The organism is Rossellomorea sp. FS2, assembly GCF_047915635.1.
Classification (GTDB): domain Bacteria; phylum Bacillota; class Bacilli; order Bacillales; family Bacillaceae_B; genus Rossellomorea; species Rossellomorea marisflavi_A.
In genome coordinates, this window is sequence record NZ_JBLRVS010000004.1 from 740728 (window position 1) to 796549 (window position 55822).

At 50.5% G+C, this 55822-nt stretch carries 61 protein-coding genes and 2 pseudogenes (1 of these 63 cut by a window edge); 21 read left to right on the plus strand and 42 right to left on the minus strand.

The window, feature by feature from the left end:
* Nucleotides 1-564: the 3' portion of a hypothetical protein gene (locus ACNA6I_RS14865; protein WP_416313702.1), read on the plus strand. Its footprint begins 354 nt before the window's first position; the window shows 564 of its 918 coding nt (coding positions 355-918); its start codon lies beyond the left edge, outside the window; its stop codon occupies nt 562-564.
* A 38-nt stretch (nt 565-602) separates the two neighbouring features.
* On the opposite strand, the gene ACNA6I_RS14870 is transcribed toward ACNA6I_RS14865, so the two are convergent.
* Nucleotides 603-1529, minus strand: coding sequence for a 1,4-dihydroxy-2-naphthoate polyprenyltransferase (locus ACNA6I_RS14870; RefSeq protein ID WP_048006906.1), 927 nt, complete (start codon nt 1527-1529; stop codon nt 603-605).
* Between the two features lie 336 nt (nt 1530-1865).
* On the opposite strand from ACNA6I_RS14870, the gene ACNA6I_RS14875 reads away from it, so the two are divergent.
* From ACNA6I_RS14875 to ACNA6I_RS14885, 3 genes are all read left to right on the plus strand, one after another.
* Complete coding sequence (locus ACNA6I_RS14875) at nt 1866-2864, plus strand: ketoacyl-ACP synthase III (RefSeq protein ID WP_416313703.1); 999 nt, start codon at nt 1866-1868, stop codon at nt 2862-2864.
* Nucleotides 2861-3268 carry a 3-hydroxyacyl-ACP dehydratase FabZ family protein gene (locus ACNA6I_RS14880; protein ID WP_416313704.1) on the plus strand — a complete coding sequence of 136 codons (408 nt, stop codon included), beginning with the start codon at nt 2861-2863 and terminating at the stop codon, nt 3266-3268. Before ACNA6I_RS14875 ends, ACNA6I_RS14880 begins: the two co-directional genes overlap by 4 nt.
* A 173-nt stretch (nt 3269-3441) precedes the next feature.
* Entirely contained in the window at nt 3442-4812 is a 1371-nt protein-coding gene (locus ACNA6I_RS14885; protein ID WP_048012283.1) for an amino acid permease, read from the plus strand.
* Nucleotides 4813-4850: 38 nt separating this feature from the next.
* Here ACNA6I_RS14885 and ACNA6I_RS14890 read toward each other — a convergent pair whose 3' ends face one another.
* Genes ACNA6I_RS14890 through ACNA6I_RS14900 form a run of 3 tightly spaced genes read right to left on the minus strand, consistent with a single transcriptional unit; the run spans nt 4851 to nt 7060 of the window.
* A complete protein-coding gene (locus ACNA6I_RS14890; RefSeq protein WP_416313705.1) occupies nt 4851-5369 on the minus strand; it encodes a MepB family protein in 519 nt (172 codons plus the stop codon).
* Nucleotides 5370-5391: 22 nt separating this feature from the next.
* Complete coding sequence (locus ACNA6I_RS14895; protein WP_416313706.1) at nt 5392-6243, minus strand: phosphotransferase family protein; 852 nt, start codon at nt 6241-6243, stop codon at nt 5392-5394.
* A gap of 31 nt (nt 6244-6274) precedes the next feature.
* Nucleotides 6275-7060: a Cof-type HAD-IIB family hydrolase gene (locus tag ACNA6I_RS14900; protein ID WP_416313777.1), complete on the minus strand. Its 786-nt coding sequence runs from the start codon at nt 7058-7060 to the stop codon at nt 6275-6277.
* Between the two features lie 209 nt (nt 7061-7269).
* Here ACNA6I_RS14900 and ACNA6I_RS14905 point away from each other — a divergent pair, with 209 nt between their 5' ends.
* On the plus strand, nt 7270-7533 hold the full coding sequence (locus ACNA6I_RS14905) for a DUF4190 domain-containing protein (RefSeq protein ID WP_063191469.1): 264 nt from the start codon (nt 7270-7272) through the stop codon (nt 7531-7533).
* A gap of 31 nt (nt 7534-7564) precedes the next feature.
* Here the strand turns inward: ACNA6I_RS14905 and ACNA6I_RS14910 are convergent.
* Nucleotides 7565-7821: pseudogene (locus ACNA6I_RS14910) on the minus strand (ABC transporter permease); the annotation flags it as partial.
* A 133-nt stretch (nt 7822-7954) separates the two neighbouring features.
* On the opposite strand from ACNA6I_RS14910, the gene ACNA6I_RS14915 reads away from it, so the two are divergent.
* Nucleotides 7955-9091 (plus strand): hypothetical protein, encoded by a 1137-nt coding sequence (locus ACNA6I_RS14915; RefSeq protein ID WP_063191471.1) that lies wholly within the window; start codon nt 7955-7957, stop codon nt 9089-9091.
* Between the two features lie 326 nt (nt 9092-9417).
* Here ACNA6I_RS14915 and ACNA6I_RS14920 read toward each other — a convergent pair.
* The 10 genes and pseudogenes from ACNA6I_RS14920 to ACNA6I_RS14965 all read right to left on the minus strand — a co-directional run.
* Nucleotides 9418-9921: pseudogene (locus ACNA6I_RS14920) on the minus strand (DNA topology modulation protein); the annotation flags it as partial.
* 12 nt (nt 9922-9933) lie between these two features.
* On the minus strand, nt 9934-10248 hold the full coding sequence (locus ACNA6I_RS14925) for a hypothetical protein (protein WP_416313707.1): 315 nt from the start codon (nt 10246-10248) through the stop codon (nt 9934-9936).
* 30 nt (nt 10249-10278) lie between these two features.
* Entirely contained in the window at nt 10279-11085 is an 807-nt protein-coding gene (locus ACNA6I_RS14930; protein ID WP_416313708.1) for a protein phosphatase 2C domain-containing protein, read from the minus strand.
* Complete coding sequence (locus ACNA6I_RS14935) at nt 11078-11548, minus strand: HIT family protein (RefSeq protein ID WP_416313709.1); 471 nt, start codon at nt 11546-11548, stop codon at nt 11078-11080. The genes ACNA6I_RS14930 and ACNA6I_RS14935 overlap by 8 nt, the downstream gene beginning before the upstream one ends.
* 466 nt (nt 11549-12014) lie before the next feature.
* Nucleotides 12015-12242 carry a sulfurtransferase TusA family protein gene (locus ACNA6I_RS14940; protein ID WP_048006893.1) on the minus strand — a complete coding sequence of 76 codons (228 nt, stop codon included), beginning with the start codon at nt 12240-12242 and terminating at the stop codon, nt 12015-12017.
* Between the two features lie 18 nt (nt 12243-12260).
* A complete protein-coding gene (locus tag ACNA6I_RS14945) occupies nt 12261-13388 on the minus strand; it encodes an MBL fold metallo-hydrolase (RefSeq protein WP_416313710.1) in 1128 nt (375 codons plus the stop codon).
* 45 nt (nt 13389-13433) lie between these two features.
* Nucleotides 13434-13997 carry a sulfurtransferase TusA family protein gene (locus ACNA6I_RS14950; RefSeq protein WP_416313711.1) on the minus strand — a complete coding sequence of 188 codons (564 nt, stop codon included), beginning with the start codon at nt 13995-13997 and terminating at the stop codon, nt 13434-13436.
* A 48-nt stretch (nt 13998-14045) separates the two neighbouring features.
* Nucleotides 14046-14336 carry a rhodanese-like domain-containing protein gene (locus tag ACNA6I_RS14955; RefSeq protein WP_148797045.1) on the minus strand — a complete coding sequence of 97 codons (291 nt, stop codon included), beginning with the start codon at nt 14334-14336 and terminating at the stop codon, nt 14046-14048.
* A gap of 17 nt (nt 14337-14353) precedes the next feature.
* Entirely contained in the window at nt 14354-14833 is a 480-nt protein-coding gene (locus ACNA6I_RS14960) for a DsrE/DsrF/DrsH-like family protein (RefSeq protein ID WP_063191479.1), read from the minus strand.
* A 218-nt stretch (nt 14834-15051) separates the two neighbouring features.
* Nucleotides 15052-15834 carry a class I SAM-dependent methyltransferase gene (locus ACNA6I_RS14965; RefSeq protein WP_416313712.1) on the minus strand — a complete coding sequence of 261 codons (783 nt, stop codon included), beginning with the start codon at nt 15832-15834 and terminating at the stop codon, nt 15052-15054.
* An 81-nt stretch (nt 15835-15915) separates the two neighbouring features.
* Here ACNA6I_RS14965 and ACNA6I_RS14970 point away from each other — a divergent pair, with 81 nt between their 5' ends.
* Nucleotides 15916-16134 carry a hypothetical protein gene (locus ACNA6I_RS14970; protein WP_048006887.1) on the plus strand — a complete coding sequence of 73 codons (219 nt, stop codon included), beginning with the start codon at nt 15916-15918 and terminating at the stop codon, nt 16132-16134.
* A 90-nt stretch (nt 16135-16224) separates the two neighbouring features.
* On the opposite strand, the gene pdaA is transcribed toward ACNA6I_RS14970, so the two are convergent.
* From pdaA to ACNA6I_RS14990, 4 genes are all read right to left on the minus strand, one after another.
* Complete coding sequence (gene pdaA, locus ACNA6I_RS14975; RefSeq protein ID WP_148797054.1) at nt 16225-17004, minus strand: delta-lactam-biosynthetic de-N-acetylase; 780 nt, start codon at nt 17002-17004, stop codon at nt 16225-16227.
* Nucleotides 17005-17108: 104 nt separating this feature from the next.
* A complete protein-coding gene (locus ACNA6I_RS14980) occupies nt 17109-17672 on the minus strand; it encodes a DUF4825 domain-containing protein (RefSeq protein ID WP_063191803.1) in 564 nt (187 codons plus the stop codon).
* 23 nt (nt 17673-17695) lie between these two features.
* Complete coding sequence (locus ACNA6I_RS14985; RefSeq protein WP_048012399.1) at nt 17696-19249, minus strand: fumarate hydratase; 1554 nt, start codon at nt 19247-19249, stop codon at nt 17696-17698.
* Nucleotides 19250-19403: 154 nt separating this feature from the next.
* Nucleotides 19404-19667, minus strand: coding sequence for a hypothetical protein (locus ACNA6I_RS14990; RefSeq protein ID WP_048006884.1), 264 nt, complete (start codon nt 19665-19667; stop codon nt 19404-19406).
* 159 nt (nt 19668-19826) lie between these two features.
* Here ACNA6I_RS14990 and ACNA6I_RS14995 point away from each other — a divergent pair, with 159 nt between their 5' ends.
* Both ACNA6I_RS14995 and ACNA6I_RS15000 read left to right on the plus strand, forming a co-directional pair.
* Nucleotides 19827-20531 carry a DUF421 domain-containing protein gene (locus tag ACNA6I_RS14995; RefSeq protein ID WP_148797057.1) on the plus strand — a complete coding sequence of 235 codons (705 nt, stop codon included), beginning with the start codon at nt 19827-19829 and terminating at the stop codon, nt 20529-20531.
* A gap of 43 nt (nt 20532-20574) precedes the next feature.
* The gene (locus ACNA6I_RS15000; RefSeq protein WP_416313713.1) at nt 20575-21123 is read left to right on the plus strand and encodes a hypothetical protein; all 549 of its coding nucleotides are present in this window, start codon (nt 20575-20577) and stop codon (nt 21121-21123) included.
* Here the strand turns inward: ACNA6I_RS15000 and ACNA6I_RS15005 are convergent.
* Both ACNA6I_RS15005 and ACNA6I_RS15010 read right to left on the minus strand, forming a co-directional pair.
* Nucleotides 21086-21559: a GNAT family N-acetyltransferase gene (locus ACNA6I_RS15005; protein ID WP_063191801.1), complete on the minus strand. Its 474-nt coding sequence runs from the start codon at nt 21557-21559 to the stop codon at nt 21086-21088. The two genes, ACNA6I_RS15000 and ACNA6I_RS15005, sit on opposite strands and share 38 nt — an antisense overlap.
* Before the next feature lie 70 nt (nt 21560-21629).
* The gene (locus ACNA6I_RS15010) at nt 21630-21812 is read right to left on the minus strand and encodes an SE1561 family protein (RefSeq protein WP_048006881.1); all 183 of its coding nucleotides are present in this window, start codon (nt 21810-21812) and stop codon (nt 21630-21632) included.
* A 114-nt stretch (nt 21813-21926) separates the two neighbouring features.
* On the opposite strand from ACNA6I_RS15010, the gene yfkAB reads away from it, so the two are divergent.
* A complete protein-coding gene (yfkAB, locus tag ACNA6I_RS15015) occupies nt 21927-23054 on the plus strand; it encodes a radical SAM/CxCxxxxC motif protein YfkAB (protein WP_048006880.1) in 1128 nt (375 codons plus the stop codon).
* Between the two features lie 34 nt (nt 23055-23088).
* On the opposite strand, the gene ACNA6I_RS15020 is transcribed toward yfkAB, so the two are convergent.
* On the minus strand, nt 23089-23568 hold the full coding sequence (locus ACNA6I_RS15020; protein WP_148797059.1) for a GNAT family N-acetyltransferase: 480 nt from the start codon (nt 23566-23568) through the stop codon (nt 23089-23091).
* 108 nt (nt 23569-23676) lie between these two features.
* Between ACNA6I_RS15020 and ACNA6I_RS15025 the strand changes: the two genes are divergently transcribed.
* The gene (locus ACNA6I_RS15025) at nt 23677-24258 is read left to right on the plus strand and encodes a cupin domain-containing protein (protein ID WP_048006878.1); all 582 of its coding nucleotides are present in this window, start codon (nt 23677-23679) and stop codon (nt 24256-24258) included.
* A 38-nt stretch (nt 24259-24296) separates the two neighbouring features.
* Here ACNA6I_RS15025 and ACNA6I_RS15030 read toward each other — a convergent pair whose 3' ends face one another.
* From ACNA6I_RS15030 to ACNA6I_RS15115, 18 genes are all read right to left on the minus strand, one after another.
* Complete coding sequence (locus ACNA6I_RS15030) at nt 24297-24470, minus strand: hypothetical protein (RefSeq protein ID WP_416313714.1); 174 nt, start codon at nt 24468-24470, stop codon at nt 24297-24299.
* Nucleotides 24471-24566: 96 nt separating this feature from the next.
* On the minus strand, nt 24567-25391 hold the full coding sequence (locus ACNA6I_RS15035; protein WP_416313715.1) for a YfkD family protein: 825 nt from the start codon (nt 25389-25391) through the stop codon (nt 24567-24569).
* A gap of 129 nt (nt 25392-25520) precedes the next feature.
* A complete protein-coding gene (cax, locus tag ACNA6I_RS15040) occupies nt 25521-26576 on the minus strand; it encodes a calcium/proton exchanger (protein WP_416313716.1) in 1056 nt (351 codons plus the stop codon).
* Nucleotides 26577-26650: 74 nt separating this feature from the next.
* Nucleotides 26651-26941 carry a hypothetical protein gene (locus ACNA6I_RS15045; RefSeq protein ID WP_416313717.1) on the minus strand — a complete coding sequence of 97 codons (291 nt, stop codon included), beginning with the start codon at nt 26939-26941 and terminating at the stop codon, nt 26651-26653.
* 112 nt (nt 26942-27053) lie between these two features.
* Nucleotides 27054-27209 (minus strand): hypothetical protein, encoded by a 156-nt coding sequence (locus ACNA6I_RS15050; RefSeq protein ID WP_156185239.1) that lies wholly within the window; start codon nt 27207-27209, stop codon nt 27054-27056.
* Nucleotides 27210-27799: 590 nt separating this feature from the next.
* Entirely contained in the window at nt 27800-28534 is a 735-nt protein-coding gene (locus ACNA6I_RS15055; RefSeq protein WP_048006874.1) for an ABC transporter permease, read from the minus strand.
* Nucleotides 28527-29258, minus strand: coding sequence for an ABC transporter ATP-binding protein (locus tag ACNA6I_RS15060; RefSeq protein ID WP_416313718.1), 732 nt, complete (start codon nt 29256-29258; stop codon nt 28527-28529). The genes ACNA6I_RS15055 and ACNA6I_RS15060 overlap by 8 nt, the downstream gene beginning before the upstream one ends.
* A gap of 2 nt (nt 29259-29260) precedes the next feature.
* Nucleotides 29261-30211, minus strand: coding sequence for a hypothetical protein (locus ACNA6I_RS15065; protein ID WP_416313719.1), 951 nt, complete (start codon nt 30209-30211; stop codon nt 29261-29263).
* 2 nt (nt 30212-30213) lie between these two features.
* Nucleotides 30214-30981 (minus strand): SagB family peptide dehydrogenase, encoded by a 768-nt coding sequence (locus tag ACNA6I_RS15070; RefSeq protein ID WP_063191797.1) that lies wholly within the window; start codon nt 30979-30981, stop codon nt 30214-30216.
* Complete coding sequence (locus ACNA6I_RS15075) at nt 30978-31877, minus strand: thiopeptide-type bacteriocin biosynthesis protein (protein ID WP_416313720.1); 900 nt, start codon at nt 31875-31877, stop codon at nt 30978-30980. The genes ACNA6I_RS15070 and ACNA6I_RS15075 overlap by 4 nt, the downstream gene beginning before the upstream one ends.
* The gene (locus ACNA6I_RS15080; protein WP_252265742.1) at nt 31829-33043 is read right to left on the minus strand and encodes a hypothetical protein; all 1215 of its coding nucleotides are present in this window, start codon (nt 33041-33043) and stop codon (nt 31829-31831) included. The genes ACNA6I_RS15075 and ACNA6I_RS15080 overlap by 49 nt, the downstream gene beginning before the upstream one ends.
* A complete protein-coding gene (locus tag ACNA6I_RS15085; protein WP_416313721.1) occupies nt 33019-34644 on the minus strand; it encodes a YcaO-like family protein in 1626 nt (541 codons plus the stop codon). Before ACNA6I_RS15085 ends, ACNA6I_RS15080 begins: the two co-directional genes overlap by 25 nt.
* A complete protein-coding gene (locus ACNA6I_RS15090; RefSeq protein WP_416313722.1) occupies nt 34641-36134 on the minus strand; it encodes a hypothetical protein in 1494 nt (497 codons plus the stop codon). The genes ACNA6I_RS15085 and ACNA6I_RS15090 overlap by 4 nt, the downstream gene beginning before the upstream one ends.
* Nucleotides 36124-37215: a hypothetical protein gene (locus tag ACNA6I_RS15095; RefSeq protein ID WP_148797088.1), complete on the minus strand. Its 1092-nt coding sequence runs from the start codon at nt 37213-37215 to the stop codon at nt 36124-36126. Before ACNA6I_RS15095 ends, ACNA6I_RS15090 begins: the two co-directional genes overlap by 11 nt.
* Nucleotides 37199-39643, minus strand: coding sequence for a lantibiotic dehydratase (locus ACNA6I_RS15100; protein ID WP_416313723.1), 2445 nt, complete (start codon nt 39641-39643; stop codon nt 37199-37201). The genes ACNA6I_RS15095 and ACNA6I_RS15100 overlap by 17 nt, the downstream gene beginning before the upstream one ends.
* Before the next feature lie 197 nt (nt 39644-39840).
* Nucleotides 39841-40032, minus strand: a complete 192-nt coding sequence (locus tag ACNA6I_RS15105; RefSeq protein WP_082139380.1) for a thiazolylpeptide-type bacteriocin — start codon at nt 40030-40032, stop codon at nt 39841-39843.
* Nucleotides 40033-40056: 24 nt separating this feature from the next.
* Nucleotides 40057-40248, minus strand: a complete 192-nt coding sequence (locus ACNA6I_RS15110) for a thiazolylpeptide-type bacteriocin (protein ID WP_079514795.1) — start codon at nt 40246-40248, stop codon at nt 40057-40059.
* A 23-nt stretch (nt 40249-40271) separates the two neighbouring features.
* Complete coding sequence (locus tag ACNA6I_RS15115; protein ID WP_079514794.1) at nt 40272-40466, minus strand: thiazolylpeptide-type bacteriocin; 195 nt, start codon at nt 40464-40466, stop codon at nt 40272-40274.
* Nucleotides 40467-41075: 609 nt separating this feature from the next.
* Between ACNA6I_RS15115 and ACNA6I_RS15120 the strand changes: the two genes are divergently transcribed.
* Nucleotides 41076-42260: an MFS transporter gene (locus tag ACNA6I_RS15120; RefSeq protein ID WP_416313724.1), complete on the plus strand. Its 1185-nt coding sequence runs from the start codon at nt 41076-41078 to the stop codon at nt 42258-42260.
* Nucleotides 42261-42472: 212 nt separating this feature from the next.
* Complete coding sequence (locus ACNA6I_RS15125) at nt 42473-44380, plus strand: heavy metal translocating P-type ATPase (RefSeq protein ID WP_416313725.1); 1908 nt, start codon at nt 42473-42475, stop codon at nt 44378-44380.
* A gap of 65 nt (nt 44381-44445) precedes the next feature.
* On the opposite strand, the gene ACNA6I_RS15130 is transcribed toward ACNA6I_RS15125, so the two are convergent.
* On the minus strand, nt 44446-45426 hold the full coding sequence (locus ACNA6I_RS15130) for a hypothetical protein (RefSeq protein WP_416313726.1): 981 nt from the start codon (nt 45424-45426) through the stop codon (nt 44446-44448).
* Between the two features lie 379 nt (nt 45427-45805).
* Here ACNA6I_RS15130 and ACNA6I_RS15135 point away from each other — a divergent pair, with 379 nt between their 5' ends.
* Genes ACNA6I_RS15135 through ACNA6I_RS15150 form a run of 4 tightly spaced genes read left to right on the plus strand, consistent with a single transcriptional unit; the run spans nt 45806 to nt 49692 of the window.
* Nucleotides 45806-46843: a sulfate ABC transporter substrate-binding protein gene (locus tag ACNA6I_RS15135; RefSeq protein ID WP_048012259.1), complete on the plus strand. Its 1038-nt coding sequence runs from the start codon at nt 45806-45808 to the stop codon at nt 46841-46843.
* Between the two features lie 23 nt (nt 46844-46866).
* A complete protein-coding gene (cysT, locus tag ACNA6I_RS15140) occupies nt 46867-47706 on the plus strand; it encodes a sulfate ABC transporter permease subunit CysT (protein ID WP_148797100.1) in 840 nt (279 codons plus the stop codon).
* A gap of 54 nt (nt 47707-47760) precedes the next feature.
* Nucleotides 47761-48603 (plus strand): sulfate ABC transporter permease subunit CysW, encoded by an 843-nt coding sequence (gene cysW, locus ACNA6I_RS15145; protein WP_370296134.1) that lies wholly within the window; start codon nt 47761-47763, stop codon nt 48601-48603.
* A 15-nt stretch (nt 48604-48618) separates the two neighbouring features.
* The gene (locus tag ACNA6I_RS15150; protein WP_048006859.1) at nt 48619-49692 is read left to right on the plus strand and encodes a sulfate/molybdate ABC transporter ATP-binding protein; all 1074 of its coding nucleotides are present in this window, start codon (nt 48619-48621) and stop codon (nt 49690-49692) included.
* Between the two features lie 116 nt (nt 49693-49808).
* Here the strand turns inward: ACNA6I_RS15150 and ACNA6I_RS15155 are convergent, their stop codons facing one another.
* Nucleotides 49809-50609: a class I SAM-dependent methyltransferase gene (locus ACNA6I_RS15155; RefSeq protein ID WP_252265732.1), complete on the minus strand. Its 801-nt coding sequence runs from the start codon at nt 50607-50609 to the stop codon at nt 49809-49811.
* Nucleotides 50610-50835: 226 nt separating this feature from the next.
* Here ACNA6I_RS15155 and ACNA6I_RS15160 point away from each other — a divergent pair, with 226 nt between their 5' ends.
* The 4 genes from ACNA6I_RS15160 to ACNA6I_RS15175 all read left to right on the plus strand — a co-directional run bounded on the left by ACNA6I_RS15160 (nt 50836) and on the right by ACNA6I_RS15175 (nt 55821).
* Complete coding sequence (locus tag ACNA6I_RS15160; RefSeq protein ID WP_048006857.1) at nt 50836-52470, plus strand: PTS transporter subunit IIBC; 1635 nt, start codon at nt 50836-50838, stop codon at nt 52468-52470.
* A gap of 2 nt (nt 52471-52472) precedes the next feature.
* Nucleotides 52473-53252, plus strand: coding sequence for an endonuclease/exonuclease/phosphatase family protein (locus ACNA6I_RS15165; protein WP_048006856.1), 780 nt, complete (start codon nt 52473-52475; stop codon nt 53250-53252).
* A gap of 550 nt (nt 53253-53802) precedes the next feature.
* Nucleotides 53803-54045, plus strand: coding sequence for a hypothetical protein (locus tag ACNA6I_RS15170; RefSeq protein WP_416313727.1), 243 nt, complete (start codon nt 53803-53805; stop codon nt 54043-54045).
* Between the two features lie 99 nt (nt 54046-54144).
* A complete protein-coding gene (locus tag ACNA6I_RS15175) occupies nt 54145-55821 on the plus strand; it encodes a sulfite exporter TauE/SafE family protein (protein WP_048012255.1) in 1677 nt (558 codons plus the stop codon).
* Nucleotide 55822: the final 1 nt, after the last annotated feature.

The following is a 55822-nucleotide window of genomic DNA, read 5'->3' on the forward strand; positions in this document are numbered from 1 at the left end:
ACCGATCTTGACCTGCATGATGCGAAACGGGAGGATTTCGACTTTCATTATGAATCGATTATCCGGCAACCCCTTCATGAGGCTGGCCTTGATTTCCCCGAACGGGTTGATATGAAAAATGAAGAATTCGCACCGCCTCAATGGAAACCCGATTCTTTTTACAAACGAAAGGAGCGGGAGGAAGAGCGATCCATGGACAGGATGAAGAAAGTCCGCCTTATCGTCTTCATCGGTACATTCCTGACGGCTCTGATCTGGCTTCCTCACTGGCGACTTGATGAGGACGTGAATTCCATGTTTCTTGTGCTTGGCATCCTGGCCCTTTTATTCCCGACCTATCTGCACAATGCCTGGAAGCCTGTTCAATCGCTCCTTGATACGGTGATGGTCGGGGTGGCCTTATTTGGAGGACTGACGACGGCGAATCTGTACACCCCCATCACGGCAGCGCACTATTCCAGTATATGGACGACCCTCCTGATCTTCGCGGTCTTTCATAACGGCGCTTTCTTCCTGAGCCGTTTCGGGAATAAAAGGGCAATCCGCCCCAGCAGAAAACGATAAACCAAAAAGACGACCCCACATTGGAGTCGTCTTTTTGTTCATCGGACGATGAAGTAATTGATGAATAGTGCCACTGACAGCAGCAATCCGAAGAATGTGTTCGTCTGGGCGGTCGCTTTCATGGCAAGTCCCGAATGGGCAGGTCCGCCTTTTCCGAGGAAGGATTTAATGGCTTGGACCGGTTTCGGGATGCTCAGGAAGACGAGCAGGACCCATGGGCTGACGGTGCCGGCGATGATGAGGCCGATCAGCCACGCATAGGAGACGAAGAACGAGAAGCCGAGGAAATAGACGGCTTTTTTGTGACCCATGAGGATCGCAAGCGTCTTCCGTCCACCGATCGTGTCTTCTTCAATATCCCGGATATTGTTGGACAGGTTGATGGCCCCGACCAGGATCGCGATCGGGATCGAGATCAGGATCGTCGTCTGATCGACGGTTCCTGTCTGGATGAAGAATGCGATCAGGACGAAGGCTGCTCCCATGCTGACGCCTGAGAACAGCTCACCGAATGGCGTGTAGGCAATCGGCAGCGGGCCTCCTGTATATAGGTAGCCGATGAGCATCCCGCCGATTCCGATGGCGGCAAGCCACCAGCTGCTGTTGGCGCAGATATAGATTCCGGCAAGGACAGCCAGCGTATAGCAGGTAAGGGCCATCTGAAGGACCGTCCTCGGCTTCATGCCGTGGCGGACGATGGCGCCCCCGATTCCGACAGAGTCTTCCGTGTCGAGCCCACGCTTGAAATCGTAATATTCATTGAATAAGTTCGTGGCAATCTGCAGGCACAGACACGCAAAAAGCATCGCAAGGAACATCCAGACGCTGATGTTCGTCTCGTACATGGCGGAAACAGTTCCGATGAATACCGGGACGAAGGATGCAGTCAGGGTGTGGGGACGGGTCAGCTGCCAAAGAATGCTGGCTTTGCTGGGCGTCTCTATCGTTTGGTGCGATTGTTTCATCTAATCATCCTTTCATGCAAGGTTAAATATACTGCTGTTGGACCCGATTTGTCCATGCGCATGCTTCAGCATGGCAAATAGAAGTTCGCGCCTCATGCGTGACTCCTGGTTCAGGCCTCATTCAGTTATATTTCTCCTTCTCTTCTTATCTTAATCTCTCCGTGGTGCTTTCACAAGAGCTCAAAGACAAGTAGAAGGCAGGAATTCGACCTTTTTTTCAATCCCCGAAATCCGGGTGATTGAAGAATTCGGTAAAAAGGCGTATAATGGAGAGGATTTAGTACCTGGTCATAATATATGGTGTAAACACAATTCATGAAAAAGGTGGTCCTTCTTTTGAACCAATCACGCGCACGTATCACGGCAATCGGAACGTATGTGCCTGAGAAAAAACTGACAAACGCAGACCTTGAGAAAATGGTGGACACAACTGATGAATGGATCGTCCAGCGCACCGGCATGCATGAACGCCGCGTTGCAGCCGATGATCAATTCGCTTCCCATCTGGCCTTCGGGGCCGTCCAGAACCTGATTGACGGGTACGGAAAAGATCTGAGCGACGTCGACTGCATCATCGTGGCGACGACCACGCCGGATCATGCCTTCCCGAGTGTTGCCTGCCTGATCCAGAATCACTTCGACATACCTGCAACCGGTGCCTTCGATCTGAATGCCACCTGTGCCGGCTTCACCTATTCCCTGCATGTGGCCAACAACATGGTATCAAGCGGGATCCATAAAAAAATCCTCGTTGTCGCGTCTGAAACGCTGACGAAGGTGACGGACTATACAGACCGCTCGACCTGCATCCTTTTCGGAGACGCTTCTGCTGCCATGCTCGTCGAATATGATGAAGAGAACCCAAGCTTCCTCGCGAGCCACATGGGCGCAAACGGAGCCGGCGGAGCCCACGTATACCGCCGTACATTCGCTCCTACTCTTCACGGACAGGAGCTTGATCCATCCGGGAAGATGGTACAGAACGGACGCGAAGTCTATAAGTGGGCAACGCGCACGATCCCAGGCGGCGTAGAAGAGCTTCTGACGAAATCCGGCATCGAGCGGGACAAGCTTGACTGGTTCATCCCTCACAGCGCAAACCTCCGCATGGTGGAGTCGATCTGTGACAAAGCCGGGATCAATGTCGAGAATACCCTGACAAGCATGCAGTACTTCGGCAACACTTCTTCTGCTTCGATCCCCCTTGCCATCCACAAAGGGATCAAAGAAGGAAAAGTGAACGATGGCGACACGATGCTTCTGTACGGATTCGGTGGCGGACTTACCCATCTCGGACTCGTATTGAACTGGAGTCCCGACAGTCCAAAGGCGTGAAGGACATCCGGAGCATCCTGCCTCACCGGTTCCCCTTCCTCCTGATTGATAAGATCACGGAAGTGGAAGAAGGAAAACGGGCGGTGGGCGTGAAACTCATTTCACAACATGATTGTGAAGGGTCACCGGACGACGCCTTACCCCGCGGGTTCATCCTTGAGGCCATGGCCCAGATGAGCGGAGCCGCGCTCCATTCCGAGAGCCGGAGCAACGGCCTTGGCATGCTTGCCGGCATCGATAACGGCCGGTTTTACCAGGACGTCTTTGCCGGTGACCGGCTGACTCTTACGATCGACATCACACGGAATAAAGGAAGAATCGTGAAAGGGAGAGGTACGGCGGCCATCGACAGCAGGATCGTCTGTGAAGCCGACCTCCTATTCGCCTTCCAATCCATAACATGAGTCCGGAGACAAGCCTATCGCTTGTCTCTTTTTTTATGCCAATCCACTTACTGAATTGGAAAACAACTATAGGTAATAGTAATATTTATATATTTACTTTCAAGACAGTTGACTATACACTATGAAAAGTAATTTATTGAATTGTTTAATAATTCGGTTTTTGGAGGTTGGGCATGAGCTTATTCAGAAAGAAACTCATCACAGAAAGCAATACCGGTTCCCTCAATCGCGTACTTGGAGCAGTCGATCTGACCATGCTCGGAGTCGGGGCCATCATCGGGACCGGAGTCTTCGTCCTCACGGGCGTGGCATCAGCGAAATACGCAGGTCCAGCACTCATCCTATCGTTTATCATTGCAGGCCTTGCCTGTGTATTCGCCGCCCTCTGCTATTCAGAGTTTGCCTCCATGATCCCGCAATCAGGGAGCGCCTATACGTACAGCTATGTCGCCTTCGGGGAAATCTTCGCTTGGATTCTCGGCTGGGACCTCGTCCTTGAATACGGCCTTGCTTCCTCCGCTGTGGCAAGCGGCTGGTCGGGCTACTTCCAGAGCCTCCTGTCCGGTTTCGGGATCCATCTCCCTCACGCCCTGACGTCGGCATTCGATCCCGGCAACGGTACGTATCTTGATCTATCGGCCGTCATCATCGTCCTTCTCGTCACCCTTCTACTATCACGGGGTGTAAAGGAGTCGGCCAAGTTCAATGCCATCATGGTCATCGTGAAGGTGGCCGTCGTCCTGCTATTCATCGCCGTTGGCGTGTGGTACGTGGAGCCTTCCAACTGGCAGCCGTTCATGCCATTCGGCTTCTCGGGTGTCGTTTCGGGCGCTGCGGTCGTCGTCTTCGCCTACTTCGGTTTCGATGCGGTATCCACTGCCGCCGAGGAAGTGAAGAACCCCCAGCGGAACCTGCCGATCGGCATCATCTCGGCCCTTGTCATCTGCACCGTCATCTATATCGTTGTATCGCTCATCCTGACAGGGATCGTGCCTTACAGCATGCTGAATGTGAAAGACCCCGTCGCCTTCGCCCTGCAGTTCATCCACCAGGACTGGGCAGCCGGATTCATTTCCCTTGGCGCCATCGTCGGGATCACCACCGTCCTCATCGTCATGATGTTCGGACAGACCCGACTGTTCTATGCCATGAGCCGTGACGGTCTGCTTCCCCAGAAGCTTTCGAGCGTCAGCCCGAAAACGAAGGTTCCCCTTCCGAGTACATGGACGACCGGGATCCTCGTCGCCCTGTTCGCCGGTCTTGTCCCTCTGGATAAGCTTGCGGAACTGACGAGCATCGGGACCCTGTTCGCGTTTGCCACGGTGTCACTAGGTGTCGCCGTCCTCAGGAAGACGCGTCCGGAGATCAAGCGTGGATTCAAAACACCATGGGTACCGGTCATCCCGGCGCTCGCGGTCATCTTCTGCGTGTACCTCATGCTCCAGCTGTCGGCATTCACGTGGAAGGGCTTCGCCGTCTGGCTCGTACTGGGGCTGATCTTCTACTTCAGCTACGGTTACCGCCACAGTAAATTGAATCGATGAGCATAAGAAAAGGGAGCCGTCACAACCGGCTCCCTTTTCTATGTATAATCTTTCCCCAGGTAATGGGAGCGAATCAGGCTCCCATCGACCTCTCCGGACAAATCAATGAAGTACTCCGATTGCCACGCCTGGGTCTTCCTCGCCGTCGGGTTCAATCCGGTCACCCAATCAGGGTAGACACGCATGGCCATTTTCCCTTTTGAGCTGCCGGTCGTAACGATCCCTTTCGACGCCATCACCTCTTTCGGGAAAACGAACTGCCCTTTCTTTCCTTGGTCCAGGACGGTGATGATGAGACGATCCGTACATTCCTCCAACGTATATGGACGGTTCCGGTCATCGTCTCCCTTTCTCCAAAAGACAGTGAAATAACCCTTTTTGTTGGGTGTTTTCCTGGCGCGCCTGCTCCTGTAGGTCCGATCATCCAGAGTCAAAACGAAGCCTTCATATTCCAGGTTCTGATTTTCCATCTCGAACCCATCCCTATGTGGAAGATCGGCCACTTCTAGCGCAGCCATGATCACATCCTTTGATGCCGATACGTCCTTCATTTCCATCCACATCCCTTTTCTGCAGTCCTCACGCAAGACCCTCCTTCAGGATCTTCACGTTCCGTTCAAAAAAGTCCCTATTCTTCTCTAGACCCATCCGCTGACACCAGCCGGTAGAATTGAAGGCGTCGGTCATCTGGTAAAAAGGGAGCACCCGGTCAAGGTCGATGAGGGGCCTCACCGAGCGGTATCCGTCTTCAAATGCTTCCCGTGTCCCAGGGAACCGCTGACATACATCCCGCTCGATCTTCGTAAAATCCAGCTCCGTCGAACCGATCCGTACGCTCTCAAAATCAATTAGACCCGTCACGTGATCATCACGTACGAGGATGTTCCCGGGGCGGAAATCCATATGGATGAACGACGGACCGTCGGGAGGCGGCAGCTCCTTCCTCATCTCCTCGAATCGAACAAGGGCCAGGTCGAACAATTCAGGGTCTAGCACCTTTTTCGCATCTTCGGCAAACGAGTAGAACTGCGCAGGAAGGAACTCTGTCCACCGGCTGAATTCATCCCGCACGGCACCTCCGTAGTCTTCGGGACCTACCCGGATGGTATGCAGCCTGGCGAGCAGCTCCCCGATCTCCCACGCCAGTTTCTCACTCACCATGCCAGTCGCCGGGACACCATCCAGTGCCTCGAGCACCAGGAACCCGTCCTCATGGAAGGCGACGACTTCCGGTACGGGTAAGTGTCCCTTGAACCGCTCCAGCATCTCCCTCTCCAAACTCAGCTTCTGGACGGAACGGGGTATTTTCAAGAACACCGTTTCCCCCGTCACGAGTTTCACGTTATACACCGTCGAACTGAATGACTCCGGTACTTCCTTCACAGAAGCAGCTTTAAGATTGACTTTATCCAACCACTGATGAGCGTTCATGCTCTTCCACCTGCCGTTTCTTCATTGTCTATCAGCAATAGCCGTTACATCGTCCGAGACCAATCAACCCAAGCTCCCGGAGGGCAAAAGCGACACCATCTTCCCCGGAAGGCTTGGTGACAAAGTCGGCCACACTCTTCAACTCGGCCCCTGCATTCCCCATTGCGACACCCATTCCGGCCAGCTGAAGCATGTCGATGTCGTTGCCTCCATCTCCAAATGCCATGGCCTCCGAAGGATGGAGTCCAAAATGATGGAGCACCTTCTTCATGGCAATGGATTTCGATACGTCCGTTTCCAACACATTCAAGATGAAGGGATGCCAGCGCCTGAAGGTCAATTCGGGAAATCTGTTATGATAGAGGTGCATGGATTCGTCACCCGCAAACAAGCACATAAGAAATACCTCCTCTCCCATCTTCTCGACCACCGGCGGATAATCCTTCAGCCCCAATGTCTCAAGGAGTGCAGGCATGGTTCTCCGATCCTCGATCCCGTTCATACTGAATGAATCGGTATAGAAGGATAGGCCGTGGCCGCACTCCATGGCAAACGAAGAGACAGCCTCTACCGTCTGAGTTGAAAGGACGGAATGAAAGATCACCTCATCGCCATGAGTAGCATACCCTCCGTTTGCCGTGATGAAGGTCTCGATTCCCAAATCCCGGATCTCCGCGCACATGGAAAGGGGTCTGCCCGTAGCCGCCACCACCCAGATGCCACGGTCCAAAAGCTCCCCTATCGCATCCCTCGTGCTCGAAGGAATACTTCCATCCTCATGATGAGTCAACGTCCCGTCAATATCGAAGAAAATCATTTTGATCCCTGTCACATCCATCATCTCCTAGTCTATTACCTTACCACATTTATACAATATATTATTGTATTTATTTTCCACTATATTTTATACTAAGAGAAGCATCAATTAGGTCCAGTGTTTCAAATGTGAGACCCGAACAGGAGGACGGCTAGAAAAGTCCCCTCCGCCGTAAGGTTTTTCTTCATCAAGCAATCATGGAGGTTATCATGGAGTCAAACAAAACCAACGCATTGGCCATCACTAGCCTGGTCCTTGGGATCTTGGCGATCATCATCCCGCTCATCGGGATTCTCATCGGCATTGTCGCTGTGATCATTGGGATAAAGGCCCTGAACCAACTCAAGGTGAGCACCGAAAAAGGCAAGGGCCTCGCCATTGCCGGAATCGTCTGTGGAGGCGGCGGCCCTTTCATCCAGTTGATCTTTCTTCTAATTATCGGAGTCATCAGTTTTTTCAATACACCACAGTGAAGAAGGACCCGGATCCCCGGGTCCTTCTTTTCTATAGATCTGCTTTTTCAATCCGACGGTACGAAAGAAAGGCGATACCAAAACCGATAAGGCACATACCGACAGGAACACCGATGAATTGGAACAAGCTCGTCTGATTGCTTCTTCAGAAACGGTGGCATTGATGAGGAAGCCGATCAGAACCGCATTTGTGATGGTGGTAGCAGTCGATTTTTTCCTCATACCGAAGAATAAAGGGATGAGAGAAACCCCTCCCATCATGAACGCCATGAGGAGCATGCCGGGGATATCACCTTTTCTAAACATCATAATTTGGTAATTTTACAAGTTTCAGGATTATCATTTAGGGAATGAAAATGAATGAAGTTCCTTAATTTTACCAAGGAAATAGTAAAGTTGCTTATGAGGAGGAGATTATTCCATGAAGAAACTTTCATTGGCTTTGGGAATCACTATTGTGGGTTTATTGTTAGCTTCTTGTACTAGCGGTGATGACTCGGCAGATACAAGTGCAGAAGAACGTGATAATAGGTCGGAAGAAAACAATGAAAATGGAACGGACAATCAAACTGAAGACGGCAATGCCTCTGATGAAGAAAAATCAGAACAACCTTCTACCTCCGATCAAGCAGATGACGAAGAATATTATAAAGAGTTAGCTGTTTTGGGGGAGTATGATGATGACCTCTACCCAGATGTGCTAAAGAATCTTCAACTACCTGGCATTCACGAAAACACATTAATTTATAATGGAACGATTAATCCCGATCATTCGATTCGTTTTGAATTTCCTCATGACGAAAAAACAATTGATCCTGAAGTATCAGAAGAAGGTCATTTTTCCATATCCTTTAGTGATAAAGAAATTAGAGAAAATGATGATATTAGAGTATATATTTTCGGGGGTGGACTGCCGCACGAACAGACTTTTGAACTTCCAGTACACCCCTCTGAGGAGGGCATGGAAGTAATTGAAAGTGACGCTGATACTAGTGCACAGGAAGAAGCTTTATTAGAAGAAGTTTCGCTTCCAGATATTAAAACGGGTACAAAAACTTACGAGGCCGAAACCGGAGATATGGTTGAGAATGTCCACTACTCGATTGATGGAGAAATGGTTAGACAGGATTTGCTTGTGAAATCTGCGGATCATGATAACCCCGAAGGAGAAATAGTTGTTGAATTTGATGAATCACCGGCAACTGGTCAAACATTTGAGTTTTATATTTTAGCCAATGGAGTAACGGCTAAAATTGAAAAACAAGTAAAAAAATCATCTGAGGATGAACGGCAAAGTGCTGATAGAATCATCGAAGAAACTGAACTACCAGAAATCACTCTAGATACAACAAATTACGAGGGGAAAACAGACCCTAATGCAGAGGTTAAGGTAACTGATCCGGAATTACCGAATTGGATCGTGACACTTGATCTTGATGAAGATGGTAACTTCACACTACCCCTTGAGGATCGAATCGAGGAACCCGGACAAATTATTCAATTCACCATTACTGATGAAGATGGAAATTCCACTACGATCGAGAAGGAAGTGCAATAAGATCAGTTTCTCCCTCTCATGAAGAAATTTGTATAATCATTTCTTGTCTTGTAGTATCGGAGCATCGAAAGGCTGACTTTCCTTTGAGGGCCCACTACACTATCCAAAGCTTAAGTACGGACAATCCTGGCCGCTCCGATCACACTGATCAACAGATAATAAATCCCTAAGATGGCAAGACCATCGGTAAGCACTACCCCGATATCTGTGCGTTTGATTCCCCATCTCCACAGAAGCGCACTGACAAAAAAGATGAGGGGGATGACCAGGAAGTAACCGACGAACGTCAGTTTTTGATTTTTCATGCTGATGCCCCCCTTATACGTTTTGGCATTCTTCAGGAAGTTCCGGACTTCCCGTGGGTTCTTCAGATGAATGATGGTTTTCTCCTCACTGTAGGCTGCAAGCTTTTGAAGGATGCCCGGCCGCTTCTCCTTCGGGTACTGCCAGATCCACTTGAGGAAGGTCAGGTCCAATCGCTCCTCGCAGCCTTCCCGCATATCGGGCCGGGACTTCCCGTGATAGCGGAACATGCGCTTCATGGCTCGGTAGCTGCAACGCCATCTCGATAGATCCAGGAAGATAATCGTATCCGCCGCATCCATGCGGAACTCCATCGTTGAGCCGTAGTTTCCGTCGATGATCCATTTCTCCTTGGTCACAAGCTTCCGTTGGATTTCCCTGACTTCTTCCCGTTCGACCGGAACCCAGCCCGGCTTCCACAGGAGCTGGTCCAAATGCCAGACAGGTAAATCAATTGCTTCCCCAAGACGGGTCGCCAGCGTCGATTTTCCCGACCCACCCGAACCGATCAACACTACCTTCTTCATACCGTGCACCTCCTAAAAAAACAGCCAAGCTCCTAGTACAAAGTAAGCAATCGCCAGTAAAAACGCCGGCACCGAAAGGAAAAACTTCGTTCGGTAACGGACGCCTTTAAAAGGACGATACAGCTTCACCACCACCGTCATGACAACGAACAGAACCAAGAGAGAAACCAAGATGGCGGTCGCATCCACCATCGTGAACGGTGGGGTCAAGTAAGGATCAAGATAATAGTTCATGATGACGATGACGGTAAACAGCAGACTCTGATAAAACACATACCGTAAATAAAGCATGACTTCCTCTTTCTTATCTGTTGTAAATTCCCACATTATTGTATCATAGGGGCGAATTGGGGGACATCATGGCTTTCTCAAATTCCCCGGCCACGTGGCTTCACAACGGTTATCAATCCTCCATGCCACAATCGTCGTGCTATCCCGCACGCCGTTTTCTTCGATCGTGTGGAGAAGATCCGCCACTCCTTCCTCCACCGACTTTTCATCCAACGCAGCAAAGATCTCTTTACCTCCGGGGTACGGATCTCCCGGACATTCCAACAGTCCATCCGTCGTCATGAAGATGGTGTTCGTCCCTTCCCTGAGCTCCCTCACGCCTGTGCCGTAGCAGGGGATTTCCCCATGGAACGAGCTTGCCTTGCCGATCCATTCGTAAAAATGGCGCTGATTCAGATTGTACTGCCCGTGGGCGGCGAGTTCGGGATGATGGAGCATGACCACACAGTCCCCGATCGAGAACCACCATAGGACGTTTTCTTTCCTGCATACCAATAAGATAGCGGTCTCCCCCTGCACTTCCTGACAGCGGGCAAGGAATCCAGGTTCCCTGAATATATCCAGAATGCAGGCCTGCAACGGATTGAACACCTCGCCAAACGGCCGCTTCAGGATGGTTTGAATCCGCTCTTTCTCCCCTTCAAGCGTCTCGACGACCAGGGATGCGCTCTCAGCCGTCTGATGGGCATCAAGGATAGCGGCAAATTCCCACTCCCCCTCTTCGACCCATAAGAGAGCGGCGTCCTCATTCTTGTTTGCACCTGCCCCGGAATTCCCTCCGAAGCGTCCCACCACTATCCCATTTGGAAAAGTGAGGACATCCTTCTCATCTACCTTTGTATCATCGCTTCCAACCCAGCTCCATTCACTCATATGATTCCATCCTTTCTTTCAACCGCATGCACAGGGACACGATTTCTTCTTCCCCGACCATGGGCGCCTTCTCCCAATCGTATACGTCCATGGCGCCCCGATGTTCCTCCGGGGTCCCTGGGTATCTGGCCACAAGATGCATATGAAGATGGGGGACCGAATTCCCGGACACAAGAGCATAGACATGCTCCGCTCCTTCACTCTCCGTCAGCGCCCGGCTCACCCGGGACATGGCGATTCCGAATGCAGCGGCTTCCTCGCCCGTCATATCCGCCATACCCGGCACATGCCGTTTCAAGTCGATCATCACATGTCCCGCATAGTTCGGTTTCCCCTCGCGATCGATGTGACCGACATACACCCATTCATTCTCATAAATCGTCGTTCCGGCGGTCTTGATGATGCTTCTATGTTTATCACAGATGAAACACGACACGGCCTTCTCTCCCTTTTTGGATAGCAAAAAGCCCCGTCCTCCCGGAAAGAGACGACGGGGCCGCGGTACCACTCTTATTGGTCTCCCGAACAGGAAACCGCTCTGGACCAGATGACGGTGGTCGGCCGGATGGACATTCCCTTCCATCCGCTCCCAGGCGAGTTGGGGACGGGAATGGCTGTCTTGCAGCGGACGACAGCTCTCTTGGCAGACCCTGATCCTTTTTACTCCTGTTCATGGCGTTTACAAATGTTAAAGTTTTCTAATAGTGTAAGGATTTTGTCGGCTGGCGTCAATCTTTTTTTGAAAGGTCCGTTCCTTTCCGCTACGGTCGACCGTTTTCCTCGGGGCGTGCGGTGAGCCGCTATTCCCAAAGTAGTCGGCCGAACTCCGCTACTCTTTTTTACATTCTATAGAATCCCAATCAAGTCCCCTCATCAATCTTACATACCAACCAAAAAAGGAAGGGATATTCCCCTTCCTTCAGCATTCATTATCCTTTTTTGATCCAGAACTTCAATACGTCTCCGTCTTCTTCATGCTTCACAAGTTCATGACCGCCAGATTTGGCCCATGCGGTGAGGTCACTTTTAGCTCCTTTATCCGTTGCATGGATTTCAAGGACTTCTCCTGACTCGATCGTGTTCATTTCTTTTTTTGTCCTGACGATCGGCATCGGGCATGCCAATCCTTTTGCATCCAATACTTTTACTGATTCCATTCTCTATTCCTCCTTGGTTTAGCGGACCGCACAGCGGTTTGGTCCGATTTCCATTTCTCGTTGGGTTTCTTCATCGGGGGAGATTTTCCCCATATTGGTTTCACGGATTTCCTGATACGCATTCGGTTGCGGAGGCAGATTCTCGGTCACGAGCTTTCTGAATTCCCCCTCGTCTTCAATGTTGAGACCGTGGTTTTCTTTCAACAGATCTCCGAGGCTGCGTGCAACGGTTCCATCTGCGTTCAGCTCCTCGATCACCATGAAGTGAGCCGGAAGCACAATCAGATCATCCTGCAGTCCACGGTAGCGTGTGTAGAGGCTTTCCCTCAGATCCCCGACCCAGTCTTCGGCCATCCCGGCAAGATCCGGACGTCCGATGGAGTCGATGAACAGGATATCCCCGGATAGGAGATAGTGACCATCGACGATGAACGAGGTGGAGCCGATCGTGTGACCTGGTGTGTATAGGGCCTGGATATCGATGGTGGACGTTCCGATCGTCACCGAGTTTCCGTCTTCGAGTTTGTTGTAGTCGAAGTTGACCTCCGTTGCGTCCTTGGGTGGCAGCCAGTAAGAACCTCCAGCTCGTTCGGCTAGGAGCCTTCCTCCTGAAATATGGTCTGCATGAAGATGCGTATCGAAGACATGCTTGATCTCCACTCCTTTTTCCCCGGCAAATGCCGTGTAGGCGGAGGTCATGCGCGTGGCATCGATGACCGCAGCTTCACCTCCGGACAGAACCATGTAGGACAGGCAGCCTTTGCCGAGACGGACGAATTGATAAAGCTCTCCTCCGTCTGCAAGGTCACCGACTTTCACCGGTTCGAGATGCTCACTCCATGCCTTCATGCCCCCGCTGAGATACGACACGTCAAGACCTTCTTCTGAGAGCATCTCAGCCACCATGATCGAGGATCCTTCCTTGGCGCAGACGACAAGGATGTCCTGACCCTTCGGAAGCTGGTCCATGATATCTCCCACACCGTCCAGCAGGTCAAAATAAGGGACGTTCAGATAGGTGAAATTACTCCCTTCCACTTTCCAGTCCTGAAAGGCGTCTTCGTTCCGGACGTCGAGGATGAAAAGTGTTTCCTGATCCATGACTTTCTGTGCGACTTCTTTGCTGCTCATTGCATTGACTGACACGTTGATTCCCTCCTGTTTGGTATCCTTCTTAGACTTCCTGCTATCTTAGTGGTTCGATTCCGTATTTCCCTTCCACTCACTCATGCCCGGTACGATATTGGTGACGTTGGTGAAGCCATTGGCCACAAGTGTTTGGGCGGCCATATCGCTGCGGTTCCCTGTGCGGCAAACCACGTAAATGGCTGATTCTTTCTGTAGTTCCTGAAGGCGCGATTCAAGTTCCCCCATCGGGATGGATACAGCACCCGGGATATGATAGAAGGCATACTCTGCCGCTTCACGCACATCAAGGATGGTCATATTTTCTGAGGCATCGATCTTACCCTGAAGATCCTCGTTGCTCGCAACGGTCTCGTACGAGCGCTCCACTGCATCCTGGTCGGATGATTTTCGCAGATAATGCTTCAGTACATTGCCTTCTTCAATCAGGCCAAGATATTGATGCCCCGTACTTTTTGCCCACGCTTCAAGGTCAGCCTTCGATCCTTTGTCCGTTGCCTGGACCTCCAGCACTTCGCCGGCGCTCATATTCTTCATGACCTTTTTCGTTTTGACGATCGGCATCGGACACGCGAGGCCCTTTGCATCAAGTAGTTGATCGGTTTTCATGATGAATCCTCCTTTTACCTATATGGGTATAATACATTTCAAAAAAATTTATTCTGTCTTTCCATCCCAGGCCATCATGCCTCCTGTCATGTTCACCACGCTGTATCCTTGACTGTCAAGGAGCTGACACGCACGACCGCTTCGTCCGCCTGATCGGCATACCATGATGTACTCTTTCGAACGGTCGAGTTCATGCAGGCGGAACTCCAATAATCCAAGGGGAATATGGATCGCTCCCGGGATCTTCCCTTCCTTCACTTCGTCGACTTCCCTTACGTCGATGATATGGACACCTTCGTTCAGTTTTGCTTCAAGTTCTTTTGGCATGATCTCTTTCATGTTGATTCCCTCCCAGTTTAAATGAATAGATTGACGTTTCCTTCTTCAGCATCTCCGAGATACGCGGCCACACCGGCATATTCGATGTGATCCATCAATTCTTCCTTTTGCAGCCCCAAGAGGTCCATGGTCATCGTGCAGGCGACCAATTTCACATCCTGCTCCTGTGCCATATCGATCAGATCAGGCAGCGGCATGGCATTATGCTTTTTGATGACATGTTGGATCATCTTCTTACCTGCCCCACCGAAATTCATCTTGGATAGTCCCATGCGGTCGGCACCCTTCGGCATCATCTTCCCGAACATCTTCTCAAGGAATCCTTTTTTCACATGGATATCTGAATCCTTCCGAAGGGCGTTCAATCCCCAGAACGTATGGAAAATCGTCACCTCATGGTCGTATGCTGCTGCTCCATTGGCAATGATATAAGCCGCCATGGCTTTATCGTAATCACCGCTGAAAAGCACAATTGTTGTCTTTTTTCTCTCTGACATTCAAATTCCTCCTCTAAAATACTTATAGGGGTATATTTAAAGGCGTAAAAAGACGATGACAGCTCATCTCTTTCGCCGCTATTTTAACCTTACGAGTTACATCTTATACCCAACAGGGTATGTATGTCAACGAAAAATGTCCAAAGAAAATAGGGGGGCGCATGGGGACGGTTCTCATGCGTCAAAAAAGTGGCGCACCGGAACCGTCCCCACACGCGTCACTTCCTTGCTATTTTCATGCTGAGGGTCGCGGGTTCCGTGAAGGGAGCGAGACCTTCGAGGGCGAGTTTGACTTCTTGCTCGAATGGGATGATGTTGTCGCCGAGGAAGCGTTTCGCTCCGTAGGAAGTGGAGTACAGGTTCCCGAGGATCGACTCGATCGTCCAGTGGATCGTATAGAGTGGGAGGGTGATTTCTTCATAGGTGAAGCGGGAACGCCGGATGATGGTTTCATGACGCTCGACGGGATGGGTGTACGTTGAATCTCCTGCTCTCCGCTCCTGTCCGTACCATTTCCGGATGATTGCGTCCAGCACCTCCTGCCACGGCTCGAGCTTCCGATCAGGTTCATAGTTGTCGATGATGGCGATACCCCCTTCCGCTTCTACACGGTCATACAGGTCCTCCAAAATTGAATCACGGTCCATCCAGTGGAAGGCTTTTGCGATGGTGACCAGTTTGAATCGATGAGGGTTTGTCATCTTATACTCGGCCCAAGTGCCCGCGAACCATTCCACTTGCCCATTCCGGATCATTGAATGGATGCGCTCCGCTTCCTGTATCATCTCAGGCTCTGTATCGATCCCAACGGTCCTCTCCGCCCAGTCGGCGAGTCTCACGGTCATCGTCCCTGGTCCGCAGCCAAGGTCCAGGATGTTCCCTTCCCCGTCAAGTGAAAATTCGTCGACGAGGGTGCGGATCAGCGTCGACGGGTACACCGGGCGGTATGCTGCATAATAGCCCGCTGATCCCTTAAATAAATCCTTTCCGTATGTCGGCATGCTTTTTCTCCTTTTCATCTTGCGTGTCCATAAAGAATATTTTACCATATACGTAACATACAACGTCAGGAGGAGCATCTTATGCGCAAGTGGGTGGAGCGACTGATCTATCTTGTCTTCACATTTTTTATTTTCCGTGTGCTCTTGTACATCTTTCAATATACATATGATGTTTGGGTTCCATTGACACCAGAGTGGGATGTTATCACCTTTTTTATCGTACTTCCCTTTATGATCATCGCATCCTTCATCATCTCGGCATTCGCGTTCCGCTACGCCTTTGATCGACGTGGTGCATAGAGACGGTTCCTGGGCACCCAAAAAGTGACGCATCGGAACCGTTACCATGCGCCAAAAAGCGAAGGACCCGTCTGGTCCTTCGCTTTTTTCTTATTGCTTCTTCATCATGGGGTGCTCGTCGAGACTTTTGAAGGTATATCCCCGCTTTTTCAAGTCCTGAATGGATTTCTCCATGGCATCCGCATTGTCCTGTGATACGGAATGAAGGAGGATGATGGCTCCGGGATGGGCCTGGTTCATCAGGTTGTTGTAGGAGTACTGCCATCCTTTTTGCTGATCGGTCTTCCAGTCGACGAAGGCCACTGACCAGAATACGTGGGTGTACCCTTCCTTCTTGGCGATATCCAGGGTGCGGGCACTGAATACGCCGCGAGGAGGACGGATATACTTCATTTCCTTCTGTCCCGTCAGCTCGGCGGTTTTCTCCTTCACTTTTTTCATTTCTTCCCTGATCTTTTCATCGCCCGTTTGAGTGAAGTCAGGGTGGTGCCAGGAGTGGTTTCCGATGATATGGCCTTCTTTGACCATCCGTTTGACGAGGTCTTCTGCGCTGAGGAGATAATGCCCGGTGACGAAGAATGTCGCTGGTACTTTCTCGCGTTTCAGCACGTCGAGGATCTTTTTCGTATGGCCGTTTTCGTAGCCGTTGTCAAAGGTCAGGTACAGGACCTTCTCGTCCGGATTGCCTTTATAGAAGGCACCGTAGTCGGTGAGGAGTTTGTCATACTGTGCCCCTGCCTCGGCAGGCACTTCATTCTTGCTCTTCTGGAAGCCCCAACCGATTGATTGGTTGGAGACGGCTGTTGCACCGGACGGGAACACGAGGGTCAGCATCACGGCAAGCATCACTACTTTTATGAAATGGATCATGTGGAATCCCTTCTTTCAGCAATATCTATCCCTATTAGTGTTTGAGAATGAAGGGCCTTTATGAGTACTAAAACTATCCAAAAAGGGAGCCCCTTGAGGCTCCCTTACTCTTCAAAGTATGTGTGGTAATTCGTCGCCATCTCCGTCAGTTTCCCTTTATGATCGTCGATAAAAGTAGAAACCGTTTTTTCATCCCATTGTGCGTCACCCTGGGGGAAGCGTTTGAATTCCTTGGAAAGGGCAGCGGTGAGCTGTTCCCTCGGAATGGCCAATTCCTCATCAGCGACCGTGAATCGGTATTCCTTTGCATTCGGGACGAGGAGGGCGAGGTAGAGGGCATTAAAATATAACTTTTTGCGATCCAGCCTGTTTCCATTGAACCAGAACGTTTGGAAGGCAGATTCAGAAATCGATTTTGCCCCGTCATCATAGGTGACATGGAGATTTTCTCCGGTCAGATCAAGCTCCCCCATCGTTTCACCGCCGGGGAGCAGCCTGATGATGGCCCCTACGTCGGAATTATCCCCCACGTAGGTTCCACTGTATGCTTTTAGCTCCTTCAGATTGGTATGCTCGATCGTCGTGATCTTCTCTTCCGGCTTCACCTGTGAACAGGCGCCCAGGAGAAGGACCGCGATGAAAACGATGAGAGTAATCTTGCTTTTCATGATCATGACCCCTTTGGTGCGGTTTATTTAAATACCGGCTCCTTGAATTTCGCCAGTTTTTCCAGTGAGGATTTGTCGACTTCTTCGTGCAGGCTGTTTCCATGGGAGTCCATGGTCACAACGGCCGTGAAGCCTTCGACATTCAGATGCCACATCGCTTCTGGGATTCCGAACTGCATGAGGTCCACTCCATCCACGCCTTTGATACAGTCAGCATAATACTGTGCTGCACCGCCGATGGCATTCAGATAGACACCGCCGTGATCTTTAAGGGCCGCAAGCGTTTTTGGCCCCATGCCGCCTTTTCCGATGACGGCGCGGATGCCGAACCGCTTCATGATATCCCCTTGGTACGGCTCTTCGCGGATCGAAGTCGTCGGCCCCGCTGCCTTCACGTGCCAGTTGCCTTCTTCATCCTTCAGCATGACCGGTCCGCAGTGATAGATGATCTGTCCATTGAGATCAACCGGTGCATCGTTGTCGCTTAAATGCTTGTGGATCGCATCGCGGCCCGTGTACATGCGCCCGTTGATCTGCACGACATCCCCGACCTTCAATCCACGGATCTTTTCTTCTGTGATCGGCGCTTCGAGTACGACGACACTCTGTCCGTCTTCCTTCGCTGCGGCGGTTTCAAGCTCCGCTTCCGTGCCCTGCGTCAGGTCCAGTTTTTCACCTTCCTGATAGAACCACTCGTCAATGCTTCCAGTCTGAGGATCGAGCCTCACGCCGAGACGGCGGAATGCCCAGCAGTTATAGGCTACTGAAACGAAGAAGCTTGCAGGGATCCGGTTCATGACGCCCGCTTTGCATCCAAGCAAGGTCGTTTCACCGCCGAAGCCCATCGTTCCGATCCCTAGTTCGTTTGCGTGCTCCATCACATAGTCTTCCAATTTGCGCAGATCTTCATTCGGATTCACATCATCCACAGCGCGGAAAAGCTGTTCTTTGGCAAGATCGTATCCAGACGAACGGTCTCCTCCGATACCGACACCGATGAACCCGGCGCTGCAGCCTTGTCCCTGAGCCTGGTACACGGAGTGCATCACGCATTTACGGATGCCGTCAAGATCACGTCCGGCACGGCCGAGTCCGTCCAATTCACATGGCAGGCTGTACTGGATGTTCTTATTCTCACAGCCACCGCCCTTCAGGATGAGGCGCGCATCGATATAATCCTTTTCCCACTGATCGAATTTGATGACAGGCGTTCCTAGACCAAGATTATCCCCGCTGTTATCGCCTGTAAGGGAGTCCACTGAATTAGGACGGAGCTTCCCATCTTTCGTCGCCTGCACCATGGCGGCATAGATGGCTTCTTTGATTTCCAGTTGATTGACCCCGACAGGCGTCTTGATCTTGAATGTCGGCAGACCGGTATCCTGACAGATCGGAGATATATTGTCATCAGCCATCTTCACGTTATTGGAAATCGTATCAAGACTCATCGCTGCCCGCGTGCCCGCATTTTCACGCTCTTTGGCAGAGGCGATTGCCCTCCGTACATCCTTTGGCAGGTTCGTTGAAGTCTCTACGATCAAATCATACATGCTTTGTTGCAGTGTCTCTTTATTCATCGTGTTCCCTTCCCCCTCATGATACAGAATTTTCACCATTATTATACTCCTATAAGGAAGTGATTGAAAGGGATTTCACAAAGGAACTCGGGGACCGGGAAAAAGATCCCCTTCCACCCGATAACGGATGAACGCGGATCTTTTTCAGTAGTGATCAATAGTAATATGGGCCATATCCGTAATACGGTGGTGGATACCCGTAGCCATAACCATATCCATAACCCGGAGCTAATAAGGATGCACCGAGCAATCCTCCTGCCAGGCCTCCGATGAACGGTCCACCCCAGAATGGGCGCCCGAATCCGAATCCTGGACGACCAAAGCCGAACCCCGGTCTTCCAAAACCACCACCGAATCCTGGACGAAAACGCTCATCAAATCCGTGTTGTATATAGGTTGGTTGTTGTTCGTATTGCATAGAAGCATTCCTCCTCTGTCTCTCACAGTGGCATCTTATGCTTCCCGATTGAAATGTGTTTGGGCGCTTATCACCCTTTTCATGGCGAGTGCCCACCTTTCCTGGAATGAAACCGTTCCAGATTGGTCATAAAGGATAATGACCAGAGGAGGAAGGAATATGGAAGGCATACTGATTACATTGTTGAGGACCGTCATAAGTTTTGTCATTCTTGCCATTGTCACATTTACGATTGGCAAACACATCAACTCCCATAAAAATCACTATAGCTTTGCACTCTCTGTTACGATCGGCTCCTCCATTGCAAATATGGGATTCGATACAAATCTTCGCTTTGTCGAGATGTTTATTTCGTTCTGTGCCCTGATTGGCCTCTACTATGCATCGATGGTCCTTTCCTCCAACAGCCGAAAGTTGAGGAGATGGATATCCGGCCGGCCGACGGTATTCATCGAGAACGGAAAGATTCTGGATCACAATATGCAGAAAACCAAGTTCTCCCTGGATGACTTGAACCAACTCCTTCGGGAAAAGGAGGTTTTCGATATCACACAGGTGGAGTATGCCGTTCTTGAAGTGAGCGGTCAACTGTCCATCCTCAAAAAGGAAGCTTTCCAGCCGACAACGAAGAGCGACCTCTCCCTATCCTCCACCCCAAGCGCCCTTCCTGTCGAGGTGATCATGGAGGGCAAGATCATCATGAAGGATACCGACCCCACGTATACGAAAGATTGGATTCGGCAGCAATGCAGGAACCGCGGCCTTGAGGTCAGCGACGTTTTTTTTGCCGTGATTAACAGCAAAGGGAACCTGTTCATCGACGCATACGATGATCACATTGTCAGTCCAACCGATATTGAATAATCCTCTCCCAATTCGTCCACAATGCCTATAAGAGGTGAACCACATGAACTCAACCATTGAAAAAAAGGTGCAATCAACCCACGAAGCAGAATACAGCCAGTGGCTCCATCACGACCTTTTCAGTCCCCATTGGTGGGCAATCCTGCTCATCAGCCTGCTGTTTCTCGTGGTTTTTTTCATTTTGATCGACAGGCAGCGATACATGTTCATCCTGCTGGTCTTTTTCATCAGTTTCTTCGTGATCGGGAGTTTGGACGAAATCGGTAAATTCTTCGGATTGTGGGCTTATCCCCACCAGTTCCTTGTCTTCACCCATCGCTTCAATGCCGTCGATTTTGCGATCCTACCCGTCATGGTGACACTGATTTACCAATACTTCAGCAAATGGACGTATTACCTGTATGCCCATACGATCCACTCGGCGATTGTTGCTTTCATCGGCATTCCTCTCTTCATCAAGTTTCACCTGTACCACATGATCCACTGGAATACGTTCTATGGATTCCTGACCTTATATGCAGCCGGTCTCCTCATCAAATATGTGTGCGATGCAATCATGAAGAAACAGAAGAAGTCGGGGATGACCCTGTAAGGATCTTTTCGAAGTAGTACCGGTTTTCGTTCTCCCCGATGATGACAAATCCGCTCCTCTTATAAAATCCGACCGCATCCTCCCATGCCCGGTTCGTCTCAAGGATCAGTTTGACCGCCTTGAGGCTTTTGGCCGTGTCTTCGAGATGCTGGAGCATGGTTCGTCCCAGGCATTTACTGCGCATATCGGACCGGACCGACATACGGACGATTTCATATATGGAGACACCCTGCCTTTTCAATGCACCCGTGCATACGATTCCCTTTTGATCCGTACCAACAAAGAAATGGTTGTCCACTCCGTCATAACTTGCTGCAATATCCTTTATATCGGGATTCAAGGTCTCATCGATCCAGCCGAACCGTTCCCTGAAGCCTTCCAATATAAGATTCTTCGCTTGTTCACATTCTTCCGGGATTATACGGGAAATGTCCATGATGGTACCTCCAGGGTTTTATGCATATTTTACCATGCACACACAAAAAAAAGAGCCCTCACCAGGACTCTCACTCACTTTTCTTGAATTGCTCGACCTTCGTTTCGATATCATCGATCATTTCGATGAGGCGGTCGATATCGTCTATGTCAGCCTGTTCGGGGTCGATGGAGTCGAGGACGTCCACGAAAAGGTTCAGGCGCTGTTTCAGGTATGTTACTTGTGATTCATTGTCATGAATGGCTTTTCCCAAAGGTATTCTCTCCTTTCAGTACCTTCCTATGGTAACGAATATCTTTCGGATTGACAAGGGCCGAACGTTTCTCAATAATGAATGAGTACCCATTTATTAAAGGAGCTTTTAATCATGAAGACAGAAACCGCTTCAAAGGGCATGACAATTGATCATGATCCTTGGGAAGCCTACCTTGACGTCGATGAACACGGGGATATGACCCTGTCGAACATCGAATTCACGACGACGACCCTCTGCAATATGAGATGCGCACACTGCGCCGTCGGTTATACCCTTTCGCCAAAAGATCCGAGCGCCCTTCCGATCGACATGATCCTGGGAAGACTCGACGAGATCAAGACACTCCGTTCCCTTAGTATTACCGGCGGGGAGCCGATGATGTCCAAGAAATCCGTGGAGAACTATGTTCTTCCACTCTTGAAATACGCTCACGAGCGAGGCGTGAAGACGCAAATCAACTCGAACCTTACCCTCGACCTGGATCGATACCTGATGATCGCCCCGTATCTTGATGTGCTCCATATTTCCCACAACTGGGGAACGACGGATGAATTCATCGATGTCGGGTTTGCCAATATGGAACGGAAGCCTACCAGGGAGCAGCGCCAAAAGCTGTTCGACCGTATGATCGAGAACAGCCGCGCCCTTTCAGAACGTGGGGTTCTCGTCTCTGCGGAAACGATGCTCAACAAAAGCACCCTGCCGTATCTTGAGAAAATCCACCGCCAAGTAGTGGATGAAATGAAGTGCGGGAGGCACGAGATTCACCCTATGTACCCATCAGACTATGCCTCTAGCCTTGAATCATTAACCCTGAAAGAAACCTCTGATGCAATCCGCGATATTCTCTCATTCCGTGACGAGAATGTATGGATGCTCTTCGGGACACTGCCATTTTATCCGTGCAGCTCTTCAGATGAAGACCTTGAACTTCTTCAGACACTGTACAAAAGCAAAAATGTGAGCGTGCGTAATGATCCGGACGGCCGTTCACGCCTGAATGTGAACATTTTCACTGGTGATGTGATCGTCACCGACTTCGGTGATACACCGCCGCTCGGGAATATCAAGACCGATACCCTTCCCGAGGTATACGACCGCTGGAAACAGCAGCCACTCGCAAAAGAGCTGAACTGCCATTGTCCTGCAGCACGCTGCCTGGGACCGAACGTTCTTGTGAAATCTATGTACTACAAAGACGTGGACTTCTCGACCCGGGAAGCCAGGATCACACGTTAATGAGAAAGGGGCTTATGGCTCCTTTCTCTTTTTTTCATCTGATGGGCAGTGCAAAAATGAACTGCTCCCCGATTTTCCCTATTTTCCTCCGCCCCGTATCATGATAGCCTGTCTGCCTGTATAAGGTTTGAGCCGGAATATTTTTGTAATTCACGGCCAACACGATTTCATTGCAGGATTCAAACTCCAGACTGACCCATTCCTTCATGATCTGCATGGCTTTTTTTGCATATCCTTTTCCTTGCTGTCTGTGATCGATCGACAACGCGGTCAGGAGCATGGCATGTGGATTGTCCGTGTATTCCTTCACCCTGTCTGTGGAATGCAACAGGAAGAAACCCACCGGCGTCTCTTCTGCAAGGATCACCACCCGGAACCGCCCTTCCGCTTCTTCCCACACCTGTTCAGGCAGAGCGGTGAATTTTGCCTGTTCAGGCGGCAATTGAAATTCTTTCAAATACTCGGCATGCTTTTCCTGAAATAAGCTCAGCGCTACTTCCCCTATCTGCGTCATATGCCACCCCTCCTCCTCTTCATCGTACCAAAATCGCCTACCATGTGCCCAGGCACGAAATCACGAACCGCCCATATCCTATATCATCATGAAAAGAAGGTGATGTGTATGACGAAATACATGGATTATGCTGCTGACTCCGCTCAGTTCAGCTTCGACCTGAATAAAAGCCCACTTTTCAAACTCAACAGCCAAAACCTGATCAATGTCCTGGGCGTCCAGCATCTGAACACCCTTGAAAACTCGTCCCTTCTTGATATCTTTCTCAGCAAGGGGTTCTATGTGGAGCCCCACTATCATCAGAATGCATCTGAACTTGTGTACTGCATATCCGGTGAAGCCAGGGTCACCCTCTTGAATCCCTTCACCCGGCAGCTGATCAATGAAGTCATCACCCCTGGTATGGTGGCCAATGTCCCTCAAGGCTGGTGGCATTATGAGGAGGCCCTTACGGACGATACGCATCTTCTGGCCATCTTTGATGCCCCGACCCCTGAAGTCATCCTTGGCTCCGATATCCTCGCCCTTACTCCTGCGAATGTGATGGCGGAAACATATTGTATCGACGAGAATATGTGGAAAGATGTCACGGAACCGATCCATCCGGGTACATACATCGGCCCGGCCTGCAAGGCGGAACGACCGGTGTCCCCGTCCTATTACCAGCCAGCCCCGATCCGCTACGTGTAAAAACAAAAAGCACTGCGGAATCGGATTCCGTAGTGCTTTCATTGTCGTCGGTCCCTTGGAACGAGTTCTTCCAGTTGTGGATCGATCTGATGATATTCTTTGCTTTTAACCTGCGCTGCATAGTTCCTCGCCTTGCGTGCTTCATACCAGAAACGGGCGCTGACGATCACAACCAGTGCCAGGCTGAAGATCATGAGATAAATCGTGTTCACCTCGCTTAATTCAGAATATTCTAATTATTATATCACGTCACGCAAACGAAAAAAAGGGGGAATCTTTTAGTTACCCGATTCCCCCTTCTTTAAAACCTATCTTGGTGTTTCAGTGGCCATGAACCCGAAATGGACATGATCCTGAATCGGAATCCATGCACCGACTCCCTGTGAGGTCACGTTCTTGACGACGATGGAACGCTTCGTGCCTTTCATGACAAGGTATACTTCACCGTAGGTGACCTTCCCTTTTTCATTGATGGCGGGAGCATACGCATACAGATACCCCATGCGCCTAGGGGAGATGTTATACACCTGATCTTTCTTCGTACCTGCTCCGACAATCGTCTGGAAAGCAAGAGGCAGATCGGATTTTTCCGTTGCTTTGATAAGCATCATCTTCTGGACGTCTTCTGCATGGGGAACCTTGGCTGTGAGTCCACCCTTGACGGCTTTCTGGGATTCCTGAACATAATGGATCTGATGATTGGCCGTCCCTCCGCGGTTATCGAAATAATTCGTATTGATCTTCTGGAACTCCCAGTTCGGGGACGTTTCACTTGATGAATAATTTAGCGGCCATTCCCCAAGATAAATCGTGGCCCGGAGACCGATCGTCGGTGCCGAGTTGATCGTCGACTCATTCAGGATCTTGATGAGGTTTGGATTCTCGATGTCCACATTCGATGTCTCAATCAGTTTCTGTGCCCATTCACTCGGCTGCAGATAGGGCTGATCCTGAGTGGAATTAGGGTACGTATTTTCTTTCGTGATGGTCAGGACGGAATTGGGCACCTTGACCTCGGAGCGGGAAGGCGCCGCCGGGGCCGGCTGCTTCTTCGGCCCCTTTTCGGCGTGAAGGACTGCCGTTCCTGTTATGAAGAAAAGAAGAATGATGGTGATGATGCGAATGGCTTTCATATAGTGGTGACTCCTTTCAATTCTCTGTTTGCCATTAGCTTTTCCTCCCCTTGCCACCTTATCCACCTTCTCATCTAAAAAGAATTTGGAAACAACAAAACCGGCCGTGATTGCCACGACCGGTCTCCCTTATAGCAAATAAAACCCGATGCCCATGATGACATAGGCTGCCAGAAGCGTCGCCCCCTCGAACCAGTTCGTCTCCCCGTCATTGGAGATGACGATGGTCACAAGGACCGCCGACACCATGGCAACGAGCTCAGGAATGGTGAATACAAGAGGCATGTTTGTCTGGAAGAACAGTGATACCAGCACCAGGACCGGTGCCACGAACATCGCCACCTGAAGCGTAGAACCGACGGCGATCTCAACTGCCACATCCATCTTGTTCTTGAACGCCATGATGATGGCGGATGCATGCTCGGCGGCATTCCCGACGATGGCCACGATGATGACCCCGATGAACAGTTCGCTCCATCCGAAGGTACGTCCCACTTCCTCGAAGGTATGAACGAGGCGCTCCGACACATACGCGACAGCCACCGTGGCTAAGAGAAGGATCAGGATTGCCTTTCTCTTGCTCCACTCCGCCTCTTCCTCCTCATGAGCCTTGGCACTTTCATTCTGCTGATACACACCGCGATGGGTCACCAGCTTGAAGAACAGGGCACACAGGTAGAGGGCGATGAGGATGATGGAAATCCCTATACTGAGCGTCATGGTCTTGGACTCGTTCATCTCCATGGAGAAGATCTCAGGAATCACAAACGCCACGATCACGGCAAACATCAAAAGCCCTGAATTATGCCGGGCATCAAACACATTGAATTTCTGACGTTTGTACTTCACTCCCCCGATAAAGAACGAAAGACCCGCGACAAGAAGCAGGTTTCCTAGCACCGATCCCGTTAAAGACGCCAGAACCACTCCGATTAGCCCTGCCTTCAAAGCAAAGATCGAAATGATCAGCTCTACCGCATTCCCGAACGTCGCGTTCAACAGTCCCCCGATCCTCGGACCGGACACCACGGCCAGACTCTCCGTCGCCCTCCCCATGAACGCTGCCAGGGAAATGATCGTTAAACAATAGATCACAAACATCAGAACACTCGACCAGTGCAGCAGCGACCCCGCCACCGAAAGCGGAACCCCCACAAACACGAGGCCAGCAAATACCTTATTCATACCTGTTTCCTTCTTTCCGAATAAAAATATGATTCCACTTGCTTCTATTAAAGATTATCTTGTTCAAACAACGGCTAATTATCCCACTCCCCTTCCTTACAAGCAATGCCCTTTGTGAAGGTTTTATTCCCTCCTGTCATGAAAATCAATCCTCTTGGGTCCACACGCTCACAAAATTCAAACGGGGATATGTGGTCCTTTGATTGAGATGGAGAATCGACGTGGACCGTTCCTATTCGCTCCAGGCGCTTGCTTTCCGCAGGGAGGAAGTCGAGCCTCCTCAGCTGCGCTTCCGGGGTCTCGACCTTTCCTCTATTCCCGTCGGAGTCAAGCGCCTTTCGCTTCAATGCACTCTTTGCTTTCACAAGAGTGAGCGTTGGTCGGTCATTGCGTGCATCCTAACTAACAATAAAGCACAAATCTCTTTTGAATATGATTTTCTTAGGATTATACGATGTGTGTTGATTCAGGTGGAAATCACTCCTGGGATTGAGATAGAGAAAATACGTGGACCGTTCCTTTCCGCTGCAGGCGCTTGCTTTCCGCGGGGAGGAAGTCGAGCCTCCTCAGCTGCGCTTCCGGGGTCTCGAGCTTTCCTCTATTCCCGTCGGAGTCAAGCGCCTTCCGCTTCAATGCACTCTTTGGTGTTATGAAGCATGCAAACTGGATAATGGGTAAGGTACCCTCATTAAATGAGGGAATCTAAGTAGGGAATCCAAGAATACCGTCAGTCCACGATGGCTATTTCCATCAGAAGTATGTGCTGTCTCTCCTGCCAAAAACGATGCGATGTAGACCATTCATCCCACCCTCCTAATCATCTAAGAGTGCCTTGCAGCGGAGGCAGGTCGACTCCTGCGGTTAGGCGGGCGGGGGAGACCCCGCAGGCACGAGGAGGCTCCACCGATCGCCCCGCGGAAAGCGACCAGCCGTAGCGAAAAGGCACGGTCTGCCTTCTCCCTTAACCCTTCATAAAAAAGATCGAGATGCGGATCCACCTATCTTTGACCGGATGATGGGAACATCCAAGATTGCCTTGCAGCGGAGGCGGGTCGACTCCTGCGGTTAGGCGGACAGGGGAGACCCCGCAGGCACGAGGAGGCTCCACCGATCGCCCCGCGGAAAGCGACCCGCCGCAGCGGAAAGGCACGGACCCATCATCAATAAACCCCGGTGAAAAATAAAAAAAATAGCCGCCACCCATCAGGAATGACGACCACACCTCAATACTCCTTCGACCTCGACTTAACGAAAATCAACCCCAAACACAAGAACACAATAAACACCAGATACAACACATTCACCATCTCCACACCCGACCAGTGCCATACCCCGAGCAAGATCTCCTTCATATGATAAAACGGATTAATATCTACAAAAAACTTCAAATACCCAGGAAGCTGATCCGTCGGGAACATCAACCCTGATCCGAACAACACATACTGGAACATGATGATCGTATACGGAAGCACCTGACGCGAGTTCTTGAACAGATTATGCGTCGACAAACTGAACAATAGCGTAATCCCGATCACGATCACAAACGTCAACAGGAACACGATCATATGATCCGTGATGGTGGTCTTGAACACGAATACCCCGATGGCAAGGATCTGGGCAAACCCGAGAAGCGAAAGCAGCACACCTCGTATGACGTACGTGAAAATGATCTGATAAATGCTGATGGACGACAGTACGAGCCGCTTATGAATCCCCCGCTCCTTCTCCGTTACATACTGCAGACCGATATTGAAGAATAGGACAAGGAATGAAATGAGTAATCCATAGATCGGGATATACGGTCCGAAGTTCTCAGCCCCGCCGATCGTATTACTGAAGATCTTCATGAAGACGAAAAAGAAGATGCCCGGCAATATCATGATGGGAAGGGCGAAGAAAGGCTCCCGGAAGAAGACAAGGAAATCATACTTACTAAGTTTGATCAGCGATTTATTCATTGGCCGCCTTCCTTTCTTTGATCACGTTGAAATAGGCTTCTTTGAAGTAAAGGGTGCCATGCTTATGCTTCAGCTCCCTCGGATTTCCGCGTTCTGCAATCATGCCATTGTTCAGGATGATGACTTCATCGGCGTACATATCCACTTCTTCAAGGGAATGGGTGGACAAGATGATGGTGGCTCCCTGCTCTTTGGCAACGGAGATATTCGTCCACAAATCGTTCGTTGCTTCCGGATCGAGACCCGTCGTCGGTTCGTCCAGGAAGAGGATCTTCGGTGAGTTCAGGAACGCACACGCGAGGAGGATCCGTTTTTTCCACCCGCCAGACAGCTTCTCGAACTTCACGTTCAGATGGGATTCGAGTGAGAAGATCTCGATGACGTGGCGGACACGCTCTTCACTGATGTTATGGAAGGAAGCAAACAGGTCGAGGATCTCGGCAATTTTGAGATATGCGTACATCCCGCCTTCCTGGAAGACCACTCCGATATTCGAGCGGATCTTGGACAGATTCGCTGCTTTGGACAGGTCCATGCCGATGAGCTCTACTTCTCCTGAGTTCCACGGCTTCAAGGTCATGAGGATCTCGAGGAGGGTCGTCTTTCCCACCCCGTTCGGTCCCATCACGGCCAGGATTTTATTTTCCTCCACCTTGAAGGAGATATTGTTCAAGATCGTTTTCGAACCATAGGCTTTATTGAGGTTATTCACATTGAGGATCATGGTTACCAACCACCTTCTATGTCGATTAATTTGGAATTGAAGCTATCGTTATCAAATGCAAAGGCACCGTTGATGGGAAGCTGGACATCTTCTGCCAAGTGTTTGAGCGTTTCTTCATGAATGAAATAAAGGATCCGCTGGATGAGACCCGCTTGGATCATGGACTGGGGAACGGTAGGAAGGGCAGGCGTCCCACCATGGATCTTCCTGAAATCCGTGTATCCATAGCTTTCTTCATTCAGCACCAATGGTCCGACGGTGAATTCATCGGTGTAGCATCCGTAGTGCACGGCGATCGATGAAGCGATCTGGCCCAGAGCTTTCTCTGCATCGATCAGATTCAGTTCAAGAAGCCGGTTATCGATGATCCAGACACCCTCCTGGTCCTCCGGGATGACCCATTGGACCCTCTCACCGTAAAGGTCTTCAACCGAACTGGACCCGTGCATGGTCAGGAGCTTTTGAAGCTGGATATCCTCCCGTTCCCTCGGTGAGGGCTCCACGATCGAGACGCTCATCCCCAATGATGACAGGGTCCGGCTGAGGGTAAGGCTGGTTTCACTGATTCCCCAGAGGATGAAGGTTTTCTTCCCTTCAGGTCCCAGGTAAGTTTCATAAAGCGATTCCGGACGGATTGACCTCCCGAACTCATACTGTATGTAATCCTCTTTCAAAGCGGGACTTGTGAACCCCGCTTGGTCGAACAATCGAGGATGTGTCTGCAGCAGCTTGATGGCAAGCTTTCCTTCAATGCTTCCACTCAAGCTTTGAAAGGAGACGAAATGCCTCAGGACCGCTTCAAAATCCAGTTGGACCTTTTCGAATTGAGGACCGAGATTGAATTTGAGGATGATCTTTTCTTCCTTTTTATCAAGAACGATGACCTCACGCCGGTCCCTCGGATTGGATAGGATCATATAGTCGTCTTTCAACCTGATCACTTGATTCTCCATCGTCATCCTCCTAGTAGCGTATACAGCACCATCTTGTCGTCCGTGAGCTGCAGCATATTTTTGATTTCCCCTTCATGGAACCCTCCCAGCGGCACGGACGAGAGACCGAGGCTGGTACAGGTGAGAAGGAAATTTTGTGCCATGTGGCCGGCTTCGAGAAGCATGATCCTGTATGAAAGATCCATGTACTTTACCGATAGATCACGATCATTGCCCACCAGTACGACGACGCACTGGGCTTCCTTCAATGAGAAGAATCCGACGTCCGTGGAAGCGCTCAGCAGGGGAAGCTTCGCCAGATCGAGATCCTCCATTTCCACGAGCGTCCCTTCATTCACATTGAGCTTGTACACTTTTTCCTCGAGAAGCCCTGATGCCACGGAACGGATGGTCGGAAGCAGGTAGATTTCCAGGGAATAGAACTGGCCGCCGGAAGGGTAGGTACGCTTTTTTTCCAAAGGCTCGCTGATACCGAAGCTGAATAGCAGGAGCTCCTTCAGTTCTTCTTCTGTTACATCCCTTTCGCCGAAATTCCATGATGTCCTCCTGTTTTTCATCACATCGGCAAAGGTTTTTCCTCCTGCCTGATCAAATCGTCCCGGGTCCATATGCCATTTGACACGCTTTCCCTTCGAATCAAGGTCCCGGACCTCGTATTCCCGCCTTGGCGCCTTCCTCATCTGCATGAGCGGAGCATGACTTGACGACCGATGGTAATTCCGGTATCGCTGTGTTGTATCCCCTGCACTGAATGTAAAATCCCACTTCACTTCGCAACCGCTCCTTCTTTCTCACTTCCCGCGATCATCGCCACGGTGCTCTCCAGATTCGGCGGCAGGCCGATCCGATTGTTATACATGTGGACGTGTGAGAAGATCAAATACGGGAGAAGATTCCGCTTTCCCTTTCCGTTGATCCCCTCCACGATCTGGCTGATCCTATCCAGCTCCAGAGAACCACTCTGCCCGCCCATGGCCCGCTGCTTCCAGTACAGGGTGCGGAACCGCTCCCTCTGTACTGGATCGATGCTTCCTTGATCGAATCGGGACCAGAAGGCATTGTACCGACGGATGAGCTCATGTCCCTCTTCCTCTGTCAAAGCCCTGAGCATGTCGATGAAAAAGTCGCATGCCAGGAGCAGCCGCTTAGGTATCGCAGGACCCGCAATGCCTTCCAAATGCTTGAGGGCCAGCAGGCTGCTTTGATGAAAGATGGCCTCCGATTCTGCCATCACGTCTTCCCCACCATACCGCTCAAGCTCGGGTTCGTAGGGGATTTCCTTTATTGCCCCGTCTTCCATCCAATAGAGCTCCGCATCATCCGGCGCCGTGCCATCAAAGAGTTGACGGCTGTAGAAGGCTTCCCTTTCCAGTGTGAAAGGGGGCTGGTAGTCCCGGAAAAATGCACGGCACCGCTGCTTCATCTCGCTGATCATTTCGTTTGCATGCTCCGATTGGAAACGGAAACGGATATGGGGACCACCTTGCCAGTAACGGATGAAAAAGAAGGAAGAGACGTGCGTATCATCCACGATTCCACGCACCACCTGCTGAAGGAATCGATCATGCTCACTCATGTCATGGATGAAGATATGATAAGAATGCCAGTTCACTAGATTCACCTCCATGATTGCCGGGTAGCGGAAGTTCCGGATCCGAATAGGCATCCATATAGCTTCGACTCCCCTGTTTGCTTCAAGTATGCGTCATTGATATTTTTGAACGGGCGGGTGAAGCGCCCTTCTCCGGAAAAGGCAGCAGACATCTCCTGCACGCACATACCGGCGAGGACATGGGCGTGGATGAATGAAGCCAACTCACCGTTTCGGACGGATAAGATGATGGCAAGGGGCAGACCATCCAGGTTCATCGACCGTTTCCCTTCATAGAAAAGATCATTCAGACTCTCGAACCCTCCCATCCTCTTCGGTCCGCCAGATTCCATTCGATAGACCCCTTTCTCCATACCATCAACCGACTGCACAAAGAATGTCATCGACAGCGCCTCATAGCGTCCGGCTATCTCGAGCAGCCTGGCAAACGTCATCCCTTCCATGACAGAGGGGCGGGCAAACAGACCCAGCCTTCCGTTGAAGGATGTCCGGGCGCCCCTTCCCCTCCCTTCCATGGTTCCGGGAAGTGCCGGGATGGAAGGGGTGACCGACGCCGCTCGGGACATCCATCGCTCCATTCCAAGAAAATGAAGCTCTTGAACGAAGTCATCTTGGATGCCGACCCCGTCTTCACCGATATCGTCCCATCCGGCTTCGATGGAAACCGGCAGCTCCCCTTCATAGAATTCGATGAGGTCTCCTTTCCGGAACGGGGCGAGGGGATGCATTTCATTATGGTTCCTGAAGGTAAATCGCCCCCTTTTTACTGCTGGATAAAGGTCGGCAAGTATGTGACCGCACTCCATCAGCGACAGTGGGAATCCAAACTCACCATATACCCCGCACACCCTGAACAGGTCGATGCAAAGGGAGAACCGATTCTCGCTTCCGCCACGCCCAACGAAGGCGAAACGGTCCCGGCCTGCGTCGTAGACGTATCGGTTTCCGCCAGCAGAGAAAACCGGTACGAATGGATGGATGCCCCTTGGAGAAGGAACGGATTTACTGAAAGGATATGGACTGAGGGGATCATAAGAAGTATAGGCAAACGTCCTCCTGATCCACTCCGCCGCTTCTGCCGGTACGTTCACCCCGTCCCGATATTCCAGGACAGTGGTTGTCGGCATCCTTCTCATTGAATAGGCATACCGGTTGCGTTCGTATCGCTCCTCCGTAAAATAAGGAAAGGGATCGACTACGGGAAGGGGTGCGGTTCGCATCCTACCTCCACCTCTCCTTCACTCCACGCTTCCAATCGTTCCATATTCAGCCTCTCGTTCTGCTTCCCGAATGTCATGGGCTGCAGGGACGGGATGAACACCTTCACCACCGAAAGCCCCATCTCATCGATGAGTTCATTCCCCATGTCGGTGAAATACACCCGGGGATGGTGCTCCATTACCTTCTCGACGATTCCTTTAAATGAGAACGGGAAACGCGGAGCCATCTCCTCCACACGGATCCGCTCAAGATCGGCCATCCGATCGAAGAGATAGTCGAATGCACCGCTGTTCTCCCTGAAGGCATAGTAGTTCACGTGATCCTCCATGTGGGTGACGTTTTCCGGGCTGCCGATCAGGTGGGAGAGGCCCGGCTTTTCAGCTCGGAGCTTCTCTTCATACACGATGACCGAGGTACCCGCTTCCACAAGGGCCGCGAAAATCGCTGCTTCGGGATCGAAGTGTGAGCCTGCGGCATTGTAGAGATGAAGCTGCCCATCTGGATCAGTGTTCCGGAGCAGGACCCATACGGCTGGGACCTCTGTCTCGAGGGTGATGTCGAATAAGTATGTCTCGTATCCGAGCTGATCAAGCGTACGGAGGATCCCTTTCACATGGGGACTCGCCAGGCTTTCCTGATTAATGATCCGTGGAAGGCGCTTCGTATACCAGTGGACGAGGAAGCAATCCCGCTCCACCGCCTCGAGGATCGCATACACCAACGCCTCTTCCACACTCCCACCAAGGGCAGTCCCATTGGACGTCTCGTATAGGAAGCGGGTTTCACCCCTCAGGAGCTGATTATCGAAGTACATCATCTGCTCCGGGATCAAGAATGCCTCTCCGGTCCCGACCTCCTGGCAGCTCGTCCAGTGGAGCTTGCGGTCGGGATCAAGGGGCTTGCGCAGGATGTAACGCCCGGGCGGCACCACCTTTTTCTTCTGTGCCACCAACTCTTCATAGGAGGCAATGATGGGTGCCTTGAATCTCGGAACCATGCTTGAATACCGTTCAAGGAGCTCAAGGATGGCTGCATTCCTTGATTCCGCGATCCCCGTCGTGCGCCCATATGAATAGAAAGTCCGATCATGGATGACCGCTTCGATGGCGTACATGGGGATGATATTCGATTCTGCATCGCGGAAGAGTGCCTTGCCGACTCCCGTATCAGCATCTATCAGTTCATCTTCATACCGTTTTAGAAGCTGTGAGATCTCTTTTCCTGATTTCACCCTGAAATGGGGTTCGTCTATCAGATGAAACTCCGTTTTCCGCTCTTCCTCCCATTCCACCCCGCACTCGGGACAGAACGGATTCTTGCGGAATTTCTTCCAAGTCACCGACCACGACCGCTTATCGATGACGAGGACGCGATTGATGAATGAATGGAGATCCACTCCATCGAGGTCGATCTCACAATCCCTTTCACCAGGTCCTCTCAGCTCATGGTCAAGGATCGAAGCAAGGTTACTTCCATTTGAAGTAAGATATGAGGTGAAGCAGGTAAAGCAGGCGTGTCCGCGCTCCTTTTTCCACGGCCCTACGAAAAGATGGCTGCTTCGGTCCATGATGGGAAGCCCGGTTTCAGTCATGATCGTCATCCTGCGTCACCCCTTTCAAACTTTCCGACATAAAGCCCTGCATCTTCCACATCACCCTGGTAGATCCATGCCGACTCCGTGATCGGGATATCCGAAAGCTCTCGTGTCAGCTCTTCGTGGATATCGGATGGAGTCTTCTGTTCAAGGGGAAAAGGGATTGCCCTAAATGAACCTTCCAGCGTCCCTTCAATGACTTCAAGGCCATTGAGCAGATGACCGGTCACCCATGCAAGCGCCCGACTCAGTTCCCTGCCAAGCTCGATTTCCGCCGTACCTTTGTAGAGCACCCGGCGGTCTTGGTCGACCAGGTATAAGACGAAGACATCTTCTCGGAACAGTGTCTCAAGGATGACCGCGATCTTATTGATCGAGTCCGTTTGTGCCAAAATCAAACCGATGCGCTCTTCATATCGTGCCGGCAACGGAGCAAGTTCGACGAATTCCCCTGTCTTACCGAGGAAAGGGATCATCCCCCTGATATAAAATCGCTCCTTTGAGTAGTCTGCTACCCACCCACTGTTATCGATGCTGCCCAGATACCCTTCGATTCCCCTTGTCAGGGCGTGGATGGCCGCATCTTTATACTCATAGTCGATGCTTCGATGCGTAAAGTCCTGGAAACGGATTTCATACGGGGCCACATGGAGGTGAACGGGAAATTCCGGGTCTCCCTCATTGATGGACACATCCAGGGAATGAAAGCTCGTCCACCGCCCTTCAAGCTTTTGGATGAAGGAAAGGTCGGGATCCACGTCCAGGAACGTCCTCTCATACAGCGGGAAGGTCGAGGTGACATCGGCTTTCCCCATGACGGCAGACTCACCGGTGTCATACAGGACGTGCACGAGCTTCTTGCGATGGGGATCCACGATATACTTGACCCACTCCGCCAGTGCCCTTACACCTGCAACCCGTCTTCCCAGTTCCAACGGACCCCCGCTCCGCTCTCTCTGTACGAGACCCTTAGCTAGGTGAAGATCGCGTTCATTCTCATGAATGAAGAAAGCATGATGACCATTGTCATGAAGAATGACAAAATCCCCGGGGTCTGCATGACCGTCTCCATCGATCCAGCGTATGGTCCGTTTTTCCCCTTCGCCTGTCTGCAGACCGTTCTCGTTGAGAAGCCTGGAAATGGATGGTGGCGCATCGATCACATCGACCGGGGTCGAGACGATCTTATCCCACACCGCCCTGTAGTCGTCATAGGCGTTCTCCACGTAACGAAGAAGGAAAGGCTCATTGTCGTGCAAGGGTTGATCAAGGAGCCCCTGGTTGAGACAGAACTTGAGCACCCTTTTATAGTCTGTGGACTTCCCGTCCAGATCTGCGGAGGAACCGCCGTTGAACTCCCCCAGGATTCCAAGGAACTCTTCATACAGCCCCTTTTCCATTCTCACCTTCTGAAGCGTGTCATTCTTCTGGATATGAAGCACATCTGAACTCTCATCAAATGACGGGAAGAAATTCGTTCTCGTTTTAAGGAACAAAGGACTCTCCCCTTTCTTTGAGGATCTCGTCCCATGTGGTCCCGTTCTCCTCAAGGATGAACCGGCTCACGATATAGCAGGCCACGTTCTTCTCATTGAAGGAGACGCCGATCATATGGATGAACTTATAGACCACGTTTATTAAATACTTGAAGCGGGCATGCTCTTCGTGGTCGAGGAGTCCCTCGATATTCCTCGCCATGAGTTCATCATGGAATCCACTCCCGATCTCCCGGATGTTTTGATAAAGGAGCTCCCGCTGCTCACGGTGGGAATAATATCCTTCCTCTTCGCCTGCCAGACCTTCAAGATTGGCCGTGATCAAGGAGTCGATGCTTCCGATCGTCTCGCTCCAATCCGTGCCGAATGCTTCTTCGTAGTCCCTTCCTGCAAAAAGCTCCCGGGGGTTCAATACGTCGTACACCCGCTCGTAGGTGTTTATGTATGCCTGCTTTTTCTTCATGGATTCAGCAATGGCGAGGACCCCCTCGATATTGGATACATATACGAGAACCGCGTATTTCTCCTCAAAGCGCGAGTAAGGGAGCACATCCCTGAAGAAGCGGGCGGTATGGCTGATCTTCGCCGTCTGATCCATCCCTCTCCACTGTGACAGGTGGCGATTGATGAAGGCCTGCATCTTGAATAGGGCTTCGGTATGGACCTTCAAGTGAAGGAATGAGTGGAACCTCTTCTTCACATAGGACTCCGGGATGGTGCCGGCCTCTACCTCAAGATGATTGAGATGGCTCACGTCGCGATGCTCGCGTCTCTCCATCCCTGCAACCACTGCCGTGTTCTTTTGATAGGCTGCCAGATTGCGAAGGATCTCCCCTTCGTCGATTTCTCCATGTTCCCTATTGCAGTGGGAACGGAAACGGGACTTTACGTCTCCCAGGTTCACATCCCCCTCCAGCACGACCCTATAGTTCGGACCCCCGAACCAGTCACGCTCGGCATGGAAGGGGACACCGAGTTCCATGAAGTAAGGGATCACCCAGTCGACATACACCTTCGCCTTCTGCTCCTCACTCCCGAAGAAGAACAAGCGGATTTCCGTCAAATCAGTCAGGCTTTTCATCCATGCTCACCTCCACCTGGTATTCTATGTTATGATTTTCGCCCCCGCCTGCCGGATAAAGCTCCTCCACAACCAATCTTGATTCTTCCTTCAGAAGCTTAACCCATTCTTTGAAAAACAAGGGGGAAAATAGATTCATATATTGAGGTTTCATATCCGATCGATTCGATTTATCAAAGTCGTAGGTCTCTGCGTCCACGATGCGGCTCACGAAGAATTCAAGGGGCAACCCGAGCTCCTTGAAGCGGGTGACCGTCTTCCGGTAATGATCGTACACCTCTTCCTCCTGCAGGAAGTGTGACGTATCGAGGAGCCATTTCTCCCTCATGATCACCAGATGTCCAAGATGGAGCCTTGGGATGTGATCGATCACAGGCCGGGTTTCCTCATGGATTTCCCAAAGTTTCACCAGACCGGGATCGAACCTCGGCGTCAGCCCCGTCGAAAGCATCCGAATGCTCGGGGGCATCATATAGTCGACAAGACTTCCGATATAGTCAATCTCAAGCGGGCCATCCTCTCCGACAATCTCTATGAGCCCACTCTCTTCGTTATAAAGATAGTGAAGATCATTACTCCAGTGGGCCGTTTCATCGGCTGGCTTCGTCTTGCTTCCCGGAATGAGGAGACGTTGGTTCAGGAACGTCTCATGCCGATTCGCATTGAATCCGAATCCCTCGCGTATCTCAAGGACATCCGGGCACATCTGTGCGACATATTCCTTGAAACGGGAATCCCCATAGATCGACGGGCTGTATTGGAAGTAGCGGGTGAACAGTTTCATATGACCCGCATACAGCTTGTTCAGAATATAGCCGTCCTCTGTTTTCTGGAAGAGTGCTGTAGAAGAGAGATGTTCTTTGCTAAATCCGGTCCGCTCAATGAATGAATCGTACAGAGCAAGAATTTCATCTCCGATGAGTTGGCCGTCCCCATGCTTTGCTTTTTGGAAAAGTGCCCGGATCTCCCCCTTGATCTCCTCCATCACCTGTCCGCCAGGTGATTTCAAATCGGGGACACCAGCCAAAATATCGGTCCAGTTCGTGAATTTCATCACTTCTTCCATATACAAGTCGCGCACTTCTTTCTTCCTGACGGCCATGGCCTTTCCTTTGTAGCGTTCGTGGAACCTATGGGCGAACTCATACTTGAACTGAAGCGGGATACTCGTCAGAATGGCAAGCTTCTGAACGATGCCGATCTCACGGATGAAGGATTCATCCAGTTCAAGATCGGTGCTAGCGGGTGCCAGATAGTCCTCATAGAATAGATTTTCTTTTGTGAACGTATAACCGAAGGCTTCCTCGATCCTTGCAAGACGACCCATGATCTTGGAATAGATCCCGAAGCGTTCCTTCCACCCTGATCGCCGATATTCATCCACCAGGCCGTCGATCGCTTCCATCGTCTCGACGACAAGATTGATCTTATGGTGCTCAGGCAGGGAGCCGAGCTTCTTGTAAAAATCCCCGCGTACATCCTTTGCGTACTCATCAAGTTCAAAATCGGCATACAGGATCCCTTTCTTCAGAAGGCCATCAACAAAGAAGCGTTCCGCCTTCTCCTCTGAAGTGAAAGGCTTAAGGAGGGAGAGGACTTCTTCATAAGCAATGGGACGATTGAAGTTGGAGAGGGCAGAGAAGATCGGATTGTCCTTCGCGATAAAATGGTTTTCGATGTTGTTAAAGATTTTCCCCCGGTTCAAGTCGATCCGGGAAGTGAAATCCACGATTCCATCTTCATGCCTACCGGAGTAGAGGTACGAAAGATAAGGGATGAAGGCGGGATCGTTGGCAATGAGCTGAAGGATTTTTTGCCATATGTAATAATTCAATTCAATCTGATAATGGGGTGCAGGAGCTTCTGGTTGGGGTGTGAATGATTTCAGGTCGATACTCGTGAATGAGCTGAACGGACTGGTTTTGAAGGTGGAACGGGAGGCGATCCGAAGCAGTGTGCTATCGATTTTCTTCACCTTTGATTTATGCGTGTCCGGCGGGGTGGACAGGAACTTATCGAGCTTGTGATGCATCTGATGATTCACCAAGGGCAGCGGATTCGTCACGACCGGCTTTTCTTTGAAGAGGGTCCACAGATGTTTACGGTGACTGGCCTCGGTTAATTGGAAAAGCGCTTCACCGGCAGCACGATCTTCTTCGATGAAGTCGCGTACCAGACGGTATTCCTCCAAGGCGTCCGTCACGGCTTCTTCCTCCTTGAGGCCTTTCCGATTGAAGACCTTCCGCTTCACATTCAGGAGGGAGGGATCTTTCGTTTCGTGAAAGTCGACTTCAAGTGCCGCCACCACTTCATCCTTCATGCGCTGGAACGACTCCAGGTGCAAATGGGATTCAGTGACAAAATCAACGAGCTCAGTGTAACGGAGTGGTGCGAAATCGCTGTAGGATAGGGTGTTTTCTCTGATCAAGTACCACGGGAAGAGCATTTTGTATACCACACTCCATATGTATTTTCTGTAAATTCAAACTACTTAAATCGTAACAAACGATCGGGTGCCCTTCTATCGTTTCGGAATAAATTCCAACATTCAGGAGGTAAGTCCCGGTTTCAAACGACTTGATTTGGGGTAAAGGGAGACCGGAAAGCCGGTCCCCCTTCATTGCATCAACCGCCGCAGCTTACGCAAGCGCCACAGCTGACACATGAACATGATCCGCAGCATGACGTACTTCCTGATGAACTGGACCCACTAGTAGCCCCTGTTTCTGATAACATCATCGATTCTGATACTTCCATCACTTCGATGGACTCTATTTCTTCTAATAAGGATTCGATTTTAAGAGTAGTAGTCATCATTAGTCCCCGATTCTTCAGAATTCGTTATCCGCAGCTTGTACAACCGCCACAGCTCACGCAAGAACATGATCCGCAGCATGATGTACTTCCTGATGAACTGGATCCACTAGTCGCACCAGTTTCTGATAGCATCATGGATTCTGACACTTCCATGACCTCGATGGATTCGATCTCTTGAAGCAAGTCTGCTACTTCGTTATTTGCCGCCTTTATCATTTCATTTCCTCCCCCGATCGATTTTAGCCTCCACAGCTGGTGCAGGCACCACAGCTAACACACGAACATGATCCGCAGCATGACGTACTTCCCGATGAGCTCGACCCACTCGTCGCCCCGGTTTCCGACAGCATCATGGACTCTGATACTTCCATCACTTCAATCGATTCGATTTCCTGAAGCAAGGACTCCACACTGTTCAATGTCCCATTACTCATGACCTTTTCCCTCCCTTCCCTTGGAATCATGAAAATATTACCACACTGTTAATAAAGGATTCTAGTTGAATTTTATTAACTTTTCTGAATTGTTTAACAATAACTATACCTGCATAGCACCCATTTTTCTTCCCTTCACTTCTCAGCCAAAATGAGAAAGATATATTAAAAATACCGCTATCTAGTCCGAATGAATCAACACGTCCAAATGACTAGAAATAGATCTACAACTCCTTTATGGTGTGATGGAACAACCTTTGAACATAAGAACATTTTTGCAGTGATCCGTACCCCCTCCTAATACTAGTTCCCCTGACCCACTTATATATAATGAAAAATATTCTTTCAGGAATAATATTAATTTCATCATTAAATTCTATCCCCCACTATTTACAAGGTTCGATTACCTCATGATCTATTATTTAACTTTTCTACTATAATGATATTTTTTTATATAAGTCACCACTTTTTTTCTTGCCTTCTTCCCTTTTCAATCCTTTTTTCGATCATATGTCCTAAACCCTGACAAACGGTTCATCCTCATATTGCCAAAATGAGGGGAACCCGTTACCATCTAAGAGTAACCAACATAGACTGGAGTCCGTGCATATGAATAAACAATTATCGTTTCGTTTCTGGGTCCTTGTGGCCATCGTGTCGATCTCGGGATTCTCACAGGGGATGCTCCTCCCCCTGATCGCCATCATATTTGAACAGGACGGCGTGTCTTCTTCCTTGAATGGATTGAATGCCACTGCGTTGTATATCGGGATCCTTATTGCTTCCCCTCTCATGGAGAATCCCCTTCAGAAGATCGGGTATCGTCCCATGATCATCATCGGCGGCATCACCGTGGCCGCCGCCATGCTTCTTTTCCCTCTATGGAAGACCTTCTGGTTCTGGTTCTTCCTCCGACTCTGCATCGGGGTGGGGGATCATATGCTTCACTTTGCCACCCAAACCTGGATCACGTCGTTTTCACCGAAGGAACACAGGGGTCGCAATATCTCCATCTACGGGCTGTCCTTCGGGATCGGCTTCACCGTCGGGCCACTCATGACCCAGCTTCTCGCCGTTCATGAGGCGCTTCCGTTCATCATCTCTTCCGTCATGACGCTCATCGTCTGGGGCTTCGTCTTCAAGCTGAAGAATGAGTTCCCCGAAACAGAGAATATGGGGGACGCCACCTTTGTCGGATCATTCCGCCGGTTCGGGAAAGTGCTGCGTTACGCATGGGTCGCCCTTTTGCCTCCCCTCGGATACGGATTCCTTGAAGCATCGCTGAACGGAAACTTCCCCATTTTCGCCCTTAGGAACGGGATATCCGTCGATGCCGTGGCGGTCCTCCTTCCTGCTTTCGCGGCGGGAAGCATCTTATCACAGCTTCCATTGGGGATACTGAGTGACAGGATCGGCAGGCAAAGTGTCCTGATCATCGTGATGATCATCGGGACCGGCTGTTTCACTGCTGCGGGATTCGTCTCCCATTCCACCATCGGCCTCTTTACGTGCTTCGCCCTTGCCGGGATGGCCGTCGGATCGACCTTCTCCCTGGGGATCAGCTATATGACCGACCTCCTGCCGAAAGAGCTCCTGCCTGCGGGCAATATCATGTGCGGGATCTTCTTCAGCTTCGGGAGCATGATCGGTCCGTTCATCGGTGGAGTGACGATCGAGAAGCTTGAGGGACCAAGTTTCTTCTATATGATTGCCACCATGCTGCTTGTCATTTTCATCAGTCTGGTGACCTTTTCCCTTCAGACAAGGCGCAGGGAAATAGCGGAAAAATACTAGCACATAATCCTTTCCTTCTCCATATAGATGTGATAGTATAAATTATAATAATTATAAATTACTGATTTGAAAGCTTGGATCTCAATAGATTTGCTGTCATCCTACCCGGTGGCAGCTTTCGTCGTTTTATAAGGGTACTGATGTTGATTATTATTCTCATTGAGAACCATTCTTTATCAATTAGTTCCATCACACTAGAGGAGGAATCCACTATGAGTTCACAGTCCAAAGCGCTAAGCCTGGGGAGTACCGGCAGCAAGCTCCCATTCCTTGAAAAGATCAAACCCCATGCCGAACTGATTGCCGCCCTTGTCAGCGGGGTCTTCATTCTCCTCGGCTGGCTCTTCTCGAAGGATGAGTCCTCCCTGAGCATCATCTTCTATCTTCTCGCATTCATCATCGGCGGTTTTGCCAAGGCGAAGGAAGGAATCGAGGAGACCATCGAAAACAAAGAATTGAACGTGGAGATGCTCATGATCTTCGCTGCCGTCGGCTCAGCCATCATCGGTTACTGGACAGAAGGCGCAATCCTGATCTTCATCTTCGCGGTGAGCGGAGCCCTGGAAACGTACACGATGAACAAGAGCCAGAAGGAGATCTCAGCCCTCATGGAGCTACAACCTGAAGAAGCATGGCTCATCACGGAGACCGGTGAGAAGAAGGTGCAGGTCAGCTCCCTTGATATCGGGGATCTGATCCTCATCAAACCGGGCGAGCGCGTGCCGACGGACGGGATGGTCGTAAAAGGCAGCACTTCCATTGACGAGGCCGCCATTTCGGGAGAGGCGGTCCCTGTCACCAAGTCATCGGATGATGAAGTGTATGCCGGAACCGTGAACATCAACGGAGCCATCACGGTCAAAATGACAAAACCGAGCAGCGAGACCCTGTTCCAGAAAATCATCGATCTCGTCCAATCGGCCCAGTCGGAAAAGTCGCCTTCCCAATTGTTCATCGAACGGTTTGAAGGGACCTACGTCAAGGTTGTCCTTGCCGTCGTGGTCCTTATGATGTTCCTTCCCCACTTCGCATTGGGGTGGAGCTGGAATGAGACCTTCTACCGTGCAATGGTGCTCCTCGTCGTCGCTTCACCGTGCGCCCTGGTGGCGTCGATTATGCCGGCGAGCCTCTCTGCCATCTCCAACGGGGCACGCCACGGAATCCTGTTCAAAGGCGGGGCACATCTGGAGAACCTGAGCAATCTGAAAGCCATCGCATTCGACAAGACCGGGACGTTGACAAGAGGAAAACCGGTCGTCACAGACTTCCTGACTTCTGAAGATGAAGCAGAGACCCTTCAAGTGGTCGCTTCCATCGAGAATCAGTCGAATCACCCCCTCGCACAGGCCATCGTCAAGCACGCCCGCAGCGAAGGGATCCAACTTGCCCAACCCGATTCTCTTGAAGACATCTCGGGGTGGGGAGTCAAGGCCGTCATGGACGGCTCCGAATGGAAGATCGGAAAGGCCGATTTCATGGGCACCGCTGCATCCAATTTCATGGATGGCAGGTATGAAACATTGGCGTCTGAAGGGAAGACGACGGTATTCGTTGAACGTGACGGTGTGATCATCGCCCTCATCGCGTTGAAGGATGTTGTACGAAAGGAAACCGTTGACGCCCTGAAGCTCCTTGCCGATGAAGGCGTTGAAACGATCATGCTCACCGGGGATAACGAGAAGACCGCACGTGCCATTGCACAGGAATCAGGCGTCTCCTCCTTCATTGCCGAATGCCTTCCCGAGACCAAGGTGGATGAACTCAAGCTTCTGAAACAGGACTTCGGGACCGTCGCCATGGTCGGTGACGGGATCAACGATGCGCCTGCCCTTGCCACTGCCAACGTCGGAATCGCCATGGGTGAAGGAACAGACGTCGCCTTGGAGACAGCCGATGTCGTCCTGATGAAAAACGATCTGACCCGGATTGCAGAAGCTATCAAGCTGTCAAAGCGTATGAAGCGTATCGTCCAGCAGAACGTCGTCTTCTCGATTTCTGTCATCATGCTCCTCATCGCGTCCAATTTCCTTCAAGTCCTCGATCTTCCATATGGGGTCATCGGCCATGAAGGCAGTACGATCCTGGTGATCTTGAACGGGTTGCGATTGCTTCGTTCATAATCACATCCAAAAAGACCTCAGCCGGAGAATGTACTCACCGGCTGAGGTCTTTCTATGTTGCTTATTTACTGTTCTTTGAACGGAAATGTTTTGCCCTGACGCTTCGTCTCGTTCACCAACTGGAGTTCTGTCGCATCGAAGTCAAGGGCTGCAAGCTGCATGGCATTCTCAAAAACGATACGGTCAGATGCAGATACTCCCTCTTCGTCCATCGTATAGTGGACAATCGCAACACCGTCTTCAAGAGAAACCTCCTTTACTTCCAACCCTTCTGCTATCGCTGATGCGTAAAACGCGTCCTCTTGATCAACGGTCTGCATCATCTCGATGGTTTCCTGGAAGGACAATGGCTCTCCGCCAGCCCCTTCATTCAACTCACCTGTTGGAATGAACCATGTTTGCTTCCCTTTTTTATCATAGATGGTGTAGTACCCTTGTGAGTTCCCCCTTTCGTCTTCCACCACGATCGGGGCATCCACCATCCGTTCGGCTACCGTGATCTTCTCTTCACCTTCCGGATTGACAAACGTGATCTCCTCAATGCCATAAAGATGACTGATCCCGATCAGCGAATCATAAAACATCTTATGCTGCGCAGAGGTGGCAGAAAGAAGGTTTCCATCCTCTTGGAAATCCACCTTAAGGTTTGCCCCATCGACCGTCAGCTTGGTGTAAGATTCAAGGATCTTTTGTTCCGATGGATCATTCTCCATAAGAGAAGCTGTCAGACGCTCTTCCCTGCTCTGATCCCTTTTGTCATCCCGTTTGATTGTGAATATCGTCAAGAATTCTCGGCCTGTATCATAGTTGTCGGTTTCAATGAAGTAATCGGGGGGCACGTTCACTGTTTCGTAGGGGGCACCCTCGCCTTTTGCTTCTTCTTCATCGTTCTCCGTATCCATCTGTTCAGTCACTTTATCTTCTTCCTTGGCCCTCTCATCCACCTGCTTGACATCTGTGTCCGCTTCATCCTTTTCAGTGCTTTGACAACCTGTCAGAAGGAATGCCATGAAAACCACTCCTGCGATTCTCACCATTTTATTCACCTGAAAAGCCTCCTTTTTTTACCTATATCCCCTCTTCTTATCTTTATTAACATCAAAATTGTATTACTCAATAAAATCTCTCATCCTCTATATTTCTCCCAAAAACCAATTGACTTTATCGGAATAGTAAGATATCTTATATCTAATCAGAATACTGCCGATTGGACAACCAAAGGCCCTAGTCGAAACACATGACTGGGGCTTTCTTGTTTTTCATCTTCTGTAATGAAAAAATCATGGAACTAATTCCGATTAAGTGAATATGATTAGTTTAAATTAGAATATCCCAGTGCTGATCAGACAAACTGAAGGCCGCCGCTTATTACACATAGCGCGGTCTTTTTTTGATAAAAAAAACAATAAACGAGGGGGAACTCACATGGTTAAAAATGCATTGATTGGAATCATCGTAGCTCTTGTATTTTATGCTTCAGGCTGCAGTCAGGGCGAGACCACCAGTAAAAAAGGGAACGATTCAAAAGAAGCTGTGGAATTACTGAACGTATCCTATGATCCGACAAGGGAGCTTTATCAGGAATTCAATAAGGAATTCGCCAAGCACTGGGAAGAAGAGACAGGACAGAAGGTCACCATCCAGCAGTCCCATGGAGGTTCAGGAAAACAGGCACGATCTGTCATTGATGGATTGGAAGCGGATGTCGTCACCCTCGCCCTCGCCTATGACATTGATGAAATTGCGGCGAAACGCGGCATCATTTCAGAAGACTGGCAGTCGAAGCTTGAAGACAATTCCACCCCTTATACGTCCACCATCGTTTTCCTGGTACGGAAAGGGAATCCAAAGAACATCCAGGACTGGGATGATCTGATCCGTGACGACGTATCCGTCATCACACCGAACCCGAAGACATCGGGAGGAGCGAGATGGAATTACCTCGCAGCATGGTCCTATGCAGACAAGACATTCAACGGTGATGAGAAGAAAATCAAGGGATATATGAGGGATCTATTTAAAAACGTCGAGGTCCTGGATTCAGGCGCACGTGACGCGACGAACTCCTTCGTTCAACGGGGACTGGGTGACGTGCTGATTGCCTGGGAGAATGAAGCATACCTCTCCATCAACGAGCTTGGGAAGGATGAGTTCGAAATCGTGAATCCAACACTCAGCATCCTTGCCGAACCACCTGTAGCCGTCGTGGATAAGATTGCCGAGAAGAAAGGCACAGCCAAAGTCGCTAAGGCCTATCTTGAGTATCTCTATACAGAGACCGGTCAGAAAATTGCCGCTGAAAATTACTACAGACCGCGTGATCCTGAAGTGTTGAAGGAGTATGCCGACAAATTTGCCGATATCGAGCTGGTGACTGTGGATGATGCATTCGGTGGCTGGCAAAAAGCACAGGAAACCCACTTCAATGATGGGGGAACATTCGACGAAATCTACGCTGAATAGCACGAAAGGTAACAGGTGATCACATGATTAGAGGAAAAATCCGCTCAACCAAACACCATAATGTATTACCTGGATTCGGTCTGACAATGGGGTACACGACGCTTTACCTGAGCATCCTTGTACTCCTTCCCCTTTCCATGATCTTTTTCTACACCGCCAGGATGGGGTGGACCGAGTTCGCCGATACCGTGTTGGATCCAAGGGTGGTGGCTTCCTATAAGCTGAGCTTCGGAGCCTCCTTGGCCGCCGCCCTCATCAACGTGGCGTTCGGCGTCCTTCTTGCATGGGTCCTTGTCCGCTACCGCTTTCCCGGCAAGAAAATCATCGATGGACTCGTCGATCTGCCATTTGCCCTCCCTACAGCCGTAGCTGGAATCGCCCTGACGACGGTCTACGCTCCAAACGGATGGATCGGCAGCCTCCTTGGATTCAAGGTCGCATTCACTCCGATCGGTGTCGTGATTGCATTGATCTTCATCGGGCTTCCATTCGTGGTAAGGATGGTCCAGCCCGTCCTTCAAAATCTAGAAAAGGAAGTGGAGGAAGCCTCCTCTTCCCTGGGGGCAAGCCGCCTCCAGACGTTCAGGAAGGTCATCTTCCCTGAGCTTCTCCCTGCGGCCCTGGCAGGCTTCACCCTTGCCTTCGCCAGATCCCTTGGGGAATATGGTTCTGTCGTATTCATCGCAGGCAATATGCCATTTAAGACGGAGATCACGCCCCTGATCATCCTGACGAAGCTCGAACAGTTTGATTATTCCGGGGCCACTGCCATCGCCACGGTGATGCTGGTGACGTCTTTTCTTTTACTGCTGGTCATCAACTTGATTCAATGGTGGACCAATCGCAAATTCATTCACGGTTAGAAAGGAGGGACCGCTTTGTCGGGTCACCTGCCAATAGAACGCTCAAACACTCCAATTATTCAGGCAAAAGGAACGACCGATCCCAAATGGGTGAAATGGCTGCTCATCACGATTGCCCTCCTGTTCCTGGGTCTGTTCCTGATCCTGCCTCTCATTACGGTCTTCCTTCAGGCATTCGATAAAGGGTTGGACGTATACATGGCAGCCATCACGCAGCCAGAAGCCTTGTCAGCCATCAGGCTGACCCTGCTCGTAGCCGTCATCTCTGTCCCTGTGAATGCCCTATTCGGCATCGCAGCCGCCTGGGCGATCACAAAGTTTCAGTTCAGGGGCAAGAACATCCTCATTACGCTCATCGATCTGCCTTTTGCCATCTCCCCGATCATCGCGGGACTCATCTTCGTCCTGCTTTTCGGAGCACAGGGGGTATTCGGTGACTGGCTGTTTGAGCATGATATCAAGATCGTCTTTGCCGTCCCGGGTATCATCCTCGCCACATTGTTTGTCACCGTCCCCTTCGTTGCCCGGGAGCTGATTCCGCTGATGCAGGCACAGGGAACATCCGAAGAGGAGGCGTCCATCACACTCGGTGCAGGGGGTTGGAAAACCTTCCTCCACGTCACCCTGCCGAATATCAAATGGGCCCTGCTTTACGGGATGATCCTCGCAAACGCCAGGGCGATAGGAGAATTCGGTGCCGTATCCGTCGTATCGGGGCATATCAGGGGGCTCACGAACACCATGCCCCTCCATATCGAAATTCTGTACGGGGAATACCAATTTGCGGCCGCATTCGCCGTCGCGTCCCTGATGTCCATCATGGCCATTATCACACTTGTCATCAAAAGCTTCCTTGAGTGGAAGGGCAAAAAACAAACGGACGTCCATGTCCATTGATAGAGAGGGAATACTATGAGCATAGTCATCGATCACGTGTCAAAATCATTCGGGACGTTCCAGGCCCTTTCGGATATCAACCTCGATATCCAAACTGGAGAACTGGTGGCCCTCCTTGGTCCATCGGGCTCGGGGAAGACATCCCTCCTCCGGATCATCGCAGGACTCGAAGCCCCCGACCATGGCTCGATCCGATTCGACCATAAAGACATCACCTCCATCACGGCCAAAGAACGTGGAGTCGGATTTGTCTTCCAGCATTATGCCCTTTTCAGGCATATGACCGTCTTTGAAAACGTCGCCTACGGGTTGAAGGTAAAACCGAGGAAGGAACGTCCATCCCGCAAGATCATTAAAGAAAAAGTCCATGAACTCCTCGACCTTGTGAAACTGGGGTCACTGGCAGACCGCTACCCTTCCCAGCTGTCAGGCGGTCAAAGACAGCGCGTCGCCCTCGCAAGGGCACTTGCCGTCGAGCCGAAGGTCCTCTTACTCGATGAACCATTTGGGGCCCTCGATGCCAAAGTGCGGAAAGAACTGCGAAGATGGCTTCGGCGCCTTCACGATGAATTCCAGATATCCAGTATCTTCGTCACCCACGACCAAGAAGAGGCACTGGATGTAGCCGATAAAATCGTCGTCATGAACCAGGGACGCATCGAACAGATCGGTACTCCCATCGAGGTATACGAGAATCCCCAGACGCCCTTTGTCTACGACTTCCTTGGAAGCGTCAATATCTTCAAGGGTCGCCTTCATGAAGGGACCCTCGTCCACGGTGATCTCGTATTGAACACACCGGACCTCACCCATTCGGGAGGGAGTGAAGCGTCCGCTTACGTTCGCCCCCATGACCTCACCATCAGCAAAGAGATCCAGGGTGACGAAACCGTTCGGGCCACCGTCAACCACCTCCACATCGTTGGAGCCGTCGTCCGCATCGAGCTGATCCGGGCCGATACCGACGAATATGTGGAAGCGGAAATCACAAAAGAGCGATTCCGCGATCTCTCCCTCAAAGTCGGAGAATCGGTTTATATCAAGCCAAGACATCTGAAGGTATTTACACCGGAAGATTATGTTATCTAAAAACAAATGTCCATTACCTGATCCGTCTAGGTAATGGACATTTGTTTATGTACACAGGGAGCCGACATGTGCTGGAGGAAGTCCTGTCTCTTTCGCTCCCGCATCAGTCCCCTCCCTTACTTTTTATCCGCAATCAATGTGAATAATCCCGGCATCTTTTCCTCAAATCCTTCCGGGGTTCCTTCCGGAAAGGCCCATCTGATTCCTGCTTCTTCTTCCAAGTGCTGGATTGTAAGACCTGCCCTCACCAATGACGTGATAACTTCCCCCAGTGTCCACCTTCTGATTGTATTTTTTGGGAGGGACTTTTTTTGTTCTTCGGGTAGGTGGATTGAATAGGCCACATCAACTTCTTTCATGTCGCGGTCAAAGTAATCCCCCTCAACCGCCATCATCCCATCCTTTGCCCTCAATACTTTCGACACCATCGGATGATAATCCCGCAGGATGAATCGTCCTCCCTTCTTCAACCCCTCATGTATCAGCTCGAACAATGGGTCAAGATCAAGGAAATAATGCAACACGCCCAACTCCAAAAGAATGTAGTCCGCGTCCGAGATTGTTTGAGGTTCAGGAATGTTTAGGACATCAGAAATGATATAGGTTACCTCGACTCCGGCTGCCGCCGCCAACTCCGATGCATATCGTGCATTATCCTTTGAAAGATCGACTACCGTCACATCCGCTCCAAGGAGAGCAAATGAAACTGCCTTGTTTCCTTTTGAACCAAGTAGATTCACAATCTTTCTTCCTTTAATTCCGTTCATATAGTTCAGGTAATATTCAACGGATTTCCGAGGGTTATGTTTAATCTTCTCAGCATATTCTGCCGGAACACCATGCCGGTTGACCCACGCATCATAAGCATGCCGATTCCACCCTGTCTCGTTAATCTGGCTCATGTCTTTCTGGTTCACCAACATCCCTCCCATTTTTTCTATGTTACTATTTCTAATGATAATACACGTCTTTTAAACTTTCTATTGCTTTCCTCAAAAAGATATCTTACAATAATGCTATATTAATGCAAACGGTTGCATTAACCGTTTACACTTTTGTATCTTTTTATAGCGAAAGCCATGCTTAACAGAATAGAAAGATCGTGCTTTAAAATGAAAACGCACACATAGGGAGGAAGTACAAATGAAGAATTTATTGTCTTTTGATTTCTGGCAGAAGTTCGGTAAGGCCCTTCTCGTCGTAGTGGCCGTCATGCCGGCTGCCGGAATCATGATCTCCATCGGGAAGCTGATTGGCATGACGGGCGGAGACTTGGTTTTAGTGCAAACGATTGCAAGAGTACTTGAGGACATCGGATGGGGAATCATTACCAACCTGCATATCCTCTTCGCCGTCGCCATAGGGGGATCGTGGGCGAAAGAGCGTGCCGGCGGTGCTTTCGCTGCCCTTATCGCCTTCGTATTGATCAACCGGATCACCGGTGCCATCTTCGGCGTCAATGCCGATATGCTTGCGGATCCTGAAGCGACAATTTCGTCCCTGTTCGGTCAGACGCTCGTCGTTTCCGACTATTTCACTTCGGTCCTCGGGGCACCTGCCCTCAATATGGGCGTATTCGTCGGAATCATTTCCGGTTTCCTTGGAGCCAACCTCTTCAACCGATTCTATAATTATGACAAACTTCCGGATGCCCTTTCTTTCTTCAACGGAAAGCGTTTCGTACCGTTCGTCGTGATTGCGGGTTCCATTGTAACCGCTATCGTCATGTCCATCGTCTGGCCGTTCATCCAGGGTCTCCTGAATGACTTCGGTCAATGGATCGCCACATCACGGGATACGGCACCGATCGTTGCTCCATTCATCTTCGGGGCACTCGAGCGTCTGCTGCTTCCTTTCGGTCTTCACCATATGCTCACCGTGCCGATGAACTACACAGAGCTTGGCGGGACATACACCATCCTTACAGGCTCAGGCCAAGGATCTACGGTCGCAGGTCAAGACCCGCTGTGGCTCGCTTGGATCGCCGATTTGAACAACTTCCTATCCGCCGGAGACACAGCAAGCTACAAACAGCTTCTTGGCGACGTAACACCGGCCCGTTTCAAAGTCGGTCAGATGATTCTGTCCACTGCATCCCTCATCGGTATCGCCTATGCCATGTACCGCAATGTGGATAAAGATAAGAAGAAAAAGTACAAATCCATGTTCCTATCTGCAGGACTTGCTGTATTCCTGACAGGTGTCACAGAGCCAATCGAATTCATGTTCATGTTCGCTGCTCCGCTTCTTTATGTGGTATACGCTATCATGACAGGACTTGCCTTTGCCATCGTGGATTTGATCCACATCCGTGTCCACTCCTTCGGATTCATCGAGCTCCTCACCAGGACGCCGATGATCGTGAAAGCCGGACTCTGGCTCGACCTTGTGAATTTCTTCATCGCCTGTCTCGTATTCTTCGGACTGAACTTCGGCGTGGCGAACTTCCTGATCAAACGCTTCAACTTCCCTACACCAGGACGAAACGGCAACTATATCGAGGATGATGCCACTCAGGCTCAAGGTACAGTCAAAAAAGATTCCGTCGCTCCGAAAGTAGTCGCACTACTCGGAGGCGAAAGCAACATCGTCGACGTGGATGCGTGCATGACGCGCCTTCGTGTCACCGTAAAAGACCCTAGCCTGGTCGGTTCAGAACAGGAATGGAAAGCAAACGGGGCCCTCGGCCTTATCACAAAGGACAAAGGCGTCCAGGCCATCTACGGACCGAAAGCCGATGTCATCAAATCCGATATCCAGGATATGCTGGGGGCGTAAGGATGAAGCTCCTCACCCTCAACTGCCACTCCTGGCTTGAAGACAATCAGTGGGATAAACTCGGAATCCTTGCCGATACCATCGCGGAAATAGAGTACGACGTCATCTCCCTGCAGGAGGTCAATCAGCTCATTTCCGAAGAGGAAGCGTTCATCAAAAAAGACAACTTTGCTCTGATCCTCCTCCAAGAGTTGAACAAACGCGGGGTCACCGGATACTCATTCATTTGGGACTATGCCCATGTCGGGTATGACCGCTTTGAAGAAGGCGCAGCGATTCTGACCCGGCATCCCATTCTGGAAGAGCACCGATTCCATGTTTCAAGTGATGAAGATCCTGCCAACTGGAAAACCCGTAAAATCATCGGGATCACCATCCCCGTTCACGATGAAAAGGTCACCTTCTACTCCTGCCATCTTGGATGGTGGCAGGATGAAGAGGAACCATTCATGAGCCAGGCTGACCGTCTCTTTGAAAAGGCAGCCGAACCCTTCTTCCTCATGGGTGACTTCAACAACGATGCCGACACACGTGGTGAAGGCTATGACTATCTTATGAAAAAAGGGCTGTGGGACACCTTCCATCTTGCCCAAAAGCGAGACGAAGGCACTACCATCCAAGGCGATATTGCCGGATGGGACGGGAATGATAGAGGCTTGAGGATCGACCTCATCCTCTCCAGCCGCAAGATCAACGTCCAATCTTCCGCTGTCATCTTCAATGGAACCAACCGCCCGATCATTTCCGACCACTACGGGGTTGAAGTGGAACTGGATTGGTGAATACTAGAGAATGTCCTGATGATGGGCATTCTCTTTTTATATTTTAATTGGGAGATTGGTAGGGGTAAGTCCGTTTCGTTCCACTGCGGCCGCCCGCTTTCCATGGGGCGTGCGGGAGCCGCTTCGGCAAGCCTGCAGGGTCTCACCCTGCCCGCTACTCCCATAGGAGTCGGGCGGCCTCCGTTGCACTTCACTCTTTGATGATTGATAGGTTTCCAATGAATCATACCGGATTATGTAGAACCTCATCTCATTCCTAAATAGATTGAACGGCTGAAAGGAGGTCTCATTATCTGTCCAAGTAGATTCTGTGTAGCAAAGGCGATTACCATATATTTTGCTTATATGTGCCTGCCTAATCAGAGGTACAGTTGCAAATGTTCCCCATCAACCATCCAACAGTGCAGTGCAGCGAAGGGTGGTCGACTCCTGCGGATAGTCGGGAAGATGAGACCCCGCAGGCACGAGGAGGCTCATCGACCGACCCGCGGAAAGCGACCACCCGCAGCGAAACGGAACGATCCATTTCATCTTACACATCCATCAAATAATGAAGGGAAGCAAATACTTCACCATCGATTTGCCCTACCCCCATCAACCATCCACCAGTGCAGCGGAGGGTGGTCGACTCCTGCGGAAAAGTCGGGAAGATGAGACCCCGCAGGCACGAGGAGGCTCATCGACCGACCCGCGGAAAGCGACCATCCGCAGCGGAACGGAACGATCCATTTCACTCGACACCTCCATCAAAAATATAGGAACGATCTCCTTCCCCTTCATTTTCAACCAATAATGCAACCAGAGTGAACAAAAATGGTCACAATGAAACTTCCACCCAGCCTCGCCCGTATATACAATAGACTCAACCAAAGAACCTAGAAAGGGGAACAACATGGGCAATATCCTATTATTCTCACTCATCATCGGCCTTGCAGCCACCATTCTGATCGTCCCGATGAGTGCCATGAAAATGAAAAAGAAAGAGGGCTACCCGTCATTCGCCAAAGTGTTCGGTGCCACCCTCATCATCGCCATCGTCGCGACATTCCTGTTCTACTACTTGACCAACCTTGACCAGAACTTTACCAGCGTCTGGATCCTCTTCATCATAGCCGCCATCGCCGGAGCATCACTATCCTACGGTAAAGAGCGCATGATCAAAGGAGTCCTCGTCCTTGCTGGCCTTGTAGTCGGTGTCTATTTCCTCAGCGCCTTCCTGTTCAACGCGGACGAGAAGTACGAATCCGCCGATATGGAGACGAAGACCGAAATCCAGGCATTCGACGAGACGGAAACACCGGCAAGCGTTCCGCCTCAATTCGCCCGGAACAAAATGAAAAAAGCATTCGGTCAAGTCCCGAATACAAGCTACTATGAACTCGGTAATCTGCAGATCCAGAAGGTCAACGGGGACTACGTTTATATCGCCCCAGTCGAATTCTCGGACTTCTGGAAATGGGTGAAAGGTGACAAAACACCGGGGTACTTCATGCTGAGTGCAACGGACTCCACCGCCAATCCTAAATTCATGAAGCAGGAAATGAAATACACCCCTTCTTCTTATCTGAATGAAAACATCGAGCGCCATATCCGCATGAAGTATCCGAAGAAGATTTTCTACGGTGATGTGCAGCTTGAAGTGAACGACGAAGGGAAACCTTTCTACATCCGGACATACGGAACCTTCATCTCTGCCCGTAACGGTTTTGACGCGGAAGGGGTCGTCCTGGTGGATGCATTGACTGGTGATACGAAAGCTTATCCGATCAAGGATATCCCTGCATTCATTGACGGAGCCATCTCACCCGAGACCGTCAGCCTTCAAAACAGCTACTTCGGTAACTTTGTAAAAGGATTCTGGAACAGCAAGTTCGGAAAATCCGACGTGAAGCTGCCATCCGATGAAGGAACGGAAGCGAATGTCACGCCGGTCTTCAACAAAGACGGCGATATGTACTACTTCACAGACTTCACGTCTCCTAAAGAAGGCGTAGACTCCATGCTTGGGTATTCCATGACCAATGCCCGTACCGGGGAGGCTACCTACTATACCGGGAACCTGGAAGAATCGTATATGGATTCACAAGGCGCCCTGCAGATCATCCAGAAGCGATTCATCGAGAAGAAATGGGACGGCAAGATGCCGGTTCTTTATAACTTCTATGGTGAAGCAAGCTGGTTGACACCTGTACTCGATTCCAATGGATTCCTGCAGAACTATTTCATCGTCTCCGCAGCGAACCCGGAAATTGCCGTGTACGCCGATACACCGAACCAGGCGCTGAAAATGTACAAAACCGCCCTTCAAAAAGGATCCGGAAGCCTGAATAACAACTCCAAGGCTGAAGAGAAACAGGATTCCGGCAAAGTAGTCCGGGTGTACAAAGAAAAATCCGGAGATTACACGGTCGTTTCCTTCCTATTGGAGAACGGCAAGAACTATATCGTTTCGTCTGAAATCAGCCCTCTTGCCATCTACCTGAGGGAAAACGATACGGTCAAGATTACGTATAGCGATACCGAGGAGGAATTCCTTCCGGTGAAAGACCTCACGATTGAGGGACTGTAAA

Excerpts from the sequence above, each read along its gene's own strand:
- ACNA6I_RS14890 (WP_416313705.1), bottom strand. The coding sequence starts at position 5,369 with ATGGAAATGAAGGACGTATCGGCATCAAAGGATGTGATCATGGCTGCG.
- ACNA6I_RS14905 (WP_063191469.1), top strand. The coding sequence starts at position 7,270 with ATGGAGTCAAACAAAACCAACGCATTGGCCATCACTAGCCTGGTCCTT.
- ACNA6I_RS15075 (WP_416313720.1), bottom strand. The coding sequence starts at position 31,877 with ATGCCTATTCGGATCCGGAACTTCCGCTACCCGGCAATCATGGAGGTG.
- ACNA6I_RS15170 (WP_416313727.1), top strand. The coding sequence starts at position 53,803 with ATGAAGGGAAGCAAATACTTCACCATCGATTTGCCCTACCCCCATCAA.
- ACNA6I_RS14980 (WP_063191803.1), bottom strand. The coding sequence starts at position 17,672 with ATGAAAAGCAAGATTACTCTCATCGTTTTCATCGCGGTCCTTCTCCTG.
- ACNA6I_RS14950 (WP_416313711.1), bottom strand. The coding sequence starts at position 13,997 with ATGAAAACCGATCAACTACTTGATGCAAAGGGCCTCGCGTGTCCGATG.
- ACNA6I_RS14895 (WP_416313706.1), bottom strand. The coding sequence starts at position 6,243 with ATGAACGCTCATCAGTGGTTGGATAAAGTCAATCTTAAAGCTGCTTCT.
- ACNA6I_RS14940 (WP_048006893.1), bottom strand. The coding sequence starts at position 12,242 with ATGGAATCAGTAAAAGTATTGGATGCAAAAGGATTGGCATGCCCGATG.
- ACNA6I_RS14915 (WP_063191471.1), top strand. The coding sequence starts at position 7,955 with ATGAAGAAACTTTCATTGGCTTTGGGAATCACTATTGTGGGTTTATTG.
- yfkAB (WP_048006880.1), top strand. The coding sequence starts at position 21,927 with ATGAAGACAGAAACCGCTTCAAAGGGCATGACAATTGATCATGATCCT.
- ACNA6I_RS14925 (WP_416313707.1), bottom strand. The coding sequence starts at position 10,248 with ATGTGGGAATTTACAACAGATAAGAAAGAGGAAGTCATGCTTTATTTA.
- ACNA6I_RS15120 (WP_416313724.1), top strand. The coding sequence starts at position 41,076 with ATGAATAAACAATTATCGTTTCGTTTCTGGGTCCTTGTGGCCATCGTG.
- ACNA6I_RS15095 (WP_148797088.1), bottom strand. The coding sequence starts at position 37,215 with ATGAAAAGCCTGACTGATTTGACGGAAATCCGCTTGTTCTTCTTCGGG.
- ACNA6I_RS15005 (WP_063191801.1), bottom strand. The coding sequence starts at position 21,559 with ATGGACATTTCCCGTATAATCCCGGAAGAATGTGAACAAGCGAAGAAT.
- ACNA6I_RS15060 (WP_416313718.1), bottom strand. The coding sequence starts at position 29,258 with ATGATCCTCAATGTGAATAACCTCAATAAAGCCTATGGTTCGAAAACG.
- ACNA6I_RS14995 (WP_148797057.1), top strand. The coding sequence starts at position 19,827 with ATGGAAGGCATACTGATTACATTGTTGAGGACCGTCATAAGTTTTGTC.
- ACNA6I_RS15020 (WP_148797059.1), bottom strand. The coding sequence starts at position 23,568 with ATGACGCAGATAGGGGAAGTAGCGCTGAGCTTATTTCAGGAAAAGCAT.
- ACNA6I_RS15000 (WP_416313713.1), top strand. The coding sequence starts at position 20,575 with ATGAACTCAACCATTGAAAAAAAGGTGCAATCAACCCACGAAGCAGAA.
- ACNA6I_RS15065 (WP_416313719.1), bottom strand. The coding sequence starts at position 30,211 with ATGGAGAATCAAGTGATCAGGTTGAAAGACGACTATATGATCCTATCC.
- ACNA6I_RS15110 (WP_079514795.1), bottom strand. The coding sequence starts at position 40,248 with ATGATAAAGGCGGCAAATAACGAAGTAGCAGACTTGCTTCAAGAGATC.
- ACNA6I_RS15125 (WP_416313725.1), top strand. The coding sequence starts at position 42,473 with ATGAGTTCACAGTCCAAAGCGCTAAGCCTGGGGAGTACCGGCAGCAAG.
- ACNA6I_RS15105 (WP_082139380.1), bottom strand. The coding sequence starts at position 40,032 with ATGATGACTACTACTCTTAAAATCGAATCCTTATTAGAAGAAATAGAG.
- cax (WP_416313716.1), bottom strand. The coding sequence starts at position 26,576 with ATGAATAAGGTATTTGCTGGCCTCGTGTTTGTGGGGGTTCCGCTTTCG.
- ACNA6I_RS14870 (WP_048006906.1), bottom strand. The coding sequence starts at position 1,529 with ATGAAACAATCGCACCAAACGATAGAGACGCCCAGCAAAGCCAGCATT.
- ACNA6I_RS15055 (WP_048006874.1), bottom strand. The coding sequence starts at position 28,534 with ATGAATAAATCGCTGATCAAACTTAGTAAGTATGATTTCCTTGTCTTC.
- ACNA6I_RS14970 (WP_048006887.1), top strand. The coding sequence starts at position 15,916 with ATGCGCAAGTGGGTGGAGCGACTGATCTATCTTGTCTTCACATTTTTT.
- ACNA6I_RS14930 (WP_416313708.1), bottom strand. The coding sequence starts at position 11,085 with ATGAGTGAATGGAGCTGGGTTGGAAGCGATGATACAAAGGTAGATGAG.
- ACNA6I_RS15115 (WP_079514794.1), bottom strand. The coding sequence starts at position 40,466 with ATGAGTAATGGGACATTGAACAGTGTGGAGTCCTTGCTTCAGGAAATC.
- ACNA6I_RS15085 (WP_416313721.1), bottom strand. The coding sequence starts at position 34,644 with ATGACGATCATGACTGAAACCGGGCTTCCCATCATGGACCGAAGCAGC.
- ACNA6I_RS15135 (WP_048012259.1), top strand. The coding sequence starts at position 45,806 with ATGGTTAAAAATGCATTGATTGGAATCATCGTAGCTCTTGTATTTTAT.
- cysT (WP_148797100.1), top strand. The coding sequence starts at position 46,867 with ATGATTAGAGGAAAAATCCGCTCAACCAAACACCATAATGTATTACCT.
- ACNA6I_RS15165 (WP_048006856.1), top strand. The coding sequence starts at position 52,473 with ATGAAGCTCCTCACCCTCAACTGCCACTCCTGGCTTGAAGACAATCAG.
- ACNA6I_RS14885 (WP_048012283.1), top strand. The coding sequence starts at position 3,442 with ATGAGCTTATTCAGAAAGAAACTCATCACAGAAAGCAATACCGGTTCC.
- ACNA6I_RS14955 (WP_148797045.1), bottom strand. The coding sequence starts at position 14,336 with ATGAAAGAGATCATGCCAAAAGAACTTGAAGCAAAACTGAACGAAGGT.
- ACNA6I_RS14985 (WP_048012399.1), bottom strand. The coding sequence starts at position 19,249 with ATGAATAAAGAGACACTGCAACAAAGCATGTATGATTTGATCGTAGAG.
- ACNA6I_RS15150 (WP_048006859.1), top strand. The coding sequence starts at position 48,619 with ATGAGCATAGTCATCGATCACGTGTCAAAATCATTCGGGACGTTCCAG.
- ACNA6I_RS14960 (WP_063191479.1), bottom strand. The coding sequence starts at position 14,833 with ATGTCAGAGAGAAAAAAGACAACAATTGTGCTTTTCAGCGGTGATTAC.
- ACNA6I_RS14965 (WP_416313712.1), bottom strand. The coding sequence starts at position 15,834 with ATGCCGACATACGGAAAGGATTTATTTAAGGGATCAGCGGGCTATTAT.
- pdaA (WP_148797054.1), bottom strand. The coding sequence starts at position 17,004 with ATGATCCATTTCATAAAAGTAGTGATGCTTGCCGTGATGCTGACCCTC.
- ACNA6I_RS15080 (WP_252265742.1), bottom strand. The coding sequence starts at position 33,043 with ATGCGAACCGCACCCCTTCCCGTAGTCGATCCCTTTCCTTATTTTACG.
- ACNA6I_RS15035 (WP_416313715.1), bottom strand. The coding sequence starts at position 25,391 with ATGAAAGCCATTCGCATCATCACCATCATTCTTCTTTTCTTCATAACA.
- ACNA6I_RS15175 (WP_048012255.1), top strand. The coding sequence starts at position 54,145 with ATGGGCAATATCCTATTATTCTCACTCATCATCGGCCTTGCAGCCACC.
- ACNA6I_RS15160 (WP_048006857.1), top strand. The coding sequence starts at position 50,836 with ATGAAGAATTTATTGTCTTTTGATTTCTGGCAGAAGTTCGGTAAGGCC.
- ACNA6I_RS15025 (WP_048006878.1), top strand. The coding sequence starts at position 23,677 with ATGACGAAATACATGGATTATGCTGCTGACTCCGCTCAGTTCAGCTTC.
- ACNA6I_RS14990 (WP_048006884.1), bottom strand. The coding sequence starts at position 19,667 with ATGCAATACGAACAACAACCAACCTATATACAACACGGATTTGATGAG.
- ACNA6I_RS14900 (WP_416313777.1), bottom strand. The coding sequence starts at position 7,060 with ATGATTTTCTTCGATATTGACGGGACGTTGACTCATCATGAGGATGGA.